Here is a 57671-nt window from a genome sequence, read left to right on the forward strand (position 1 = left end):
GGCAGCACGGCCAGCGCGATGCCCTTCCGGCGCGCCAGATGCTCCACCTGCGTGAGACCATACGGCCAGTAGCCGACCCCGCCGATCAGCCGGATCAGGATGCCCCTGGCCTGGGCGAGCGTGGCCTCGACATAGGTGTCGATCGACAGCGGATGCCGCAATGCCGCCAGATTGGCCAGCCGCAGGCTGGGCAGCGTGCCCCCGGCTGCGTGCCATCCGGCCGCGAAAGCGCCGAGGTCGCTGTCGGAGAAGGACAGCACCACCAGGTCGGCCGGGCTCTGGCCGAGATCGACGGGCGTCTCGGTCTCTTCCAGGCCGTGGCTTTCGCGGAAGACCACGTGCATGGCGGTTTATCCCTGCCGCCCGGCCCGGCCCGCCAGCACGGCATGGATCGCCCGGGCATCGACATGGTCGTGCTCGGCAATGACCACCAGCCGGGTCTGGCGCGGCTGCGTGCCCCACGGGCGATCATACTGGATGCGCACCCGCTCGCCCACGGCCTGCAGCAACATGCGCATCGGCTTGCCGGTGATGGCGACATAGCCCTTCACGCGCAGGATCTGCTGTTCGCGGGCAAGGGTGCGGACCGCCTCGGCCAGTGTTTCCGGATCGGCGATTTCGGGCAGGTTGATGACGACGCTGTCGAAATCCTCATGCTCATGGTCGTCGTGGCCATCGTGATGCGAGGGGCGGGCGGCGAGGTCGTTTTCCGCCGCCGCACCCAGCCCGAGGATGATCTGCGGATCGATCACGCCGTCGCGCATCGGCAGGATCGGCAGGGGGCGGGGCGCGATCCCGGTGACCGCCGCCCGCGCACGCTCGAGGCACGCCTCGTCCACCAGGTCGGCCTTGGACAGCAGCACGATGTCGGCGCAGGAGAGCTGGTCCTCGAACACTTCGGCCAGCGGCGTGTCATGATCCAGGCTGTCATCCGCCAGGCGCTGCGCGTCGACGGCTGCCGGATCGGGGGCGAAGCGGCCCTCGGCCACCGCTTCGGCGTCGGCCAGGGTGATGACGCCGTCCACCGTGATGCGCGAACGGATGCTCGGCCAGTCAAAGGCCTTGAGCAGCGGTTTGGGCAGCGCCAGGCCGGAGGTTTCGATGAGGATGTGGTCGGGCCGCTGTGGCAGGGCCATCAGCCGTTCGACGGTGGGAATGAAATCGTCGGCCACGGTGCAGCAGATGCAGCCATTGGCCAGTTCGAGGATGTTCTCCGCCGGGCAGTTCGCGTCGGCGCAGGATTTGAGGATGTCGCCGTCCACGCCCAGCGTGCCGAATTCATTGACCAGCACCGCCAGACGTCGCCCCTGCGGGTTGGTCATCAGGTGACGGATGAGCGTCGTCTTGCCGGTGCCGAGGAAACCGGTGATGATTGTGACGGGAATTTTCGCAAGGTCGGTACCGACGGTCATTTCAGCGCTCCTGCGGGGGGATGCGGGCAAGGCTCTGCTTGCGGAAAATCTGCGGGCGCTCGCGCCAGGGCACCAGGCCGTCGGGGGTGGCGGCATAGGTGGCGGCACCGGCCAGGATCTCGGCCGTGTCGCTTTCACCGAGGCGGCCATAGACGTAGCTCCAGCAGCCGGGCGCGCTCAGTGCCACCGCGCAGCCGTTGCCGCAGGCGGACAGGCATTCCACCGGTGCTATGGTGAGGCCTTCGGGCACGGATGCTGTTGCCAGCGCGGCGTATAGGCGGGCGCCCGGCACGGGCTGCCCCTCCATGGCCGGTTCACCCGCGCGGCAGGTCGTACAGACGAAGAGTGTCGCGTTCATGTCCCAGCCCTGTTCCGCAACTGGGGTGCCCGCGGCCAAACCCCCTGCCGCGACCGGGCAACGGGGAGCGTCCAGCCGGTTGCAGCACACCCCGGCTGCCCGTTGTATCGTCTGCTGGCAGGTCTCCCGGCTCGCGGATTCAGGGTTTCCCCAGTGATCGCCCACCTTCCCGACGATGCGTCAGTGGCATTGGGCGATCTTTCCGGTAACGGTCGCGGGGGCGGCTGTGCCTGGGTCGGCCTTTGCGGGCAGGCCCTGTCACATTCCCTCTTAGCCTCTCCACAGATACGTCTATAGAGCGGAACCAACAGACCGGCTGTTGCGGCAATGCGCCCCTTATGTCAAGCGATGGAGCCCATCATGACCCTTGCGACCGATCAGGACGGGAACAGCCTGGACGATACTGCCCGTCATGCCGAGAAAATGGCCAGGAAAAAGGCCGCGCGCGACAGGATCATGGCCTCCAAGCAGGGGGACAAGGGGCTGGTGATCGTCCATACCGGGGCGGGGAAGGGGAAATCCTCGTCCGGTTTCGGGATGATCCTGCGCTGCATCGCCCATGGCATGTCCTGCGCGGTGGTCCAGTTCATCAAAGGGGCGTGGGACACCGGAGAACGCCGCCTGATCGAGGCCAATTTTGCCGATCTGTGCCAGTTCCACGCGATGGGCGAGGGCTTTACCTGGGAAACCCAGGACAAGGCGCGCGACATCGCCGCCGCGCGCAAGGGGTGGGAAAAGGCCAAGGAACTGATCCGCGATCCCGAGATCCGCATGGTGCTGCTGGACGAGATCAATATCGCGCTGCGCTACGATTATCTCGATCTCGACGAGGTGCTGGCCTTCCTGCGCGCGGAAAAACCGCCGCTGACCCATGTCGTGCTGACCGGGCGCAACGCGAAGCCGGAACTGATCGAATACGCGGATCTGGTGACGGAGATGACGCTGGTGAAACATCCCTTCCGCGCGGGGATCAAGGCGCAGGCCGGGGTCGAATTCTAGGGGCGGCTGGCCATGCGCGCGCTGATGATCCAGGGCACGGGTTCGAATGTCGGCAAATCATTGCTTGTGGCGGGCCTGTGCCGGGTTGCGCGGCGACGGGGGCTGTCGGTGGCGCCGTTCAAGCCGCAGAACATGTCGAACAATGCGGCGGTGACCGAGGATGGCGGAGAGATCGGCCGGGCGCAGGCGCTCCAGGCATTGGCCTGCGGCCGCGCGGCCCATACCGACATGAACCCCGTCCTGCTGAAGCCGGAATCCGACACCGGCGCGCAGGTGATCGTGCAGGGGCGGCGCGTCGCCACGGCGCGGGCGCGCGACTATGCCCGGCTCAAGCCCCGGCTGCTGGCGCCGGTGCTGGAGAGTTTCGCGCGGCTGCGGCAGGGCGCCGATATTGTCATCGTCGAAGGGGCGGGCAGCCCGGCCGAGGTGAATTTGCGGGTGGGCGATATCGCCAACATGGGTTTTGCGCGGGCGGCGGATGTGCCCGTCATCCTCGTGGGGGATATCGATCGGGGCGGGGTCATCGCCCAGATCGTGGGCACGCACGTCGTGCTGGACCCGGCCGATGCCGCCCAGGTGGCGGGTTTCCTGATCAATCGTTTTCGCGGCGATCCGGCCCTGTTCGATGACGGCTATGCCATGATCGGGCAGCGTACAGGCTGGCGCGGCTTTGGCGTGGTGCCGTATTTCGCCGAGGCTGCCCTGCTGCCGGCGGAGGATGCGCTTGACCTGCGCCGAGCCGCCGGAGGCGGGGCATTGCGGGTAGCCGTGCCGGTGCTGTCGCGCATCGCCAATTTCGACGATCTCGATCCGCTGGCGCAGGAATCGGGGGTTACCCTCCGCATGATCGGCCCGGGGCATGCCATTCCTGGCGATACCGACCTGATCATTCTGCCGGGAACCAAATCCACCATCGCGGACCTCGCCTGGCTGCGGACCCAGGGCTGGGATATCGATATCCGGGCCCATGTGCGGCGTGGCGGCCATGTGCTGGGCATCTGCGGTGGCTACCAGATGCTGGGTCGAACAATCCGTGACCCGCTGGGGCTGGAGGGCGCAGCCGGCGACGTGCCCGGCCTGGGTCTGCTGGACCTTGTCACGACGATGCGGCCGGACAAGCGTCTCTCGCGCGTGGAGGCGGTCCATGCGGCCAGCGGCGAGCCGATGGCAGGCTATGAAATCCATATCGGTGAAACCACGGGCGAGGCCCGTTCCCGCCCGTTCGCCCATGTCGCGGGTGCGCCGGAAGGGGCCCTTTCCGCCGACGGGCGAATCATGGGCAGCTATCTGCACGGCATGTTCGCCGGCGATGCATTTCGCGGGGCTTTTCTGCGCCAGCTTGGCGCCGCGCCTTCGACGCTGACCTATGGCGAAAGGGTGGATGCGGTTCTTGATGCGCTGGCCGAGCATCTTGAAGCGCATTGCGATGTCGCCGGGCTGTTGGCAGTGGCGCGGTAGAGGCAGTCAGCGTGCCTCCCACGGGGGGAATGGTTCTCCTGCCGGCCGACGCGGTGCAGCAAGGGCATGTCGTGGTCGCATTCAGGGTCGAGACGTCAGAGGCCGTGAAGTCCATCGGATCGGTCTTTCAGACCGGTGGGCAGGGCCGTCCAGCCACGACCGCCCTGATCGCGCATCATGGGCCGCCGATCGGCAGGACGATGAGGGCCATGAGGGCGGCCAGCATCACCATGGCCCGGCGATACAAGGCCAGCCCGCGGACAAGGTCGCGTGGTCGCGGGTCCGGTGCGGTGCCGTTGAGCCACGGTTCCTCAGCCACCCGATCGGCATAGGTGCGCGGCCCGGAGAGGCGAATGCCGAGCGCGCCGGCAAAGGCGGCTTCGGGCCAGCCGGCGTTGGGCGAGCGGTGAGAGCGCGCGTCGCGCCGCATGATCCTCAACGCTGTCGTGGTGTGGCGCGACGCAAGCGCGAACAGCAGGCCGGTCAGCCGCGCGGGAACAAGGTTGGCCACATCGTCGATCCGGGCGGCCGCCCAGCCGAAGGCCTCGTGACGGGGCGTGCGATGGCCGATCATCGAATCCATCGTGTTGATTGCCTTGTAGGCGGCAATGCCGGGCAGCCCCAGCAGCATGCCCCAGAATAGCGGGGCGACGACGCCGTCCGACGTGTTCTCGGCAAGGCTCTCCGCCGCCGCTCGCGCGATGCCCGCGCCATCCAGCAGATCCGGATTGCGGCCGACGATCATCGATACTGCCCCGCGCGCACCAGCGAGATCGCCGGCGGCCAGCGGTTTGGCGACGGCATCGACATGGTCGTACAGTGACCGCACGGCCACCAGCGGCCACGCCAGGATCCCGGTCAGGATCACCCCGGCCCAGCCTTCGGGGAGCAGGCGGGATACCGCCAGCGCGATCCCTGCCGTCAGGGCGATCACGGCACCCGCAAGGACCACACCGGCGATGCGGCGCGAGACGTTGCTGGTCTTTGCGCGGTTGAGGCGGCGATCGCCGGCGTCGATCAGCGCGCCCAGCCATGTCACCGGATGGCCCACGAGCGCGTACAGATTTTGCGGCCAGCCGAGTGCGGCGTCCAGCATCAGCGCGACCAGCATTGCCGCCGTTGTGCCTTCGGTCAGCATGGGGTGTTCTGGCAAGCGCGAGCCTGAGGCATGGATGTGCCGTGGAAGGTGCCGACCGAATAGCCGATGCCGGTCTGCAGGCGGCGCAGCGCGGCGAATGCGGCGGTACCCCGGTAATCGCAAGGCACGTCGTGGCGTCCGGCAACATGTCCCTCATGCGGCGGCGGTGAGGCGTACCTGATCATCAGCCGTTTGTTGGAGTACATCTGTGCCAATTCGAAACTTCTCCTCCTGCCGGTGAAGAGCTTCTGGTCCTTTGGCGGCCATTGAGCAAGTCGACGGTTGGCGAACCGCGAATGCTCAGTTCTTGCGGCCCATGCGTTCTATATGAACGACGCCGAAGCGTCCGAAGCGTCCGAAGCGGGAGTGGCCCGGCGCGGTGCGAAATGGGTAACGCACAATGCCTCGCTGGCCCTGGCCTGCGTGTTTGTCGCTACGTGATCCGACATTGGGAAACACTCCAAGCGTCATGTTTGGAATATCCGTTCTCACTCATATGGTCGGGCCCCTATGTGCGGACGCTCGGCTTAGAATCTGCCGGTGAAGCTGAGGTACACTGCATTCCCGCTTGGCCGCTTTCGAACGGCGAACTCAGGGAGCCAGCGAAGCGAACTGTTGATCGCCATGCCGCCGACCTTGAACGTATAGCGACCCACGGGACCGACTGCAAAGGAGCGCCCCTGGAAACCGCCCAGATGAATCGCGAGAGCGCCGGTATCGTCGGTTATCTGATACAACAGGGAACCAGCCAACCCGAGACCCGGGCCTGCGGTCCCGATCGTTTTGGTCGCTGCGGTATCGAGGTGAAACAGAGTGCCGCTCCGATATTTGGTCTTATCGTTTGTCGTATTGACATCGATGCCGACATTTTCCGAAATATCGAGACCGATCTTCGGTTGTGTCCAACTGTAGGACACCGTTGGCGTGAAGGTCCTGTAGTTCATGCCGATATTCGCGAGCGAGCCGCGATTATAGGGGCCCGTTGGCGCGAATATGTCGATCCTACCCCGAAGAAAATGCCCTCCGCTATGCCAGCCAAGAATCACCGGCGTAATGATCATGTCTCTCAGCCCGCCGCTCGTGTCCGATCTCGATAGCCGGCCGATACTGCCTCTCGCATCCAGGTATTGCCCTGGCCAGGTGATCCCGGCGGCGAACGCGACGGGGCCGACATGAAGGTTGGAGACATAGATCGCACTCAGTGCAAAACTGCTGAAAGCTGCGTGAAGACCGGTGACCACGTTCCCTGCTACGGGAATTTCCTGCGACTTACGTGCCCCTGCATCGTAATAAAGATTTACGTCCGACCAGTACAGTCCGGGTTGTGGAGGTAGAACACCTGCCACGGGCGTCACGTAGGCGCCCACAATGTAATGACCGGCGCCACCCTCCGTCGCCATCGCAGAGGGTGGCGCCACACTTGACATCGCTCCCACGAGCATGGTGCCGCACCATGCGTATGTCCGAATCCCCACGCTCTTCCCTCCCTTATCCTGTCACAGCCTGAATCACCTCGACCGCGCATGGGTCAGATAAACCGCCAGAACACGCACAGAGACCTCACCAGCGAGGCGTAGTTATCTAAATCAGCATGCTGGATATTAAGTTGGTGTAAGATTGGGACGGTAAGGCGGACGATATTATCACCGTAAGGTGCCTGGTTATGTAAAAAATGATCTCCTCGTGCTCAATACATGGATTGTGCAGTAACTGTTCAAGGATTGCGAGGTGGGAAATGCCTTCCCAAGAGGAAACGTGACGGTATTGTCTCGTCACGCTTCCAATTGAACGCAAAGACCTTCCCGACGTGGCCTGCCCGGTTTTGGTGAATTTACACCCGAATACATATTGCAATGTTACAGAGCTCACACCGGGTCGACGGACGCAGCGGGATCAATCTGGTATTTGTCGTTCCCCACGTTGGTTTTGTTGTCGGTCGGGCATTTCAATGTCGGAGTAACGCTCCACACGATACGGCGGTTGCCGCCCGACACGTGTGGGCCTGCCTGGATTGAACAGAGCCGCTGTTCCGAAATCGCCAGGCCCGGTAACCATTTCTGATGACGGGAATGCCCACCTCAGATTTCCGCGGGGCGTCCGATTTCGGTTTGGATAGATATTCATATCTCCTCTCCGGCCCGGTTGCGCGTGCTGACAAGGCATGTGCCGAACCTTAACGATATCGGCCCCAAAAAAGAAATCGGGTAAATCATGGATGACGGTGCATCGTGCATCTCAGCTGGAACCGTCTGTCTGCTCGCCGTCATGGTCAGGAAATATCTGGTGCCAGTCCTTTTTCATGGACACCACGACCCAACCGGCCGGCCCCGCCATGTCCAGCGCCTTGGCGAGCCGCCCGATGTCGCTGTTGCGGTCGTACGCAACTTCGCGTTTCGCATCATCGTGATGCACAATCAGACCAAGACGGGAACCCGATCCTCTTGTCGTGTATTGCAGCATCTGCAGATCGCCGTCCGAGTTGCCAAATGCAGCGATCGGCCGCTGCCTGATGAATTTGCCGATTGCTTCCGATTTTCCAGCTCCGTCATCGATAAAATCGACCGCGGGTAGACGAAATAATTCGCCCGTTCCGCCTGCGGACACCTGGTGACGTGTTTTAATTGTAGAGCCGATGACCTGCTCAGGTGGGATGCCATAAACCTTCTCGGCCCATACGCGCATGAACTCAACGCCGCCACCCGATACGACGAAAGTCCTGAAGCCGTGGTGACGCAGGAAATCGAGCAGTTCCAACATCGGTTGGTAGATCATTTCCGTGTAAGGTCGGCCGGATTTGGGATGACGGGCCGTGGCCAACCAGTCCGCCACGACTACTGCGAATTGTTCCGACGTATTGCCCGCATGGGTTGTCATCAAAATTTCGACTATTCCTCGCTGACCCGTTGCGGCCAAGGCAGACATATCGTTATCAATCGCCGCCTTGAAAGGCTGCTGCGTCCGCCACTCGGGATGTTGCGGCAGCAACTGCCGGACACGATCGATGGCGAACATGAGCTGAACAGTCGGAACTTCGCACCAAAGAGTGCTGTCATTGTCAAACACGGCAATCCGCGCCGCAACAGGCACAAAATCCCTTGAACCGGCTGTCGTTACGGCCTGTACGAAATCCGTAATGGCGCTTTGTGCGGCCCCGTCGTTCCAGGACGCAAGAACCCTGCCGGCGTGTGCAGGCGTTGCCGAAGCTTCGACAGTCAGGGCAGACGATGCGCTCAGGCCTGCCGCAACATGCCCGAACGATCGTCGCGTGGTCATGACTGAACGGGCCATCATCATCTCCTCGATGTAAATGCGAGCCGAGACCACCGAACGCAGGCCGAGGGAAAAATGTCCCTCAATTAAAGAAAGATAGGATTTTTTATTAATAATGCGACGGCGAGGATAACCGGCGGACACTGTTACGTCACAACGGCGTGGGATGTGCGTCGCTCCGCCATGAATCTGGCTGCGCAGCAGGTCTATGGAGGACGTGCAGCGGCCTCAGGCCAGCAGAACGGCATTGCTCGCCGCGATCACGAACGAGACCATACAAGAGAATGCCGAACTCCGACGCTCTATCGAAGCGGAGCAAGGTCATCGCACCGCCCTGCTGGATGCGTTTGCGAGATTGGCGCCTTAGCGCACGGCCTTCCGACAGGACACCCTCTCACTCGCCGGGTGTGTCGATCTTTGTCCAGTCGAGGTCGGGATTGAACGTGACAACGCGCGCGACGCGCGACGACGTATCCGGGCCCAGATCCTTCTGGAATACGACGCCTTCCTTGCCGACGATGAAGGTCATGATCCCCGATGCACCATAAATGGCGGGCCATGCGATCAAGGCAAATCCGTCAACCATCTTTCCTTCGCGAACGTAAGATTTGGCGCCATCGGGCGCGTCGGGGCCGCTCGCAGTCAGAATACGATACCGATATCCCTCATACGGCACTGGATTATTCGGGTCGATCTGGCTGGAATAGCCCTCGGACACCGCAGTTGTGAAGAGAGGCGTGAGGGGGCTTTCGGGTATGCCGGGGGTTGAGGGCCAATAAAGACCATCGTAATTTCCGGAGGTGCTTGCCAGCCGCATTGCGTAAACCCCGGTACCCGTTGCCTGCCTGAACATATCAAAATAGGCGTGTTGGGCGTCGACATAGGCAAGGCATATGCGAATGGCTGCTATTTCGTTCCTACCGATACGACGATTGATGATCTCCTGCGCGCCGGTACGCGAATCAAATCGCCATTTTCCCGAGGTACGAACGATGGGAATGGGCATCGGCCAATCACTCGGACCGACCTGGATGACCATGCGATCCGGCGCGATTGGCGTAATCTTGTGACCGGCGTCGTAAGCCTGCAGGAAGTTCATGGCTTGCGCGCGGTCTTTGACCGCGTCGCCGGAGCGAACAAGCGCCTCGCTGCCGGGACCGAGCACTTTGCCGATCGCTCCTGCATCGTGCGTCTGCAAGGCGCCGACAAGCGCCGTTACAGCGTCTTGAGGGGAAGCGAAGCTCGGTTGATCCGAACGCGCCATGGCGGGGCCGCCATACAGAATGGCAAGCGTTACCAGCGTGGTCGTCCCCAAGCGACGTCCGCCTCTCTTTTTATCGGCGACCATGAAAACCTCCCCTGCCACCACCACGCCCTTGAGACCTGCCTCCACCGCCCTGACGCTGAAAATTGGCCGATTGCCGACTTTGCGCGCCGCGTTGACTGAAAGCACCAGTCCGGCCACCATCACCAACGCCACCAAACGCGCCAGAACGCTGAAAGCCGCCACTTTGCGGTTGAAAGCGCTGCCCGCCCGCTCCTTGCCCACGTGCAGCGCCGTTGGGACGTCCCTGAAAACTGGGCTGCGGACGACTGCCGGGGTTCAGGTTTGGCCGGTTGGCCGGGGTGGAGCTTCTGGGATGCTGCGGCGTGGGCCTGTTAACGAGGTTACCGGCCACCGGGACACTCCGCCGGCCGATTGAGTTGGTTGGCAGCCCCGTGCTGCGAACCGGCCGGCCCACGGGTCCACCGGCGGGTCTTTGCAGGTTGGTCGGCCGTTGACCGCCAGTCCGGTTCCAACTGGGGCTCCACGTGCCGGAGGTCACATGCTGCCGGTTCGTATTGATGTTATTGTAGCGACTGGCGTTCACATTGACGTTGCCATGGTTCCAGTTCGGACTCGACCACCCCCAAAGCGAAGAGCTGATGGCTACCCCTGTTCCGAAGGCAAGGCCGCCGAGAAGGGCGGTGCCTGCCACGTAAGCCGGCGCGGGAGCGGCTTCGACCGGAGGATATGTCGGGTAGGGCCACGGGCCGTAGACGGTCGATGGGCTGTAGGTTGGAACATAGACCACGTCGGGTTGGGCCGGTTCGACGATGATCGTCTCTTGAGACCCGCCATCCGATGGGGCTTGCGTCCGCACGGTCTGCTGCGGGGTCGATTGCAGATGGTTTTGCGCCTGTGCCTGACGGCGAAGTCTTTGTACGCTGTTCAGGACGTCTTTTTGCTGATTTGCAAACGCATACCCCAATTGCTGGGTCCAACCGAGATTGCCGTTCATCTGTGAAAGCGCCTGCGGGAAGGGAATGAGAGACTTCACACTCGGATCCCAGTCGAGCGCATCGAGTGCCTTGGTCAACGCGGCCCCCTTGAGCGACTTATGCGCCGGATCGGACGCCCAACGCTCGGCTTCGACGATTTCCACCGGAAATGTCGACGCTATCAACATCTGAGTGAGCAGCGTGTCCGGGTACAGGGCGATGGGCGCAAGCAACGCGTCGATCTGTTCCATGTCGAACTGGTCCGCCCCGGACTGCTGCTGCACCGGGGTAGGGCTGGCCTGGGCTTCTGCGCAATTTGGCCATGCAGCGTTCAGAGCCAGCGCTGTCGTCAGTATGGGAAGCCATTGACGTTGCATGATCGCGCTTCCTTTATGCAGCGTTTCACGAAGTCGGGTTAAGTGGCGGAAGTGCGTTGGTTGTCTTCCTGTGATGACGTTGGCGTCGGAGCAGTCGCGCCGCTTGACCCAGGCGACGAGCATCGCCACGGTTCCAGCCCCGGGATGGTCCGAACAAATGCCCTTCCAGGATGGCGGCTTGCGCGTTCAGTTGCGGAGAGGACGATTCACCCACCCGGCACGCGATCCAACGTTGCAGCGTCCGAAAGGTGGCTTTCGGATCTGCGGTCCGACATGCACGCTCCAGGTTCCGCAAGGCGACCCGCTCGTCACCGTCCCATGCCGCGCGGAGTGCCGAAAGGCGCGCGACAATGCGGTGACGCCATGCACATGCCAGTATTACCACACCAAGCACGAGAGGCAGGCCAAGCATGCAAGGGCCGGCCAAAAACCTACCTCGCGATATTACCCTGTTGGACAATGCCGCGCTTGTGACAGTCACCGCTCGCCCGGGCACGCTCAGTGAGTGTGCCTCATTGTTTTGAAGGTCCCACCAGGGTTGGCTTACTCCCGGGAGGATGGTGCGACCGGATCGTTCAAACACATAGGTGACATGGTCCGTCCGCTGTCCGATAACCGCGCCGTGTTCGACCCTGTCCTCAATCACGGGGGCATCGACATAGACCTGGACACCGGGGGGAGCAACAAAATCCAGCGCCGAGAGCGCAAGCCCCGGTACGTCGGTCGCGCGCCGCGTGACCACTCTCTTAAGCGCATCACCGACGTGGAATGTTCCTGAAGGGAAGGGCGCCCAACTCTCGGTCAGCGTCACGTCGGGGGAGGCCACAATCGGCTCCGACGGATCGAGCCCGGGTGGCACGATAGCCTTCAGAGATAGACCCGGCCCCGTCATCGTCCCGCTAATTCCCCCGCCTTGTGCCAGTAACGTGACCTGGAAAGGGGGAAAGTGAAGTGTGACCGGCCGGCGCGGATAAACGTCGAACGCGAAGCGCTTGCCAATGTAGCTTCTACCATCGAGCTGAGCCGTGATCGTCGTTGCCTGGCTCTCGAACCGCAGTACCTGTGGGCCCTCCATGCGAGGCGATGCGACCCGCGGAGGATAGGCCATTTCGTCCGGAAAAAGGACGTCAGCAAAGATATGCACGGCTTGGCCGACCATCACGGTCCCCGCGGGTTCGCGCGTGGCGCGCAGCAGCACCGTTGAGCAGAGGCATACTGTACGCACATGAAGCAAACGATCAGGATACCTAACGCCTGTATCATGGAGCCGTTCCCTGCTGCTCAAGCTGGTAGGCGAATCGGGCGCAGAAAATCTGCCCGTCTGGTTTGCACACGGCGTAACCACAAGGCCCGGATCGCTTCATCCGCCATGGCTGGAACCGCGGCGTCATCAGGTGCAGGATGGTCGTCACGATCCTGATCCCGGCGATATCTCTCATCGGGCACGACCCGTTCCTGCCCGGTCTGCTTGCCCTGGAGGCGAGAGAGGTTTTCGGCCCGGGCGAGAGCCAGAGCCAGAGCAGGATTGGCAATGGCGTCTGTCCATCCCGGCCGCATTGCCAGCGCCTGGCCATACTGCCGGACCGCACGCATCCGTATATTTTCCAAGCATCACCAGCGCGTTTCCTCGGTCGTAAGACGACACCGAGGTCTTCGACAAGGCAAAGCTTTGTTCCGCCTCGACAAAGCGACCCGCCTTCATCAGGGCGACACCACGCCAGACCGGATCGGCGAAGACGTCGGCGGCGCGGTCGAATTTGCCATGTCGAAGCAGGGATGCGCCTCTCTGGTCCGCCGTTGCCCAGAGCGCGCGCCAGACATCGCGCCAACTGAATCCCGCAAGGGCTATGGCTGAAGCAACGACAATCAGGAGTGCTGCGCGCCTCATCCGCGCAGCGTCAAGCCTCGCCGGAACCAGGGCAGCACCGTGAGCGCCAGCAGCGGCACCAGGTACCAACCGCCATCGCGCCAGCGCTCGGTGGCGCCGGGCTGATCCGGCCTGACGCCTGGCCGCGACAGGGAACGACCGAGAGCAGTGACATCTGCCGTATCGGTCGTCAGGTGCGTTATCGTCACCCCCGGCGATCGGGCGAGGTCGGCGAAACCTTCCCCAGGCTCGCGGCCCGGTGGCAGCATCGGCAGGATGGCGATCGGGAGGCCCTGCTTCGGAAAGCGCGGCGTGGGAGCCACTTCGTCCGCCAGCACGAATATCGTGCCCCCCTGCCCACTTTCCGACAGCATTTGCCGTGCATCGGCGATGGCGGCAGGAAGCGCGTCGCCCGACTTCTGCATTATTGTGGAAGACAGAGCGCGGGCCATCGTAACCACGACACCATGGTCGGACGTCGGGGGGAGCACGAAATGTGCCGAACCCGCATAGGCAATCAGGCCGGCCGGAAGTGTCGGTTGCGATTGCAGCAGGTCGGTGACCTTCTCGACCGCACGTTCCAGCCGGCTCGGCTGAAGGTCGGTCGCCTCCATCGAGGGAGTCACCCGCAACAGGATCATCACCGGTGCAGGATCGGCGGCGAAAGGCGAGGGTTCACGCTGCCAGGAGGGGCCCGCGACCGCGAACGAGCCGAGCAGCCATCCCCCCAGAAGAACGTTTTCCGGGCGGAGCCAGGTCCGGCTTCGCGCATCCACCACGAAGTGGATCAGCAAATCGGGATCGATCACAGCCCGCCATCGCCGCGTAATGTCCGCCGAAAGGTGATGCACCAGCCACAGCACACCCGCCGGTACCATGGCCAGTAGCCAAAGAGGCCCCAGGAAATGAAAGGCGGACACCGCGCTCATGTCCGTCCCGATATCGGTCGTCGCGATCGGCGCGGCCGCAGCCATGACGCCTGTATGCCGATCGTCAGCATCAGGACCGCGCCGATCGGCCACCAGAACAGGTCGCTGCGCGGGCGCTCGGACACAATGTCGATTTCGTGTGTCTCCGTCGCGTTTATCTGGCTATGGACCTGCGCAAGGCTTCCGCGGTCCATGGCTCTGAAGAAGCTGCCGCCCGTCGATTGCGCGATATCGCGCAATGCCGCCTCATCCAGTTTATCCTCCCCCACCGCGGCCGGATCACCGATTGCAACCGTTATGTCGATCCGCAGGACATGGAGATGCGCGGCATGCTGGCCGCCCTCTGCATCGTAAAGGGCGAACCCTTCGCGCGGATGGGAACGCCCGCAAGCTGCTCGATCTTGCGGCGAAGACCGCCTACAAGATGGGCCTTGCTGTGTCCTATGAGCCGCAGACTATCGTGCCCGACGGCTTGTGGTATCCGGACCGGCATTGGCTGAATGTATTTCCGGGCAACGCAACGTTTACCGCCGAAACCTTCAATTACATTGACCCACGCACTGGCTTCTTCACCAACGCCTATTCGGCGAGCCCTGGTATGGCGGTCAACATGGAGAATGTCGGGGCCAAGTATCCAGCCACTTTCGTCGACGCTTCGGGCGCGTTTCTCTCCGGCGACAAGAGCTACAGGCTCAATCTGCCCAAGAATATTCCGGCGGCGCTGTTCTGGCCGGTCACCGTCTACGATTCGATGACGGCGACCCAAGTGCGGAACGGACAGCCCTTCGCCTCGATCAACACCATGGACAAGCTGCCGATGAACACGGACGGTTCGACCGACATCTATCTGGGGCCACAGCCGCCGGGCGAGGGAAAAACTGGATTAAGACCGTATCCGGCGAAGGCTTCTTCGTGATCCTGCGCCTTTACGGGCCGACCAGGGCCTTCTTCGACAAGAGCTGGAAGCCTGGCGACATCGAGTTCGTGAAATGACCCCGGCCATGCCGACGGCCCATCGGACGACGGAGGACCGCGATGCACAGGACGACGATGCTGACGATCGGACTCGCATGCGTGCTTGTAACTCCGGCCCTGGCGCGGAACTAACTGACGACAGCACCTTACCTGTTCGAGCGGGGCTATCCCACCGCAGACACGGCGCGACGTGCGCGCGACGATGCCGCCCGGGAGAACGCGGTGGTTGCCTATTGCTTCTGGTACCCGGCAGTGTCGGTCGAAGGGATCTTCAATGGCAACCGGGCGGTTGGCATCGAAGACAACATGTCCATGGGCATCGTGGCTGCGGGGCCTCGACAGGTTGGCTTCACGCTCAATTCCGACACGCCCTACGGAGCGGCTGCCCTTGGGCGAAGTGCCGGTTGGTTATCAGGTCGGGCGCTCGTCCTCGTACAAGCTGCTGCTCGCCGTTCGAACACTCCCGGTCGGGGGGAAATGTTCCGGCGGCAATGGACGCGTTGCGCAAGATCAAGATCTATCCGCTCTCCACCGCCGCGAATCCTGTGCTTATGACGTTCGTCGACACGACCGAAAAATCGATGGACAGTTCCTCGCTACACTGGGAAGGGAACCTCCAGTTCTGGGAGGTGCTTAACCGCATCATCGACATCGAGCCGCCTGTCGACAAGTTCCTGCCGATGTACGGGCTGCTTGCCACGCTCGGCATCGAGAAAGGCAAGCCGTTCGTGCCTGACGCGCGCATGAAGAACATCTTGGAGAGTGCCGCCGTCGAGGGGCGGAGGCAGATGATGGTCTCCGCCTTCGACAGTGTGCGACCAGATCGGTTGGCATGGCCAGACCGAAAGTGGGAATGGGTTGGCCTGGTACCGGGGAGCGCCCAGTTCGAGACGCCGGCCGGAATCGATCTGGAGGCGCGCGACCGTTGGTTCGCCCAAGCGATTGTGACATCGCCTGCCATGTTTCGTCGCACCGTCGGCGCCGGCTCGCTCTACTGGCTCGCGGCGCGCGACCGGACCGGCGCCTATCTGGATGGTGGAAAAAGTTACACGCTGCGGATTCCGCAGCCGGTCCCCGGGAAATTGTTCTGGCCCGTGACGGTATATGATGCAGAGACCCGTTCGGAGGTGCAGACTGACCAGGACGAGGCCGCGCTTCGGTCAATGGTCGAACTGAAGGATGTCGCAGGGAGGGCGCCAGTCGATCTGTATTTCGGCCCCACGGCACCTGACGGATACGAAAACCGATGGATCAAGACCATTCCTGGTGAGGGCCGGTTTGCCTATATCCGCATCTACGGTCCGGAGCAGGCGGCATTCGATGGAAGCCGGAAACCAGGAGATTTCGAAGAGATGAAGTGAGTCGCGTCAAATGCCAGGGCGGCTGAAGTGTCATATCCGCTTCGTGCCGTTCCAAGAAAGACATCGGTTGCCGCTAATGATACGAACCGGCACGGGGTCCGCCGATCGGATGGTGGGGTGACTGAATTCCGGCCTCTTTTATCTGTGTCGTTCTCGCGGATCCCGTGCTCGCGGCACAGATCCGTGGCCGTCTGCGTGAAAATGGCCTGTGCCACGCGTATCATTCATCTTCGGCGGAGGTTTCCCGGGAAGCATCGCTGTCCGGGGTGCGCGTGGACGTCGATGCGTGGCTGATCCGGCGGAAGAAGGCGGTCAGTCCCAGCGCCATGAAAACTGTCAGAACGGCCAGTGTCTGCCTTTTGCCTCTGCTCCGTGGCCGGGACCGAAGACCGCCGTCAATATGTCCTTCGTCGGCGGCCGGGGCGAACAAATTGCCGTCTGTTGTCGCCGCGGCATCGGCGGTCGCGAAATAGCGCGTCAGAATACGGTTCATGATTCGTGCCGTCATGGCCGGGGCCAGCATATGGACAAGTCGACCGCCCCAGGCTGTTGACCCGATCATGACGGTGTCCTTCGGGTGGGCCAGAAGGTTCACGATGGCGGCGGCAACGCGTCGCGCATCCAGCAGGGGTGGTGGTGCCGAGAGGCGGTGCCCGGTGTAATTCGCACCATGCGAAATGCCGGGCGTGTCGACAAAGCTGGGATAGACATCGCAGATGTGGATGTGGGGATGCCCGGACAGTTCCCCGCGCAGGGCTTCGGAAAATCCACGCAGGCCGAATTTGCTGGCGCTGTAGGCGGCGGCATAGGGTGCGGCGCAGAAACCGCCCACCGAAATGACATTGACAAACGTGCCGAACCGCTGGTCGAGGAAGATCGGCAGAACCGCATGGGCGTCGTTCATGTGACCGAGCAGGTTTGTCCGGACGACCTGTTCATGGGCCCTGATGGGGACCTCGTGAAATCTGCCCACAGCGCCGACGCCGGCATTGCTGACCCACATGTCGATCGTGCCGGCAAATACACGGGCCTGCTGCGCCAGGTTCTGGACGGCGGCGGCATCGGTCACATCGGTCGGGATCACCGTCACTTGGGCGCCGGCGTCGCGGCATCGCGCCGCGATGGCATTCAGGGCGTCAGCATTGCGGGCAGCCAATACCAGCATTGCACCCGGGCGGGCCAATGTTTCCGCTATCGCTTGGCCGATACCGCTGGATGCACCTGTGATCACCACGTTTGCAGAGGGAAATTCAGGCATCTGTCGGGTCCTTTCGGCGCGGGGCCATCGGTCGCGAATGATCCGGGGAGCAGGCCGTGGGCGCCCTGAAGCGCGCCATAGCGTCGGGCCGATGTCCCTTTCAATAAGCAACCGACGGCGACTGGAGGCGTTCATCGCCCTATCCGAAAATTGTTGGAGGACACGGCATGGCACGGCCAGCCAACGAAACGAGGATCCGCTACGCCGTCATCGGGTGCGGTCAGATTTCCCAGCAGGCGTTCATTCCGGGAATTGCAAGGGCGGACAATTCGGTCCTGAAGGCTCTGGTTACGGGGGACATGGAGAAGGCGAGAGCGCTGGAGGCCCGATACGGTGTCCGGGTCTGGCATTACGATGACGTGCCGGCCCTGATCGCATCGGGCGAGATCGACGCGGTGTATCTGGCAACGCCGAACGCGCTGCATCGACGCTATGCGGTCCCCGTGCTGGAGGCCGGGCTGCATCTTCTGCTGGAAAAGCCCATGGCCACCAGCGTCGAGGACTGCGAGGCCATTCTGACCGCACAACGCAAGGGCGGCGGCAAGTTGATGATAGCCTACCGCCTGCATTGCGAGCCCGGTACGGTGGAATTGATTTCCCGCTGCCGGAAAGGGGATTTCGGCCCCCTTCTGGGCTTCAATTCGACATTCGGGCAGGACTTTGCCGAGGCGAACCATCGCGGCCATTCCGGCTACTGGTCGGGCCCGGTGCCCGACATGGGTACTTATCCGCTGAATGCCGTTCGCAACCTGTTCGGCAAGGAGCCGCTGGAGGTTCACGCAGTCGGAACGCGAACGCCAGGCCGGGGCTTCAATTTCGACGACACGGTCTCGGTGACTTTGCGTTTTGCGGAGGGAAAACTGGCGCATTTCATGGTCAGCTATGCCAGCGCGCCGGTCGAGAATTTCACGCTTGTTGGACACCAGGGGACCGTGCAGGCGGGACCGTGCTTCATGTTCGGGCCATCCATCGCCATCACCTACACGACGAAGATCGACAGTAGGGAGGAGGTGCGTCGCCATGAGCCGGTCGAGCAGGTCGGCGGCGAGACGGCCCATTTTTCGGATTGCATCCTCAAGGATCGCGATCCCGAGCCGAACGGCGAGGAAGGCCTGCGCGACGTCCGGGTGCTGGCCGCAGTGGAGGATTCCCTGCGGACCGGACAGACACAGTCGCTGGCGGCGATGGCGCCCGCACCGGGTGTGTCCGACAGACAGGTCATGCGGCTTCCGCCGGCGGAGGAGCCGGACGGCAGCGACCTGATCGGCGTGACGCTCCAGTCTGCCTGACCTGCCTTCGCCCCTGGACCAGAACGCCGCGACGGCCGAAATGGGGTAACGCGCCTCCGGATCGCGGGGCGCTGCTTGCCCCTCCACAATGACCGGAAAACGAACACCCCTGCGGCTGTCGGCACGGCCCGGCACCCATAGCGGGGGCGATTGGGCGCGGTTGGAAAGCAGATAAGAAAGAGGGGCCATGATCCGCCATCAGACGGACAATATCCGGCGCCGGGACGACGTTGCTCTTGACGGCCTCAGTTTCATGCTGGCCGACGTGCAGGACAATCTGGGCGCCTTTCTGACCGGTCTTCTTGCGGCGTATGGATGGCCGGCGGCCGACATCGGTGTGGCGATCGCGGCCGGCGGAGCAGGGGCGGTGACGGCGCGCCTGCTTGGGGGCTGGGCGCTGGACCGCCTGTCCTCGCGGCGGGGGATCCTGGCGGGTTGCTGCGTCGTGACGGCGCTGTCGGTCGCGATTGCGGCCCTGTTTCCCGGTTTCTGGCAGATTGCCTGCGTTCACTTCCTGGCCGGAGGCGCAGGGGCGCTGTTCTCACCCTTGCTGGCTGCAATCAGCCGCCAGACGGCCGGCGATGATGGCTACATGGCGCGCATGGGGCGCAATGAGTCGTTCAACCATATGGGGAATGCCGTCGTCGCCTGTTCCATGAGCGTCGTGGGCAGTACGGTAGGGCCGCTCGCCCCCTTATGGGCCATCGGCGGCCTGGCGGGCGTCAGTCTGCTTCTGGTGGGCGTGCTGACGTCCCGCGCGGACGCCGGCGAGGTACGGGCTCGCGATACCGCGCCTGATATGGCGAAGGGGCGGGAAACCGTTTGCGTCCTGGCCGATGGGCGCCTGCTTGTCTTTCTGACATGCTACCTGCTGTTCAACCTGGCGAACGGTGCGACGGTTCCGCTGATGATCGAACGACAGGCCGCATTTCATTTTGGAAGCGTTTCTTCCATGACCGCGTTATGCGTTGTCATCGCCCAGGCGACCATGGTGCCGGTGGCGTTTCTGATAGGGCGGTCCGCCGGGCACCGGCCGCGCAAGCCGCCCTTTCTTGTCGCGCTGGCGGTGCAGCCGCTGCGCGACTTCCTGATCATCAGCAGCGCCGGCTGGCCGACGATATGTGCGGCCCAGATCCTGGACGGCGTGTCCTCGGGCATCATGCTGGTGCTCTTTTACGCCGTACTGTCCGATCTGGCGTCGAACGGCGGTCGACGCAACCTTCTGATCGGCGTGGGGCTCGCGGCCGGTACCGTGGGCGCCCTGCTTTCGAATTTCGGCAGCGGCCTGCTGGCGTCGGCCTTTGGCTTCAACACGGCGTTCCTGGCCCTTGCCGGCAGCGGGATCGTCGTTTTTTTCCTGTTTCTGTTCGCCATGCCCGAAACCCATGAAATGCAGATTTCGTCCACGACGCGAGCCGCCCTGACGGGCCCGCTTCATCAGCGGCCGTGCGCGGAGCAGGGCAGGTAATCGAAGGCTGGGGGTATTACAGATGCCTTCGCCGGGCTGGGGGCCGCCTTCGAAGCCCGGCGACGGTGAAGATTATCTTCCGACAAGATCGTGAATAATCTTTGCAATATCGGAAATATCGTAGGGTTTGGCGACAAACCGACTGTGGGTAAGAACGAAGTCGTCCGACACCTTATGCTTCCCGGATGTCACGAGCACGCTCAGGCGGGGCCGGTGCTGGCGTGCCCGCAGAGCCAGTTCCAGGCCGTTCATGGACCCGGGCATGTCGATATCCGTAAAAAGGGCATCGACCTGGGCCATTTCGCTTTCGAGAACCGTGAGCGCTTCCTCGGCATTGGAAGCTTCGCGCACGTCGAAACCGTTGTCTCGCAGTTCATCCGCAACGGCCAGACGCGTCAGAGCTTCATCTTCGGCGACAACGACGCGCAGGCGGCGGGAGGGGAAATCATCAACCATCACCGTTCTCGGGAAAAGACACGCATCTCAGCGGCGACTGGGTGGGGAGGGTTCGATGGGAAAGCGGCACGTGAAGCATGTCTCGCCATCGGTGGACGTGACGGCCAGTCTTCCCTGGTGGGCCGTGGCAATTTCCGATGCGATATAGAGGCCGAGGCCCAGCCCGTGTTGGCTCGATTGGCCCCCTCCTCTGGCGAACGGCTGGAAAAGCTTTTCATGAGCTTCGGGTGGAATGGGTTTCCCTGCATTGGAGACTGACAATTCAAATGACTTTTCATTCGTGCTTGCTCTTACGATGATGGGTTCGTCCGGGTCACCGTGGGTGATAGCGTTGGCCAACAGATTTGAAAATAACTGGGCCACGCGTCCGCTGTCGCATGTTACGGCATGATCCAGCTTGAAACTGGTCTTTATACGTCTGCCCGGATGGGCGGTTTCCACTTCCCGCACAATCTGCTCAAGGCTGGCCTGCAAAGCATATTCGATGTTTCGCTCCAGTACGATGCCGTCTCCCAGGCGTCCCCGGGCAAAATCCATGAGATCGCTGATCAGGGCCGCCATCCGGGCGGTGCTCTTTTGAATATGCGGCACCAGTTCGACCGCCCTTTCCGGGCGACGGAGAAGCATTCTTGCCCCGGACTCGATCGACATCAGCGGATTTCGCAGATCGTGACCCAGAACGGCGATGAATTGTTCCCGAAGTTCGGATTGCGTGCGTTCGCGGGATAACGTGATTTCGTTTTCCGCCAGTCGGGAACTGGCATCCACATGAAAGGCCGCCAGGTCCGCGAAAAGCCGGAACATGGCCAGGATTTCGGGCTTGTCCAGATCATGAGGGACCGGATCGGTCGCGCAGAGCGTGCCGAAGAATGTGCCGTCGGGCAGGAAGATCGGAACCGAAATATAGCTTTGGAAATGATAGAGCTGAGGGGCGACGTGCTCGGCGTAAGTGGGATTCACATCGACGTGATCAATCACAACAGGCTCGCCCCGGCAGAGCACGTCCTGACTGATCGTCGTTTCGACGGGCAACTTGTCCCCGGCTTCCAGCCCCAAACCGATGCCGTCCCGCACGGCGCAGGCAATCCAGTAACCCTGAGTGACACGCGCGATCACGGCAAAGCGCAGGGACGTCGTATGGCGCACGACATCGAGAATCTTGGTGAGGGCTGGAACACGGCCCGCGGCGTGGATATCTTCCCAATATCTTGTCATCTCACCTAACAACCACTCCGCACGAAAATCACTCAAAAATATCGATTGATCCCACGCTGGATGATTACATAAAGCAGGGCGGGGTGCGAGAGGGCATAACAGATTGAATTATAAGGAATTCGGGCCCGGTGCAGCGGCTGCTCCGCGATATCGGGTCCCGACGCGCGGCCAGTAATCAGCGGGGGAAAAGGGCCGGAACCATCCCGGCATCAGGCGTTTATTGGTCAGACATCCATAAAGCGATTGCCTTTCGTCCGGGCAGGAAAGGGCTTCCTCTCATGACCCATCTTCGGCAGATACCGATATCACGCCGTGATCTCATGACCAGCGGGGCGGCGACCGCGGCGGCAACGGCTGTTCCGACCGGCCGCCCGATTGCCCGGACAAGAGAAGCGGACCCCCCGCTCATGACCGTCAATTTCGAGGTCAATGGAATCGCCCGCAGCCTGACGGTCGACACCCGTACGACGTTGCTGGATGCCCTGCGCGAACATCTGCAACTGACCGGCACCAAGAAAGGCTGCGATCATGGTCAATGCGGAGCCTGCACGGTCATCGCCGATGGCCGGCGGATCAATGCGTGCCTGAGCCTGGCGGTCATGCACGAAGGAAGAAAAGTCACGACCATCGAGGGTCTTGGTACGCCAGATCTTCTCCATCCGGTCCAGGCGGCGTTCATTCGTCATGACGGATACCAATGCGGCTATTGTACGCCGGGGCAGATCTGCTCGGCCATTGCGGTATTGCAGGAGATCAGGGCCGGCATTCCCAGTCATGCCACAGAGGATTTGATGGCCCGGCCGCAGGCCACAAACATGGAAATGCGTGAACGCATGAGTGGCAATATCTGCCGTTGCGGCGCCTATTCCAATATTGCCCAGGCCATGGCCGAGGTTGCGGGGGTGAAGGCATGAAGCCATTTACCTACGAGCGGGTTGCGACACCGGCGCAGGCCGCGGCCGCCGTCTTGCGCAGGCCTGGCGCCAAGTTCATCGCCGGGGGCACCAACCTGCTGGATCTGATGAAGCTGCAGATCGAGGTGCCGCCGCACCTGGTCGATGTCGGCAGGACTGGCCTGGACAAGATCGATCCGACGCCCGATGGCGGTCTTCGCATTGGCGCACTGGTCACCAACACGGATCTTGCCGCGGATAGGCGTATCCGTCGGGATTATGGTGTCCTGAGCCGCGCGCTGGTTGCCGGCGCATCCGGACAGCTCAGGAACAAGGCGACGACGGCGGGTAATCTGCTTCAGCGCACGCGGTGTCCCTATTTCTATGACACCAACCAGCCATGCAACAAACGCCAGCCGGGCACGGGCTGTGCCGGGATCGGTGGCGTAAGCCGGCAATTGGGCGTCATCGGGACAAGCGATGCCTGCATTGCCACCCACCCGAGCGACATGGCGGTGGCCATGCGTGTATTGGATGCCGTGGTGGAAACAATCGACGCGCAAGGGCGCACGCGGGCCATTCCGATCGCCGAATTCCACCGCCTGCCGGACAACACGCCTCATATCGAAACGTCACTTACGGCCGATGAACTGATTACAGGCGTAAAACTACCTGCGCCGATCGGCGGCACACAGATGTATCGTAAGGTGCGCGACCGGGCATCTTACGCGTTCGCGCTCGTCTCAGTCGCCGCCATCATACAGAAGGATGGTACCGGCCGTGTTGCGGTGGGTGGCATCGCCCCCCGGCCATGGCGGATCGAGGCGGCCGAAACCGAGTTGCCCCTTGGTGCCAAGGCGGTGACGGACAGACTTCTGGCCGACGCGCACCCTGCCTCGGACAATGCGTTCAAGATCACCCTGGTCGAGCGCACGCTTGCCGCCGTGGTCAGCAAGGCAAAAGCAGCATGAAATTCGACCGGCCCGCGGGCCATAATCCCATCGACCAGCTTCGTGTCGTCGGCAAGCCGACCGATCGCATCGAAGGCAGGCTGAAGACAACCGGCACAGCGCCTTACGCGTATGAGCGGCATGATGTCGTACCCGACCAGGCATATGGTTTTGTCGTGGGCAGCCCGGTGCCGAAAGGGCACATCGAACGCATCGATATCCGCGGTGCAAAGGCATCGCCCGGCGTGATCGCGGTGGTCACGACGCTGGACATGCCGCGCCTCGAAAAGGGGCCGATGAACGCCGCCTATCTGTTCGGCGGTGCTGAAATACAGCACTATCACCAGGCTATTGCGATTGTCGTGGCCAACAGTTTCGAGCAGGCACGTGCCGCCGCCTCTCTCATCCGCGTAAATATTACGGGTCAATCTGGACAGTTCGATCTTTCGACACAGGTAGCGGACGCGCCGCTGGCCCACGGCAAAATCCCGCCGCTGGATCGTGTCGGGGATTTTGACAGCGCTTTCGCTACGGCGCCCGTCACGTTCGACCAGACCTACACCACGCCCGACCAGAGCCATGCGATGATGGAACCCCACGCGACAATCGCCGCGTGGGAGGGGGGCAAGGTCACGCTCTGGACGTCCAACCAGATGATTGCCTGGGCCAGGCGTGATGTCGCCACGGCCCTCAAGATCCCGCCTGAAAATGTCAGAGTGGATTCCCCATATATTGGTGGTGGCTTCGGGGGAAAGCTGTTTCTTCGGGCGGATGCGGTCCTCGCCGCGCTGGGTGCGCGGGCTGCGGGGCGGCCGGTCAAGGTCGCACTGACGCACCCGTTTCTCATGAACAACACGACACATCGGGCCGCAACCATCCAGCGTATCCGTATCGGCGCCACGCGCGACGGTAAAATCACGGCTATCGCCCATGAAAGTACGTCCGGCAATCTTGCGGGCGGTGGGCCTGAAGCCGCTGTATCGCAGACGAGACTGCTGTATGCCGGGGCAAACCGGCTGACTTCCATGCGGCTGGCGCATCTCGACCTGCCGGAAGGAAGTTCGATGCGCGCCCCGGGTGAGGCGGCGGGCATGATGGCGCTTGAAATTGCCATGGACGAAGCAGCCGAACAACTTGGGATGGATCCCGTCCAGTTTCGTATCCTCAATGACACGCAGGTGGACCCGGAAAAACCCGATCGTCAATTTTCCCGACGGCAGCTCGTAAAATGCCTGCAACTGGGTGCCACACATTTCGGCTGGAATCGGCGCAATTCCAGGCCCGCAGCGGTACGAGAGGGGGACTGGCTGATCGGCATGGGTGTCGCGGCGGGTTTTCGCAACAACCTTGTGACGAAATCGGGGGCGCGCGTCAGGCTGGGCGACGGGGGTCTTGTCACGGTTGAGACGGACATGACCGATATCGGCACCGGCAGTTACACGATCATTGCGCAGACTGCAGCGGAAATGCTGGGGGTGGAACTGGGCCAGGTGAAGGTCAGCCTGGGCGATTCGGATTCGCCGGTGTCGGCCGGGTCGGGCGGGCAATGGGGCGCAAACAACGCGACGGCGGGGGTGTATGCGGCTTGCGTGAAATTGCGTCGGACAGTGGCGCGGAAACTCGGGCTGGATCCGGACATGGCCATCTTTGCGGGTGGTCACGTCCAGGCCGGAGGCCGGCATTTCGGACTGGCGGATGCTACGCGTGATGGAGAGCTGGTCTGCGAAGATGCCATCGAATACGGCGATCTTGACAAGAAATATCAGCAGTCGACATTCGCGGGACATTTTGTCGAAGTGGCGGTCGATGCCTTTACCGGAGAAATCCGTGTCCGGCGCATGCTGGCCGTATGTTCGGCGGGTCGCATTCTCAACCCCAAATCGGCACGCAGCCAGGTGATCGGTGCGATGACCATGGGGGTCGGTGCGGCGTTGATGGAAGAGTTGGCGGTCGACAGAAGCCGCGGCTACTTCGTCAACCATGATCTTGCAGGGTATGAAGTGCCGGTGCATGCGGACATTCCCCATCAGGACGTCATCTTTCTGGATGAGGTCGATCCGATTTCATCGCCGATGAAGGCGAAGGGAGTAGGCGAACTGGGTCTGTGCGGGGTCAGTGCCGCTGTTGCCAACGCGGTCTACAATGCGACCGGCGTTCGGGTGCGCAGCTACCCCATTACCCTGGACAAATATCTCGATCATTTGCCGCAAGTCCTGTAACGGCTATCTTGCCGGCAGGTGGGCGGAAACGCGCATCATCGTGGTAGATGATCATTGCTGTGTACCGTGACCAGCATGAGCCATGGTGCGGAGCAGGTGGGGCGGCGCTCTCTGCCCCTTATCGCCAGGCGTCGAGGACGAGATCGGCCGTGGCCGTTTCAACCTGCTGGCCATATCGCGTATGATAGACGTGCATCGACGCCTTGTAGGCGGCATCTGACGAGCTGCAAAGCGCATCGGTGACGACGACGGTTCGATAGCCGCGATCGACCGCGCCCAGAACGGTCGCGAGCACGCAGATATCGGTCTCGCCGCCGCTGATGATGAGGGTGTCGATTCTGCGCGTTTGCAGCCGGGAGTGGAGGGCACCATCCATCCACGGCGAGTAGACATGTTTGTCGAACACCTCCGCCGGAGGCACGAAACGCGCAAGATCGGGCATCAGCTCGATCATGTCCGCACCGAGCCTTTCGATCGTCATGGAGGCCCAGCGCTGGTAATAGCGGCGCCATGTTCCCCATCCCTCGCCGGGGTGCGCTGCGGGTATGAAACGGGTGAAAATGGTCCTGGCCGGGTCGTGCGCGACGATCCGTGCCGCCGTCGGACAGACGCGGTCCATCCAGGGCGTATGCCAATCGGTCTTTTCCGCGAACAGGCGTTGCATGTCGACGCAGACATGGACGCAATGTTCGCCAAGAGGACCATAGCGGACTGCGTTTGGCATCACCCCCTCCGGATTGCCTCAGCGCACGTCGTCGACTGACAACGAATGGCAGCAGGAAATGTTGCATCTGGTTGTTCTGATCCCAGGGTCAGGGGGCTGATGTTCCAGGGCGCCTGCGACATTGCGTGACCGCGCCTGATCATCCCCGCCCGACAAGACATGGGGGCGTTTCCCAGCTTCACCACCGGTGTATCCGCTTTCGGAAAAAGAACAGGTTTGGTTTATTTTGAGAAAACATAAATAAAATGTGATTGTGAAATTATATCGTCAACATTTATGCAGAAACCGGCTTCGCTCTTCCAAATTTACTATGGGGGACCATCGAAGCCATAACTGCCCTTGGCACCGACGCCAATATCGCCGTACCCATTGCCACGCAGGTGCCGCGTGCCGCGATCACCGTAATTCGGCCCGCATGCCGCCAGTAGAAGCAGGCCGGCCAGCGGCAGGACTTTCAGCGCATGGACCGTCATCACGCGCCCTGCGGCCACGCTGCCATCTCGGGAACACCCTTCCGGAGGTGACATGACCGGTGCCGAAGCCGTTTCGTCCGTATTGATACCCATCGCCATATCCTTGTGCATCCTATGCCCGGACCTTCTCCGTCCCCGCAGGGGGCAGGATCCGACCACGAATTCGTCTGGTCCCCATCGTTCGGAGCGGCGCTATTGCGGGCCGTGATCGGGCTTGAGGATCGGCGGCGTCAGCATTCGATTCGCCTCATGCTCACCCCGGGACACGTTCATCGACGAGGGCGACGGCGGGGCTTTCGCATCAGGGGGATTGCCTCCCTGCTTTGGAACGGTGGGCGCTTTGCTTGTCTTATGCCTATGGGATCCGGCAGGCGTCGTGAGACGTGCTGCGGTCGCTCGCACCGGGTTGGGCCGTCGGGGCAGGCTGACCCCATGCCGTGCCGCTTCCCACAACCAGCGCAACAGAAAGAGGGAGGGCAAGAAACTGGCGCATGGCTGTTCTCCTTGTCTTCGATCAAAAAAAACGGGGTCTGCCGATCTAACTCTCGCCGGCGGGATGAGTTCACGTTTCGGACCACTTTTTTGTGATTTCGTGTGCGCGTGCTGCGCGCGATTCGCGCTCCGGCCCCGATATTTTCGGGTGTGACCTTCCCGCAAGCGGGGCGTCGCACGAGGCAAGGAGGCAACCTTCCCCTGTTCTCGTCATTATGTTTACAGCTTTCGAACGGGTTGTTCGCATCAATGGCGGCTCGGTCGTCACGATGGCCTGACATCCCGGCACGGCCTGTCGGCGGTCTGGCCCCTTCTCCCTATGCGCGTTTCGAGCGCACCAATCGCGCAACAGGCGAATTTTAATCCTGACCGCAGGAGGAATCTTGCACGATGCATGAAGCATGAAATCGGTCCAACGACATCTGGCATGACATCGTGGCATTCGATGAACTGTCGGCGAATGAACCGCGACGAATCGAAATCGACGGCAAGCCTCTTGTCGTGTTGAAGGAAGGCGGCCGGATCCACGCATTGTCGGCGAAATGTCCCCATAAGGGGGCGCCGCTGGAGAAAGGCGCGGTGTGCGACGGCACGCTGGTCTGCCCTTGGCACAAAGCGATCTTTTCGGTGGTCGACGGGCGATTGATGGAGCCACCGGCACTTGATCCGTTGGAGTCCTTTCCGGTGGAGGTGCGCGACGGGCGCGTCCTGATCCAATACCGCCCGAAAGCGATCGGCCCGACGTCCAGCGAAGTGCGACGGATGCCGTCGGAAGCGGAATCGGTGGTGATTGTCGGTGCCGGCGCGGCAGGGACCACGACGGCCGTATCCTTGCGTGAATTCGGGTTCGGAGGGCCGATCGCCCTCATCGATCCCGAGAAACGGGCGCCTTACGATCGCACGGCCCTCAGCAAGACGGTCCTGGCCGGGAAGAGCGAGGGAAACGCGCCACCTGCACTACTGCCGGCCGACAGGATGTCGGAAGATCGTATCACGCGGATTACCGAGCGGGTGGTCGCGCTGGATCCGGAAACCCGCAGCGTGACGCTGTCGGATAGTCGGGTGGTCATGGGCAGGCACCTGGTATTGGCGCCGGGTGCCCACCCGGTCCGGCTGCCTGTGGAGGGTGCCGGCCTGAAAGGCGTGCACAGCCTGCGCACGGCCGACGACGCGCAGCATATTCTGGAAGGCGTTTCCCCAGACGGTCATGCCGTCATTGTGGGAGGAAGCTTCATCGCCATGGAGGCGGCAGCCGCATTGCGCCAGCGCGGCACGCGTGTGAGCGTCGTTTCACGCGATAAAGTCCCCTTCTGCACCGCCTTCGGCACCAGGGTAGGGGAGAGCCTTCTGCGGCTTCATCTGGACCATGGGGTGGCCTGGCATGGCGGACGTGAGGTCGCCAGAATCGAACAACAGGCTGGGGCGCTGGCGGTCAGCCTGGACGATGGCCGGAAGTTGGACGCGGATATTGTGCTGATCGGTGTCGGTGTGCGGCCCGCGACGGGGTTTGTCCCCGCACTGACCGAGGAGGATGGTGGAATTGACGTTGACGCCGCCTTGCAGGCCAAGCCGGGCATTTACGTTGCGGGCGACTGCGCCCGGCTGGAGCACGCCGGCCGCCGAAGCCGGATCGAGCACTGGCGCACGGCCGAGGTCCTTGGACGCCGGGTGGCCCGTACCATCATGGGACAACCGATATCCGCGGCGACGGTTCCCTGGTTCTGGACCCAGCAGTTCGGAAAAAAGATAGAATATGCGGGGTTTCATCAACCCTTCGACCATATCGTGGTCGATGGCGATGTGGATGCGTTCGATTTCACCGCACGGCATTACCGCGACAACCGATACGTCGGAATTGTCAGCGCGGGACGCCCCGGTGTGACCGCACACGTCGTTGGGACCGGGCAACTGACCTGAATGCAATGCCGGGTCTGATCCCCCGTGAGCGGACAGGACGGGTTCAAGCTCATCCCCCCTGGCCGCCGTCAGGATGGGGACCGATCCGCTGGAACTTTTCGGCAGGGGCAGGCGCTAAGCTTCATCCTGCGTGTGCATGGTAATCGATCGGCGCACCGTGATGATCGACAGCAGGCCAGCGACAATCAGCGCTGCACTGCACATATACCATGCGGCGTCGAAGCGTCCCGTGTAGGACACGATATAGCCGGTCACGATCGGGGCAAGAAGCCCGAGCGAATTGCTGAAGGTCAAGGTGACGCCGGTTACTGCGCCGATCTTCCGTCCATCTTCGACAAGGTCGGTCAGCAGCGCGGTATTGGCGCCATTTGCTGCAATCAGGCAGCACAGCGAGATCGAAAGAACCAGGAGAATGGGCGCCATGGTATGAAAATGCGGCAGCAACCCGATCGACGCGGCCCCGGTGAGGCAAGCTGCGACAATGAACCGTCGACGCGGGGGATGAAGGCTGTTCCGAAACACGATCTGTTCGGAAATCCGCCCCAGTATCACCGCGCCGACCGCGGCGGACAAATAGCAAAGTGCGGTGTTGGTTCCCGACCCGGTGACGTCAATATGCAGCTCGTGAATCAGATAGAGCGGCATCCATGACATGACCAGGAAGTTGAGGTAATTTTGCGTGCATTGCACGACGAGGATTCCGCAGAACGAGGGCGATCTGAAGAGGGCCCGCACCTCGCGGATCGATATGGGGGTTCTTCTGTGCCGGTGTGCCCCCTCGGTGGGGTTGCGGTAAATCAGCCACCATGCCGCGGCCCAGATCAGCCCTATAAGTCCGAGCGCGATAAACTCGAAGCGCCATCCGAACAACGCAATCAGATAGGCGCCGGCGATCGTGCCGCCTGCTAGGCCCAATTGCATACCGGTCAGAAGGACGGTCATGACCGAACCGCGTTCTTTCGGAAGCGCCCAGTTTCTGACGACGGTCGCGCCGACGCCGAATGTGGGTGCTTCTCCGACACCCAGCAGCACGCGGGTCATCAGGAACTGGGAGATATTCTGAACCATGCCGCCCAGCAGCATCGCGCATGACCACAGGGCGACGGCGACACTGCCGACGATACGGGCGCCCACGATGTCGAGCACGATCGTCGATGGCAGATTCAGCAGAAAATAGGACCACAGAAAGCTTGAGGACACCCAGCCCATCTCGACCGGGGTCAGTGTGAATTCCTTTCCCAGGGCGGGCAGGGCGATCGAAAGCGCCGCGCGATCGCCGTAGCTGATGACGTACATCAGAAACACGAGCAGGAAGAATACATAGCGGGACGGGATTTTTCGGTGTGCCAGAGCGCCCATGGCCGACTCTTCCGATGCGATGCCGTATGGCCCCTCGGGGTTGGTCCGTTCACCAGACATGGCTACGTTCCCTTGACGTTGGTGGGGGCCATCATTCCGCCGGTCGCTACCGGTCGTTTTTCCGGTCGGTCATGACGCAGCATCCACACGCCCGAGCCGACGATCAGCAGTCCGCCGGTCAGCATCGCAATGCCGGGGATCTCGCCAAAGCCGAACCAGCCGATGACCGAGGCCCAAAGCAGGCCCGAATAGGCAAAGGGGCCGATGGCGGACACCTGCGCCGAGGCGAAGGCTTCGGTTTGCAGGACCTGCGCGATGCCGGCGAAAGCGCCGACTGCGACCAGGCACAGGCCGTCGGTCATATGTGGCGTGGTCCAGATGAACGGCAGGGGAAGGGCCGTGGCGACGGTCATCAGGATGGCTTGCCACAGGGCGATGGTCGTACTCGACTCCGTCGCCGAAAGCTGTCGGATCTGCATGGTGGTCAACGCACCGACCGCGCCTTGTGCAAGTGCTACGACATAGGCCCAGTTGGGGACGGAATCCGGCCCCGAATGCAGAAGCCCCTTTCCCAACGCAACGACGATGACCCCGGAGAAGCCGATCGAAACCGCGACCCAGCGATGAAGCGACGGTCTTTCGTGGAGCAGGGGGATCGACAGCAGAACGAGGAAGAGCGGCTGCGTGTAGGAGAGCACCTGCTGTTCCGCGAGGGGCAGCCTGGTGACGGTGACCACAATCATGATCATGCTGATCAGGCCGACGACCGAGCGGATCAGGTGACCGCCGAAATGGTGCGTTTTCAGCGTCATCTTCGTGCGCGCGGCGATCATCATGACGAATGGCAGAGAAAACAGATTCCGAAAGAAGATGATCTCGAGAGCCGGAAGCTGGGAGCCCGTCAATTTCTGGAGGGCATTCAGCATGGCCGTAAATAATGTGGCCGACGCCAACAGCAGCGCTCCGCGTTTCAGGTCGTGCTTCATAGCGATGTTCACCCCAAAGCACGACACAGACGCGTGTGCACCTCATAACGGACCGGTCGGGGCCCTGTGGCATCTTGCCGCCGGACCGTCACGATAATGTAATGCTCCAGATTCCGTTTGTGGTCATAAAAGTTTGCTTCGCCCCGATAGGGAATTCTTATGCCTGTGGGCATCAGTCCATGAGTCGGTGGGCGGGCGTCAGTTCTGCACCGGTCGCTTCGATTTCAGAGCGAATGGCGCGGGCAAGATCCAGTGATCCCGGCGTGTCGCTATGCACCAGGATCGAACGCGCCTTCACCGGCAGGCGGGATCCGTCGATTGTCATGACAGATCCGTCCTCCAGAAACCGGCGCACGCGCGCGCGGACGTCGGCCAGGTCATGAATGACGGCGCCCGGTTGCCCGCGGGGCACCAATGTTCCGGCGGCCGTATAGGCGCGATCGGCCAGAAAGAGGGTCAGCACACGCAGGCCGGCCTTTTCGGCCGCGCGTTCCGTAAGCTGGCCGGGCATCGAAAACACGGTCAGCTCGCGGTCCAGCGCGGCGATGGTTCGGGCCAGTCGCAGGGCAAGCCCTTCGTCCGCATTGGCCATGGTGCCGAAGGCGGCGTGATAGCTGACATGCGTCACGCGGTGTCCGTGCCGCGCCGCGACCGCCTGCAGGGCGCCGACCTGATAGGCCAGCATGGCCTCCATGTCGGCGTCGGATACCGCCATCGTCCTGCGTCCGAAACCGATGAGATCGGGCAGGCCGGGGTGCGCGCCGATGCCCACCCCTCTTTCCTTCGCGGCCCGAACGGTGCGGTCCATGATGGCGTAATCGCCGGCATGGAATCCGCATGCGACATTGGCCGAGGAGACGACGCTCATCAGTCCGTCATCGTCGGCGATGCTCCAGCGGCCGAAGCCTTCGCCCATGTCGGAATTGAGATCGATTTTCATGCCTGGGTTCCGGACGTAAGGGGAGCGCGCCGTTGGACGGACCCGCGGTAAAGGGCGACCATCATGCGCAGGTCATCGAGGTAGGATGCGATCGGCTGCATGGCGGCGACCCCTTGGGAATGGTCGCATTGCGCGAAGCGTATCCGCGTGCCGATGCGCGCCTGGGCGAGGCGCCAGAGATCGGCCTCGATGACACCGGCGATCCGGGGGTAGCCGCCGGCGGTATTGGCGTCGGCCATCTGCACGATGGGCTCGCCGGCGGGAGGCACCTGGACGATGCCCGGGACAATGCCATACGAGCGCAGTTCGATCGGGCGCTGTAACGCCAAGGGGTCGCCCTTGAGGCGATATCCCACGCGATCGCTCTGCGGGGTGATGCGCCATTCCGTCTGCCAGAACCGGTCGCGCGCCGCGCCGGTAAAGAGGTGATAGTCCGTGGCGGGAATGGCGCGCAGCGTCACGACGTTGCCTTCCCCGCGATCGCAGGGGCGGCTGAGGGCCGCGGCGGGAGGCAGCGCCCCATATCCCGACGACGCGGGGCCGCCGGCGATTTTCAGGGCATCGTCCACCTCAAGCGGTCTGCCCGACAGGCCGCCGAATCCGCCGCGCAGCTGGGTGCTGCGCGAGCCGAGCACCAAGGGTACGTCCAACCCACCCGCGACGCATACATACGCGCGGGCGCCACGGCGCGGGGGACCTACCGTGAGAACCTGCCCAGCCGCCGCATGTTCGACGGACCAGGGCAGGACAGGATGTCCGTCGAGTTCCACAGCGGCGTCGACGCCCGTGACGGCGAAGCTGCCGGCGGCTTCGAATCGAATGACGAACGGATAGGTCTGGATCTCGATGCCCGCATCACCCGGCTGGTTACCCAGAAGAATATTGCCGACCTGAAGAGCCAGGGGATCCATGGCGCCTGAGGTTCCGACGCCGAGCTGGCGATAGCCGGATCGTCCCAGATCCTGCACCGTATTCAGCGCCGAGGTTTCGAGGACGGTAATCACAGTTCGATACTTTCGGGATGGAAGCGGATACGGTCCCCGATCGAAAACAGCGCGGGCGGGTCCCTGTGCGGGTCGAACAGGGCGACTTCGGCAAAGCCGATGGAATTCCAGCCGTTTGGTCCCGTCAGGGCGGAAATTCCGGCCTGCATGCCGCCGATCGTCACCGTGCCGGCCAGCATTTTCAGCGAGGGAACCGCCTTTCGGGGCGTGGCGATGCGCGGATCAAGGCCGTGCAGATATCCGAACCCGGGCGCGCTTCCCAGCGCGCAGACCGTATATTCGCCGGCATGGTGGATGGAAATGACGTCCGACGGCGAGAGGCCGGTATGGGCGGCGACATGGGCAAGGTCTTCGCCCAATGCCCCGCCATAGCGCACGCCGACCTCGAAGAGGCGCCCCTTGATATGCCGTTCGGGCAATGTCTCCCACGCGTGCCGAAGCCAGTCGGCCACCTTCCGGGGCTGCTCGGGCGGAACGGAAAAGACCAGCATCAGGTTCGTTACGCCGGGGATCAGTTCCTGGACGTCGCTGCGGCCGCCGGCTTCCTCCATCAACGCCCAGATCTGGCGTTGCTGGGCGAGTGTGAATTCGCCCGGCGCCTCGAACAGCATCGCCCGCGTCCCGATCATGCTGACGACCGGCAGGTCGCTCGCCGCGTGGGTCACGGCCTCGGCCAGCATGTCGGTCTCCGGACCCGGAGTGTGCGTCGTATCCCTGTTCACCTTACGCCGTCTCCAGCACAATGTTCGCTCACGCCACGAAGGTGTGAAAGGCCTGGATCTGAGACCGATATCGCAACGATATATGCCCAGATTCTCCAATTCGATGATCGAAAATATGACAGTTCACGGCGCGCTCGCCAGAGCCATTTTCGCTGTGAGGCTATCGGATAATCTTATGGGTCAATCTGGTAACCGCTTCTATCGCATTATCTTATGGCGCAAGAACGAACTGCTCTTGGCGCTGCGATTGTTACGATACTAGCATCAAGCGGATAATTTCCGGTCGACGCACGATGACCTGCGCCGAGCGGCGACTTTATTTCTTGCAGGATCGGGATTCAAGCAGATGAGCAACCAGCCGTATCGTACCGCTCTCGTCACCGGAGCGTCCTCTGGAATCGGTGCGGCGATCGTCGGGCGCTTGCGGGAAGCCGGGATCGAGGTTCACGCCGTCGCCCGCGACAAGGACCGGCTGGCACGGTTGGCCGACGAGACCGGTTGTATTCCCCATGCGCTGAGCGTGTCCGATCGTGACGGCATGGCAGACCTGCTCAGCACGCTCGACGTCGATATTCTGGTCAATAACGCGGGGCAGTCCCGCACGGGCAATATCACCAACACGACCCCGGATGACATTGATGCCCTGGTCGATGTGAATCTGCGCGCTGTCCTGCAGCTGACCCATCTGGTCGTCCCGGGCATGATCCGGCGCGATCGCGGCCATATCGTCAACATCAGCTCGATCGCCGGTCATTACGCGTTCGCCGGGGGAAACACGATCTACCATGCGACGAAGGCAGGGGTGCATTCGCTTTCCCAACAGTTGCGCTGCGATCTTTATGGGTCGCACGTGCGGGTGACCGAAATTTCGCCGGCGCGCGTGGAGACCGAAGTATTCGGTCGATTGATCGGCGACATGGAAGAAGCGAAGCGCAGGTTTTTCGACGAGTACGAATCTCTTCTGCCGGTGGACATTGCCAATTCGGTTGCCTTTGCGGTGCTGGCGCCGCAGCGCATGAACGTCAGCTTTATGGAAGTGCTGCCGACGATGCAGGTGGTCGGTGGTCTGAACTTCGCGAAGAAATCAGCTGATCCGGCGTGACGCCAGTGGATATCCTGCGCCTTAAACGCCTGATCGATCTGTTCGCGCATGCTCCAATCAACGAACTGGAGGTGGAGGACGGCGGTCAACTGATCCGGATAAGCCGTGGAAACACGGCCGGTCCGGCGCCGGTCGTCGTGCCGCGACCGCCTGATGGCCCGGCAGCGACGATCGTCCCGGAGCGGCCTGCCGCGCCGGTGGAAGACGTTCGCGTTATTACGGCCCCCACCTATGGCGTTCTTCATCTTTCACCGTCACCGGGGACGCCGCCCTATGTGACGATGGGGCAGGACATAGAGGCTGGGCAACAGGTGGGGCTTGTCGAGGCAATGAAGGTGTTCAACGCGGTCAAGGCGACGCTGTCGGGTCGGATCGTGGAGATCCTGGTTCAGGATGGCGCGGAAGTGGAGGCAGGTTCGCCCCTGTTTCGTCTGAAATGAGCGACACACAACGTTTCGACCGGGTCCTGATCGCCAATCGGGGCGAAATAGCCCTACGTATCCAGCGTGCGTGCCGGCGGCTTGGACTGGAAACGGTCGCCGTTCACTCCGAGGCCGATGCCGAGAGCCGTCATGTGCGCGAAGCGGATGTCGCCTTATGCATCGGGCCCGCGGCTGCGGCCCGAAGCTATTTGGACACCGATGCGCTGTTGCTGGCCGCCAGGGTCACCGGGGCGTCGGCCATTCATCCCGGATATGGATTTCTCTCGGAAAATGCCGATTTCGCGGACGCCGTCGAAGCTGCGGGCCTGACGTTCATCGGCCCGACCGGCGCGTCCATTCGCCAGATGGGTGACAAGATCACGGCCAAGCGCGCCATGCGGGACGCGGGCGTGCCCTGTGTGCCCGGCTCTGACGGACCGTTGCCCGCTTCGATGGACGAGGTTCAGGTCCTGGCCGAGACGGTTGGCTTTCCGGTGATCGTGAAGGCATCGGGCGGCGGCGGTGGCCGGGGCATGCGTGTCGTGTGGGACGCCGCCGATCTGGCCGAGGCCGTGACGCTGACGGCGAAAGAGGCCCAGCAGGCCTTCGGCAACCCCACCCTGTACCTCGAGCGCTTCATGCAGAAGCCGCGTCATATCGAGATCCAGGTGCTCTGCGATACCCATGGGACGGCCTTGTGGCTGGGTGCACGCGACTGTTCGCTTCAGAGACGCCACCAGAAAGTGCTGGAAGAAGCGCCCGCGCCGGGAATTTCCCCCGCCGTTATTGCCGAGATCGGCGCCCGTTGTGCCGAGGCGTGCCGCAAGATCGGATATCGCGGGGCCGGGACCTTCGAATTCCTGTATGAGGACGGTATTTTCGCCTTCATCGAGATGAATACCCGCGTGCAGGTGGAACACCCGATTACCGAAGCGACGACCGGTATCGACATCGTCTGCGAGCAGTTGAAAATCGCGCAAGGCGAGGCGCTGGCAATCGGGCAGGAAGACGTCGTCACGTACGGTCATGCGATCGAGTGCCGTATCAACGCCGAGGACCCGTTTTCGTTCATGCCGTCACCGGGTACGATCTCGCGCTGGGACCTGCCGGGCGGTCCGGGAATCAGGGTCGATACGCATGTTGTCGGCGGTTATACGGTCCAGCCCTATTACGACTCGCTGATCGGCAAGGTCATCGGCCACGGCGCCTCGCGGGAGGAAGCCATCGCGCGTCTGCGCGTCGCGCTGGCGGAAATGCGCGTGGAGGGGGTTTTCACCAATCTGCGGTTGCATCAGGACGTGCTGGCGGACCCTCGCTTTCAGGAGGGAGGCGTCGATATTCATTATCTCGAGCGGTGGCTTGCGGAGAGGGCGGCGTCGTGACCGGACCATCGAAATTGATCCCCGATCTGGATACGCTGCCGGAAATAGAGGAAATCGGCCAGATCGCGACCTGGCTGGCCGAAGCGGGGCTGGAGTCCATGGAGCTTTCAAGCTGCATGGGCGGTCGGCTGCGGATCTTGGTGGCGCAAACGCCCCTGCCGGTGGGGCAGGACGTGATCGCCCCGTCTGTGCCGCAACCTGCGGTGGCCGAGCCGGTGGCCGCGAAGGCGCCGTTCTTCGGCCGTCTGTGTCTGGTGAATCCGCTCGGCGAGGAAGCGTTTGCTCCTGTCGGATCGACTGTCCGGAAGGGCGATATCGTCGCTCTTCTGACTCTCGAAACTCTTCAGGTTCCTGTCACGGCGCCGATCGACGGCGAGGTGGTGGAAATCGTCGGACGAGCGGACGATCTTGTCGGATACGGCGCGGAAATATTGAGAATCAGGCCCCTTTAGCCGGGGAACTGCTCTCGTGGGGCGCAGCCGGGGGGAAGCACATGTCTTCCCCCGGCCTTTTTTTGTCTTACGTCAACGAAGACACGAATTCGGCAATACGCCGGCAGCCCTCGCGCAGCGTGTCCGTGTCCGTCGCATAGGAAATGCGGAAGAAGGGGCTCATCCCGTAAGCCGCGCCCTGCACGGTCGCGACCTGCTGCTCTTCCAGAAGCGCCATGACGAAGTCGGTGTCGGTCTCGATCCGGCGGCCGCCTTTGGTGGTCTTCCCCAGGCAGGCGCCGATTTCGGGATAGACGTAGAACGCGCCCTGCGGCGTGTGGCATCGCAGGCCGGGGATGGCGTTCAGAAGGCCGACGACGAGGTCCCGCCGCGCCTGATATTCACGCGCCCGATCCTTGAGATAGTCTTGCGGGCCTTCAAGTGCGGCAATGGCGGCGGCCTGGGCGATCGTGTTGATGCCGCTGGTGGCCTGACCCTGCATGTTGTTCATGGCGGCGATCAGGTCCCTCGGGCCGCCACAAAATCCGACGCGCCATCCGGTCATGGCATAGGCTTTGGAGACGCCGTTGACCGTCAGGACCCGATCTTTCAGGCGCGGCTCGATTTCCGCCAGCGTGCGGAATTCAAACTCATCGTATATAAGGTGTTCGTAGATATCGTCCGTCAGGATCCACACATGCGGATGTTTCATCATGACGGCCGCGATGTCTTCCAGATCCTGTCGGGGGCAGCAGGCGCCCGTCGGATTGTTGGGGAAATTCAGCACCAGCCACTTGGTCTTCGGCGTGATCGCCGCCTCCAGGTCGCTCGCTGACAGGCGGAAATCATTGCCGGCAGGGCAGGGGACCTGCACGATCCGGGCGCCCCCCAACCGGGCGATGTCGGCATAGCTGATCCAGTAAGGCGTCGGCAGCACCACTTCGTCACCCGGATTGCAGGTGGCCATCATGGCATTGTAGATGATCTGCTTCGCGCCGTTCGCGATCAGGATTTCATCCAGCTCGTAACGAAGGTTGTTGTCCCTCAGGAACTTGTTCTGGACGGCCTTCTTCAGGGCCGGCTTGCCGTCCTGCGGCGGGTATTTTGTGTCCCCACCGCGGGCGGCCACGATGGCGGCCTCGACAACGTGGCCGGGTGTCGGGAAGTCGGGTTCCCCCGACGACAGGCTGACGATCTTCACGCCTTGGGCCTTGAGCGCAGACGCCTTGTCTGTCATGGCTGCGGAAGCAGAGATCGCAATCCCATTCAGTCGGTCTGCAAAGCCAGGCATCGATGGTTTCTCCAGTCTCGATAGCGCGATATTGCTTATGGTTCGGTCAAGTCTAGATCGTTTCGTATTCGCTTAGATACCGACGAAAATAGTCTGACCCCATACAACAATTATATGGAGGTGGAGGGGGCTGCCGACATTACAATCCCGGGAACGGTTGGCTCGAACGCCGGGCTTGACGTCGATCGTCTCATTCTCCGATCTCAGGATTCACAATGGCCGACACGATGCGGGATAGTGAAGTCAGCGATTGCCTGTCCTCCGGCCCCGTCGGAGGGGCGGCGGACGGACAGGCCGGTCGGCCAGGCTATCGGGTCGAGCAGGACCTGCTGGGGAAACTCGAGATTCCCGCCGATGCCCTTTGGGGTGTGCATACCCAGCGGGCCATCGAAAATTTTCGGATCAGCGGCACGCCCATCGGTGCGTTTGAAGAGCTTGTTCGGGCGCTGGTGATCGTCAAACAGGCGGCCGCACGGGCCAATTGCGCTCTGGGATATCTGGACGTTGAGCGTGCAACGGCAATTGGCGCGGCGTGTACTGAAATATTGAACGACGGACGCTACCGCGACCACTTCGTCGTGGATGCCATGCAGGGTGGGGCGGGAACGTCCACCAACATGAATACGAACGAGGTCATCGCGAACGTCGCGCTCGAGATGTCCGGCAGATGCCGGGGCGACTATGCCGCCCTGCATCCCAACGACCACGTCAACATGGCGCAGTCGACTAACGATGCCTACCCGACGGCCCTCAGGCTGGCGGCGCTTCTTGCCATCGACCCCCTGGTCGCTGCGCTGACCGGTCTGGCGGCGGGTCTTGGCGTGAAGGCGGTGGAGTTCGCATCGATCCTCAAGGTCGGCCGTACCCAGTTGCGTGACGCTGTGCCGATGACACTGGGCCAGGAATTTGGGGCGTTCAAAAGCACGATCGAGGCGGAAATCCGCAGCCTGAAGGACCAGTCGGCCGTGTTTCTTCAGGTCAATCTCGGGGGGACGGCTGTTGGTACCGGCCTGAATACCGACCCGCGTTACAGGCGGGTGGTCACGGCCGAATTGGCGCAATTGACCGGGCGCCCGATCGTGCCTGCCGTCGACCTGATCGAGGCGACGTCGGATGTCGGGGCGTTCACACTGTTTTCCGGCGTGTTGAAGAGGCTGGCCCTCAAACTGTCCAAGATGGCGAGCGATCTGCGATTGCTGTCCAGCGGACCGCGTGCCGGATTGGGCGAGATCGTGCTGCCCGCGGTGCAGGCCGGATCTTCCATCATGCCGGGAAAGATCAACCCGGTCATACCCGAAGTGGTGAATCAGGTTGCCTACCTCGTCGCTGGGCATGATGTGACGATCACGATGTGCGCGGATGGCGGGCAGTTGCAGCTTAACCCGTTCGAGCCGATGATCGGCTATTGTCTGCTTTCCTCGATAAAATTACTGACGTCTGCGGTCAATGCACTTCAGTCGAAATGTGTTGGGGGCATCGTGGCCGACACCGAAAGGTGCCGGTATTTATCTGAAAATAGTATCGGCGTGGTGACGGCGCTGGTGCCGGTGTTGGGCTACGATATGTGTTCGGCGATCGCCAAGCGCGCCCTTGCGGAGCACCGGAAGGTTATCGACCTGGTGCTGGAAGAAGATCTTTTGTCCAAGGAGCGGCTTATGGAGATCTTGCGTCCCGAGGCCCTGACCAGACCAAATCTGGGCGGTGTGCGGGATGAGCCGCCGGGCTAGGATGCCTGCGTTCCCGGCCAGTTCCGCGAGGTTGCCATCGCCCGGGCCAGATCGATCAGCTGTTCGCGGACGGCGACCGAAGCCTCGGTTTCGGGGACCGTTTCGGGAATGCAGAGAGATACGTCTTCCTGGATAACCGGATTGCGCAAGGGATAAATTCGGGATTTTTCAGGCACGACAATACGACTGGCGACCGACCATGGCAGAATTGTGCTGCCGATGCCTTCGGCTATCGATTCCTGCAACGTGAGAAGCGCTTCTATTTCCGCGATGATATTGGGCTTGAGCTGCTTGCGCAGAAAAGCCATGTCAATGCGGCTTCGGACGAAATTATGCTTGGGCGGAACCAGAAGAGGAATGTCGACGATATCCGCCAGTTGAACCGCGCCTGTCGAATCTTGCGGAAATTCCAGAGATATGGGGGAAAGAAGAAAGAAGTCCTCTTTCATCAACGGTGTGAAGACGACACCCTTGATTGGACCGGAGCCATGAATGACGGCCATATCCAGGCGGCCGGTCATGATCAACTCGCTGTATATATCGTCGAAGCTTTCGGTCAAATGAAGAGTGATACCCGGAAGGCGCGACCGAACGCGCTGGAGGAGGTCGACGGCGAGTGTCGAGCCGGCACTGTATGGCGAAAGACCGACCGACACCTTGCCCACCAGTGGCCCGACGCCGTTGCTGATCTCGACCATGGCCCTGTCGAGCTGCTTGATCAATGTTTGCGCGTGCCGATACAATTCCAGGCCGGCCGTCGTCGGGGTGACCCCGCTCTTGCTTCTGATGACGAGCTTCTGCTTGAAAGCACTTTCAAGTGCCGCCAATTGCTGACTGAGTGCGGGCTGGGCAATATTGAGGAGATCAGCGGCGCGCGAGATGCTGCCAAGGTCTATTATTTTTACAAATGCCTGCAGCCGTCTTATGTCCAAGTGAAACTCCATCTTACGGCAAGGGCGTGTTGCTTAGATAATAGGCAATCTCGCCTCATTAGTCAATGAATCAGCGGGCCGCACGTGCCGGCCCGCAGCTTGCCCATGGGCGGTGTGCGTCGGTCATGGTGGCGGGTCAGGGCCGCCTTCCCGAGGGGGCGTAAGGCGCCTGGCCGGTGGAAGCGGCGGGGCCATACAATTTAATTATACTGCCATATTCCGGACTCTGGCGTAATTTGCAACGAAGCAGTCGGCGTTGCTGCCTTGGATTTTCCGAAAGCGTAATTATTGCCCGATCGGCAAGAGTGTGCCGCCGGTAGAGGCCCGAATATATCGTTCCGTGACAGGATCATTCCTGTGTCAATACATATGAGGAGGACGAAAATGTTGCTTCACCATTCCCCGGAGTCGCGGTCACATGGCAATGTTGACGTTGCTCTTTCAACGAAACTTTCAATTAAAAAACGCGAGAAAGTGAAATTATTGGCCACTTCGAAGTGGAAGGCCGGCACTGCTTTACGGCCCGTGACATGTCTGGCGGCTTTTGGCCTGTTCGCAACCGCTACCGTAACGCTTCCTCAGCCGGCGACCGCACGTGCGAACGATGGAAGTCTGGAGGCCCAGGGCGCCAGCGGCGCGAAGAAGCCCTCTCGTACTGCCGCGACGGGCAAGGCGCGAGGCGGCGTTCAATCGAAGCACAAGTCTGACGCGGATGAGCAGGTCATCGTGACCGGCACGCGCGCCCCCAATCGCCACGCGCGTCAGAGTTCGAGCCCCATTACGGTCGTCACGGCGGCTGCGCTGGCGCGTACGGGCGTGCCGAACCTGGGCGAGGCGCTGGCACGCACCTATCCGTCCATCAACATCCAGGCGATGGGACAGAACGCGGACGCCCTGACGTCGTCCATTCGCATGCGCGGGTTGAATCCCAATCACGTCCTAGTCCTGGTCGATGGCGTCCGCCGCCACACGACCGCGAATATCAGCACCGGCGCGGGGGTGAATTTCGGATCCACCCCGACCGATCTGAACACGATCCCCGCCGCCGCGATCGACCATATCGAAGTGCTGGAAGACGGCGCCGCCGCGCTGTATGGCTCCGACGCGATCGCCGGCGTGGTCAATATTATTACCAAAAAGAAGCCATCCGGCCTGCATGTCAGCGCGACGACCGGCGCCAACGCCTATAACGGCGACGGCTGGACCGCGCAATTGGACGCCGACGGCGGCATCAAGCTCGGCAACGACGGCTACCTGCACCTGTCCGGGCAGTTCATGCACCGTGACTATTCCGTCATCAAGGCCATCGATCACCGGCTGATCGAAGACCAGGCGCCGCCGGGCGCCTACACGGCGGGGGCCTACACCGGCAACCTCAAGATCCCGCTCTATTCGAATAAGGTCACCAACGTCCCCGAGGAAACCCGGGAATCCATGGCGCTCGCCTTCGGCAAGCCATTGTCCGAGAAGGTGGACGGGTACGGCCTCATCACGTACGCCCACCGTCATTCGCAGGCGTTCGAGCAATATCGCCTGCCCACCGTGCTGCCTTCGGTCTATCCGTACGGTTTCGAACCGATCGATGCGGGCGAGGAAAACGACTACGCCGCCACGCTCGGTCTGAAAGGGCACGATTTCTTCGGCTTCGACTGGAACCTCAGCACCACGTATGGCGCCGATCAGATCAATATCTCGACGAACAACAACATCAATCTCGGCATGCTGAAGTCGACATGTGTTCCTGCATCGGTCGACCCCACATCCCCTTATGCGTCGGGGGACGGGTGCGGCTACGCGAAGACCAAATTTTTCCTCAAGGGTTTCACGGCCGCGCAGTGGGACAACAAGCTGGATTTCCGCCGTGGGTTTACCCTGCCGTTCCATATGCCGCTCAACCTGGCTTTCGGAGCGGAGCATCGTCTCGAAACATATGAACTGTCGCCGGGCGAACCCTCGTCCTATCAGCTCGGCGGCCCGCAGGCCATCGTCGGGCTGACGCCCAGCAACGCCGGGTCGTGGAGCCGCGATATCTGGGCCGGATATATCGACACCGACATCAAGCCGCTTCCGCACTGGGATATCGATCTGGCCGGACGGTTCGAGCACTATACGGACTCCGGCAATACCGAAAACGGAAAGGTTTCGACACGCTACGACTTCACCCGGCGGATCGCGATCCGGGGAACGATCAGCAACGGCTTCCGTGCGCCCACCCTGGCCGAACAGCATTACAGTTCCGCCAGCCTGTCGCCGACGATTGCGGGCGGCCTCCTGCCCGCAAATTCGACGGCCGCGCGTGAGCTGGGCGCCACGCCGCTCAAGCCCGAACGGTCGTGGAATCTGTCGGGCGGCTTCGTTCTGGAACCGCTCGACGGTTTCCACGTCGAAGTTGACGCCTACCAGATCGCGATCCGGGACCGTCTGGTCAGCAGCAGCTCCTATAACGGGTTGCCGGCGGTCGCTGCCCTGGAATCCTTCGGTTTCAGCGTGCCGTCGACCATTCCGCCCCAGAACGTCACAGCCAATTACATTACGAACGGCGCCAGCACGCGTACCCAGGGTGTGGATATCAAGGCGGACTACCTGCTGCACCTGCATCGCTACGGCAATGTGGCTCTGACGGCGGCGCTGGATCTGAACCGGACCCGCGTCGGTCACATCGCCAGCGGCGCGAACGGCGCGCCGCTGCTCAATGCCCAGGCGATCTCGCAGTTCACGACGGAATATCCGCGGAGCAAGCTGATCCTCAACGCTCTCTGGACGATCGGCAATTTCGACATCAACGTGCGCCAAAGCCGCTATGGCGAAACGACCAGCCTGCTGACCTACCAGGATTGGGCGACGGGCACCTGTCCCGACGGATCGTCCCAGCAGTATTCGACAAAGTGTTTCTATCAGTTCAAGGGGTCGCCCCGCTGGCTGACCGATCTGCAGGTCGGCTACCGGGTTAATTCCAACTGGCACGTGGCCCTCGGCGCCAATAACATCTTCAACATTCGTCCCCGTAACATCCCGCAGTCGACACGCTATAACGGAACGAATATTTACGACACCAACGCCGCAAGTATTCCGATGACGGGCGGATATTATTACGGTCGTGTCGACGCGACCTTCTGAAGGTCGCAGCCGACACCTGAGGGCGTCGTCTGGAAATCGGTCTTATGACCGGAATGGTGCTGGCGGGCTGTATTCCACGTGCAGTTCGCCAGTCACCTCGTCACTCGTGGCAATAGATGACGGCCATCGTCATAATGGACAGCCTTCCAGGCTGGCGCTTCACTGCGACATTGTATCAAGATGGCTGGCGTACAGGCGTTCGGCCCGCCGTTCCGTCGGGCGGATGGCCGCGTTCCCTGAGAGTAGACCCATGACTCGTTTGCTTACGGCCCTGTGCGCTTCCTTCGGCTGCCTGATGCTTGGGGCGTGCGTCGATATGTCCCCCGCGCAATCGGATGTCCGGGCGCGCGATGCGTCCCCTCTGGGCCATGCATCGGCCTCCGATCCCACGCCGGCGCGTTATTCCGAAGATCACAGGCTTCAGTTCCATTTTTCTCCGCCGGAATACTGGATGAACGATCCCAACGGGCTCGTTTATTTCGACGGTGAGTATCACCTGTTCTATCAATATAATCCCCAGGCCGCGGTGTGGGGGCCGATATCCTGGGGGCATGCGGTCTCGCGCGATCTGGTGCATTGGGAAAATCTGCCCATCGCGCTTAGGCCGGACAAATGGGGACAGGCCTGGTCGGGCAGCGTCGTTGTCGACTGGAGCAACAGCAGCGGGCTGGGCTCCAATGGGACCCCACCCCTGGTGGCGCTCTACACCGCGCACAACCGGGAATTCAAGGCGGCCGGGCTGACGCAACCTGAAGGTCAGCACCTTGCCTACAGCATCGACCGGGGCCGGACCTGGGTGAAATATGCAGGCAATCCCGTTCTGCCCAACCCGGGGGACGAAAGAAATTTTCGTGACCCCAAGGTCGCATGGCACGCCGCGTCGCATCAATGGGTGATGGCGCTGGCAGAAGGCGACCACAGCGTCTTCTACGGTTCGCCCGATCTTAAGAACTGGCGCTATCTCAGCGCATTCGGCAGGAGCATTGGCGGACATGGCGGGGCGTGGGAATGCCCCGACCTGTTCCCGTTGACTGTCCGGGAAACCGGCGAGACAAAATGGGTGCTTGTGCAGAGCCTGAATGCGGGTGGCCCCAATGGCGGGTCCGGGGTGCAATATTTCGTCGGTGACTTCGACGGGACGCGTTTCATCCTCGATCCGCAGTTCGCGGCAGCCGTGCGGAAGCTGGGTGGCGTGTGGCTCGACTGGGGGCGGGACAATTATGCCGTCGTCAGTTGGTCGGACGTGCCGGCGGCCGATGGACGCCGCATCGCGATCGGCTGGATGGCGAACTGGGACTATGCGGCAAAGGTTCCGACCGAACGGTGGAGGGGCGCCATGACCTTGCCGCGCACCCTTGATTTGCGAAAGACTGCCGATGGATATCGTCTTTTCGTCAATCCGGTAAAGGAATTGGATACCCTGCGGGGCGCGCCGCACGCCATGCCCGCCCACGTCGTTGACGGCCCGCTGGCGCTGCCCGTGGCGCCCGGCGCCGCCAGCCAGTCGGATATGCTGCTGCACTTCGACCGGCCCGCCGGGCCGGTCCGCTTCGGCCTGATCTTTTCCAACGCGCGGGGCGAGGAGTTTCGTGTCGGCTACGACGACGCCACGGGCTGCTATTTCAGCGATCGGCGCAAGGCCGGCGATCGGGCCTTCTCGGACCGGTTCGCCATCGGAGTTCACAGCGCCCCGCGTGCCTCGACGGCTGATCGGATCGACCTGCGGTTGTTGATGGACGCCTCTTCCATGGAAATGTTCGCCGACGGAGGGCAAACGGTGATGACGGAAACATTTTTTCCGTCTCAGCCCTTCGACCGCGTTTCGCTTTTCAGCGAAGGTGGGAGTGTGCGGTTCAGGGGAGGCATCGTCTATCCCATGCACCGCATCTGGCCGACCCCGGGAAGGCAGCAGGTGGAAGTTCCGTCGCATGATGCGAGCCAAAACAGAAACCCATGAAGGCGGGGGGCAATCCCCTCGCAATCAAATGGCGTTCCGTCACTAGACGACCGGTCTAATCGAGGGTAGGTTAGGCTCATGAACGCCTCTCTCGCCCAGAACGACATGCGTCGCCATATCCTGGAGACGGCCCGGCCGATCATCGGGGGCAGGGGATTCTCGGCGGTCGGCCTGAACGAGATTCTCGGGGCGGCGCGGGTCCCCAAGGGATCGTTCTATCACTACTTCGCGTCCAAGGAGGCGTTCGGCGAAGCCCTGCTGGAGCAGTATTTCGCGGCCTATCTGGCGCGGATCGACACTCTGTTCGCGGAACCCGGCCTGAACGCTGCCGAGCGCTTCATGAAATACTGGACGGCCTGGCGTGACAGGCACATCGCCGGCGAAGTCCATGATCATTGCCTTGCCGTCAAGCTGGGGGCCGAGGTGTGCGACCTGTCGGAGCGGATGCGCGTTATCCTGCAGGAAGGCACGGCGGGCGTCGTGGAGAAGTTGTCCCGCTTCATCACGGCGGCAAAGCAGGACGGGTCGCTGACCATACATCAGGATGCCCGGTCGCTGGCCATGGCGCTCTATCAGCTGTGGCTGGGCGCGACGCTGCTGGCGAAGTTCACGCGGGACAGTCAACCGTTCGACGAAGCCATGACGACCACCCGGCAGATGCTGAATCTGTCCGGATGACTGTCCCCGTTCGACGAGTCCGGGTGACGGATCCCGGGCAACCGATCGCCACGTGGCGCATTCACGATATAGACGACTGGTCTAATAAGGACATGACCTTGCGGAATTTCGAGTTCTACAATCCGGCCCGTGTCCTGCTCCTCTACGATGGTTCCGGCGCAGGGAAGGGCGGGACATGGGGCGAGGGCGCTCTCCCAGTCTTCCACAATCGGGACGTTTTCCCATGGCTGCTGAAAACCATGCCAACCGTCGGATCGTGCTTGCTCCGCGTCCGTCGGGTGCGCCCGTGCCGGACAATTTCCGGCTGGAAACGCCGTCCGTGCCGGAACCCAGTTCCGGGCAGGTGCTGCTGCGTACGCTCTGGCTTTCGCTCGATCCCTACATGCGCGGACGGATGTCCGAGGCGCCATCCTATGCGCCGCCAGTGGACATCGGCGAGGTCATGGTCGGGGGAACCGTCTCACAGGTGGTGACGTCGAACCGTGACGATTTCGCACCGGGCGATCTCGTGCTTGGCGTTTCGGGCTGGCAGGAGTACGCGCTCTCCGACGGGAGCGACCTGACGAAGCTGCCGCGGGACATGACCCATCCCTCGTGGGCGCTGGGCGTGCTGGGCATGCCGGGCTTCACCGCGTGGCACGGGCTGTTGAAGATCGGCGAACCGAAAGCCGGCGAGACGGTCGTTGTGGCAGCCGCCAGCGGCCCGGTGGGGGCCACGGTGGGCCAGATCGCCAAAATCCGGGGCGCCCGCGTGATCGGCGTCGCCGGCGGCGAGAGAAAATGCCGCCATGTCGTCCAGGAACTGGGCTTCGACGCCTGCATCGATCACCGCGCGCCCGACTTCGCGGCGCAACTCAAGGCGGCATGCCCGGGCGGGATCGACGTCTATTTCGAGAACGTGGGGGGCATGGTGTTCGACGCCGTGCTGCCGCTGCTGAACGATCACGCCCGCATGCCGGTCTGCGGCGTCATCGCCCATTACAATGATGATTACGCGCTCCAGCCGGGTCCGGACCGGCTGCCGTATTTCGCCAGCCTGATCCTGCGCAAACGCTTCCGCGTGCAGGGCTTCATCATCACCGATCATTACGCCGACGAATATGCCGATTTTGCCCGGCAGATGGGGGCCTGGGTCCATGACGGTCGCGTCCGGTATTTCGAAGATATTGTCGATGGGCTTGAGAAAGCGCCCGACGTGTTCATCGGCCTTCTGGAAGGCCGGAATAACGGTAAGCTGGTCGTTCGCATGTCGAACGACTGAAAGCAGGGGGCAGCGTACATGAAAATCCTGATGGTGCTGACATCGCACGACCGCCTGGGGGAAACGGACAAGAAGACCGGCTTCTGGCTGGAGGAATTTGCGGCCCCCTACTACGTCTTTCTGGATGGGGGTGCCTCCGTAACGTTGGCGTCGCCCAAAGGTGGCCAGCCCCCGCTCGACCCGAAGAGCGACGCGCCCGACTTCCAGACCGACGCGACCCGTCGCTTCAGGGCGGACGAAGACGCACAGGAACGCCTCGCCAGCACTGTGCGGCTCGCGGATGCTGTCGGTGGGGAGTACGACGCGGTGTTCTACCCCGGCGGTCACGGCCCGCTGTGGGATCTGGCCGAGGACAGGGCCTCCATCGCGCTGATCGAGACAACGATCGCCGCCGGCCGGCCCGTGGCGGCGGTCTGCCATGCGCCGGGCGTGCTGCGGCATGTCCGGGGCGCTGACGGCGCCCCTCTGGTGCAGGGAAAGAACGTCACGGGCTTTTCCAACAGCGAGGAGGAGGCCGTGGGGCTGACCGGGATCGTGCCGTTCCTGGTCGAGGACATGCTGAAGGCCAATGGCGGCCGCTATTCGAAAGCCGCCGACTGGCAGCCCCATGTGGCGGTCGACGGGCTGCTCGTCACCGGGCAGAATCCGGCCTCGTCCGAGGTGACGGCAGAAGCCCTTCTTACATCGCTGCACAAAGCAAATGCATCATGACCGTCTTTGTCGTCTTCACCGTCGACGGGGTCAGTGAGGCACAGTCAGGAAAGATACATTCATGAGCGGACCTGTTCTCTTCCAGCCGATAGGGCTTAAAGATCTGACGCTGCCCAACCGCATCGTCGTGGCGCCCATGTGCCAGTATTCGGCCGTCGATGGCCGGATGACGGACTGGCATCTCATCCATCTGGGGTCGCTGGCGCTGTCCGGCGCGGGGCTGCTGACGATCGAGGCGACGGCCGTGCTGCCGGAGGGCCGGATCACCTATGGCGATGTCGGTCTGTGGGACGATCAGACCGAGGGCGCGATGCACCGCGTGCTGGAGGGTGTCCGCTCGGCGTCGGACGTCCGGATTGCCATCCAGCTGGCGCATGCCGGGCGCAAGGCCTCGTGCGAGGTGCCGTGGAAGGGTGGCGGACATATCCCGCCTGACGCCACGAATGGGTGGCAGACGGTGGCACCGTCGGACGCGCCCTTCCAGTCCACCGATCATGCGCCGATGGCGCTGGACCGCGAGGGCATGGTCAGGGTACGCGACGCCTTCGTCGCCTCCGCCCGCCGGGCCGCGGCGCTGGGGATCGACGCCGTGCAGTTGCACGGGGCGCACGGCTACCTTCTGCATCAGTTCCTCTCGCCGCTGTCGAACCGGCGGGACGACGCCTATGGCGGATCGCTCGAAAACCGGATGCGCTTTCCGCTGGAGGTGTTCGACGCCGTTCGCGAGGCTTTCACCGGCGGGCCGGTCTCCGTGCGGGTATCCGGCACGGACTGGGTGGAGGGTGGCTGGGATGTCGAACAGACCATCGCCTTCGCGAAGGCCCTGGAAGGGCGCGGTTGCGACGCCATCCACGTTTCCAGCGGCGGCTTGAGCCCCCGGCAGGCCATTCCGGTGGCGCCGGGGTATCAGGTGCCGCTGGCCCGCGCGGTCAAGCGGGAAACGACCATGCCCGTCGTGGCGGTCGGCCTGATCACCGGCTTCGAGCAGGCCGAGGCCATCGTGGCGACGGGGGACGCCGACATGATCGCCCTCGCGCGCACCATCCTCTATGATCCGCGCTGGCCTTGGCATGCGGCAGCGCATCTGGGTGGCCATGTCAAAGCGCCCAACCAGTATCTTCGCTGCCAGCCGCGGACACACAAGGATCTTTTCGAAGTCTGATGCCTGTCGGTCGCGCGTGATTCTGTTTCACACCGACCGACCTTCAAGCAGGATGTCCAGGACGGCCTGGACCGGCTCGATCCCGTCCGTTTTCCCGCCCCGTCTGCTACCTGATCGCTGGAAGAAGGTCGTCGATGACGCGATAGAGACGATCGCACAGCAGGTCGATTTCCTCGATCGTGCAGCACAGGGGCGGGGCAAGGCCGATAATGTCGTCACCGAACGCCCGGAACAGTATCCCGGCCTCGTAACCGGCCTTGGACAGCTTGGCCGCAAGCTGGAGATCAGGGGCGGGCTTGCGTTTGGTCGCCTTGTCGGACACCAGTTCGATGCCGGCCAGCATGCCGCTGATCCGCACATCGCCGATCAGGGGATGGTCGGACATCGTGGTCAGGCGGGCTGCGAGATGCGCGCCTGCCCGCAGGCCGTTATCCAGCATGCCGCCCTCGTACAGATCAAGGACCGCAAGGCCGATCGCCGCACTCACGGGATGGGCGCTGTAGGTCATGCCGTGTCCGACCGGCGTGCCGGCGGGGGTGTGGTCGCGAATGGTCGTATATATGTCTTCGGACATGAAGACCGCGCCCATCGGGGCGTAGCCGGACGTCAGGCCCTTCGCCACGGTCATCATGTCGGGGACCACCTGCTCGGTCTCGCAGGCGAAGAGCGGGCCGGTCCTGCCGAAACCGGTAATGACCTCGTCCGCGACGAACAGGATGCCGAGTTCGGTGCAGGTGCGCCGCATCGCGGCAAGCCAGCCGGGGGGCGGCACGATCACGCCGCCTGATCCCTGCACCGGTTCGCAGAAGAAGGCCGCGACCCTGTTGGCCCCGAGATCTTCCACCTTCTGGCGAAGCGAGGCGACCGATTCCGCGATGATCGTCGCCGCCTCGCCGTCACCGGCATGGCGGTAGGGATAGGGGCTGGGAATATGATGCTGCCACGACAGCGGCACGTTGGCGTCGCGGTGGAAGGTCGCCAGGGCGGTCAGCCCCGCCCCTGTATAGGTCGAGCCGTGATAGCCCCGCGACAGCCCGATGACGTGCCGCTTCCCCGGCGTGCCGCGTGCATGCTGATAGAAGCGGATGAAGCGCAGCGCGCTGTCTACCGCGTCGGATCCGCCCTGGGAAAAGAAGACGCGGTTCAGGTCGCCAGGCGCCCGCGCCGCAAGCCGCCCGGCGAGTTCGATCGCGGCCTCGCTCGCAAAGCCGAAATAACCCGTGGCGTACGGCAGGCGCGCCATCTGTTCGGCAGCGGCGTCGACCACGCTCTGGCATCCGTAGCCGACGTTGACGCACCACAGGCCCGAGAAACCGTCCAGAAGCTCTTTGCCATGGATGTCGGTGACCCATGCGCCCTTGCCCGAACGGAGAATACGGGCCCCCGCTTCTTCATGGTCCCGCCATGAGGAAACCGGATGAATGAGGTGATCCCGGTCGGTCCGGAGAAGTGTTTCGGCGTCCATGTCGCGGTCGATCCCGGTTGTTTCGTCGTCCAGGATCGAATTTTGCCCGAGTGGCGCAGACGATGTGACCGGAAATTCCTTGGCCGGGAAAAGATCATGCCGTTTCGCGACCGTGATCAGCCGGATCGGCCGGCCGTTGTCGCAGGGACGCCTTTCGCCGCGTCAGGTCGCGGCGGACTCAATGATGCTTTCGATCGAGATCGCCGGCTTGATGATCGGCGACTTGATGACGATGTAGCTGAAATATTTCTCGATGCCGATGTTGCTGTCCAGCAGCGCCTCGATCACGCCCTGATAATGTTCGACGCTCCGGGCCATGAATTTCAGCAGGTAGTCATATCCCCCGCTGACCAGATGACACTCCACGACCGATGGAATCTTCTGGATATGGTTCTCGAAACGCGAAAAATCGTCGCGCCGGTGGTCGGACAGCGTCACCTCGGTAAACACGGTCAGCAGGCTGCTGATTTTCTGCAGATTGATATGCGCGCCGTAGCTGGTGATGTATCCGCTCTTTTCCAGCCTCTTGACCCGGATCAGGCAGGGGCTGGCCGAAAGCCCGACGCGGCGTGCCAGTTCGACGTTCGTCAGACGGCCATTGCTCTGGAGCTGGGCCAGAATGCGCAGGTCGATCCGGTCAAGCTTGGAGAGTGGCAGCATGGCTCGGGATACCTTGTTCACGACGCGCGGGGTCGCGATGCGAGGGGCACGGTGTGCAGGGGCTTGGCGCGGCCGCGTGGATCACGGCGCGTCGCGATGCTCCATATTGCGCTGGAAACGCCCCACATGGAAAGGCTCCAGCGGGATGTCGGTCTGCCCCGTCGCGATCAGCTCCGCCATGGTGGCGCCGACGCCGGGGCCGAGCTGGAAGCCATGCCCGCAGAAGCCGAACGCATAGAACAGGCCCGATACCCGGTCGCTCGGCCCCATGATGGGCAGGCTGTCCTGGACATAGCCCTCGACGCCCGACCATGTGCGGATCACGCGCAGGCGGGCCATGGCCGGCACCAGGCGCGCAAGATGGGGCATCTGGCGCAGCGTGTTCATCGGGTCGAGTCGCGCACGCTTCGTCACCAGGTCGGCGGAGCTGCGCCGTCCGCCGCCGAACACGATGTTGCCGCGCTTCACTTGGCGCAGATACACGCCCTCTTCCGTCACGCTGGACGCCGAACCGATGACGGGCTGGATGCGGTAGGGCAGGGGTTCGGTGACACCCATTTGCGGCCCTTGCGGGGCCATCGGAACGTCCTCGCCGAACGATGCCGCCATGCTTCGCCCCCAGGCGCCGCTTGATATCTGGAGAAGGGGGGCGTGATAGCGGCCGCCATCCTTCGTCTCGATGATGAAATCCACGCTATCTTTCATGATCGACGTGACTTCCGTCTGTTCGACCACCTGCGCGCCGGCCCGCCTGGCGGCCCGGCCGAATGCGGGGGCCGCCAGGCGTGGATTGGCATGTCCGTCATGCGGCGAATAGGACACGGTATGGATGTCCGGCCCCACCATGGGAAACATGGCGCGGGCCTGGTCCCCGGTCATCATCGTCAGGTCCAGCCCCCAGGGCTTGCAGTCCCGGGCGTATTGCTCCAGCCGGGCGCCGTCTTCGGCGCGGGTGGTCACACGGATGTGGCCGCCGGGCAGGAATTCGGCGTCCTCGCCGATCAGTTCGGGCAGCCGCCCCCAGATGTCGCGGGACCGGTTGGCCAGCGGCAATTGCGGCAGATACCGGCCCTGTCGGCGCACATTGCCGAAATTCGTACCGCTGGCTGCCTGCCCGATCAGGTCGCGTTCGAGCAGGATCACCGACAGGCCGTGCGTGCGCAGGAAGAACGCTGTGGCGGCCCCCATGAAACCGCCGCCCACGATGATGACATCGGCCCGGGCCGGTTCCCGTGCAAAGGCGTTCATGGCGTGATCCTGCAATCGAGCGGAAGGGGTTTCAGTGGCGCTGCCGTGCGAATGCGTCCGACCTGTTCGACGGGCACGCCGCGTGCGGCGGCCAGGATTTCGGCGGCAGCCAAGCCGCACATTCGCCCCTGGCAGCGTCCCATGCCCGGCCGCATGAGGGCCTTGGCCCGGTTGATCTCGGGCGAATCGAGTGCCGTCGCCGCGTGGCGGATGTCGCCCGCCGTGACGTTTTCGCAGCGACAGACGACGGTTTCGTCCGGTAGCGCGGCCGCCAGATGGGCGGGCCACGGGAATGCCCCGGCCAGCCCCCCGGCGAAGCGGTCCATGGTGGCGATGACCCCGCGCAGCCCCTCGATTTCGTCCGTCGCGACGGGAAGGGTGCGATCCTGCAGCAGGGCACAGGCGGCCAGTCGGCCGGCGGCCTCGGCCGCGTCCGCGCCACGCAGAAGCACGCCGTCGCCGGCCAGATAGACATCCTGGCGGCTGGTGCGTCCGTCCAGGTCGACCTGCGGACGCCATTGCGTAAAGCGACGGTCGAACATGAAATCGCATTTCAGCAGGTCGGCGAGCTGGGTCTCGGCGCGCAGCCCGTACCCCGTTCCCACGGCGTCGCAGGCGGTGCGGCGCAGGCGTCCGCGCGAATCTTGCCACAGCACGCCGGTCACGCCGTCCTCGCGTCCCTCGATGCGCTGGGGCGTGATGCCGGCATGCAGCTTCACGCCCGCGCGCATCAGGTCGGCCATATAGCGCACGCCGTTGACGACGACGCGCGCCCGGCTCATCATCCCGCGCAGGCCACGCAGGCGGGTCGCGAGGCTGCTGGTGTCCAGGACGGCGGCCGGCGTCACGCCTGCCCGCAGATACTGCCATGCCACCAGATAGAGCAGGGGCCCCGTGCCCATGAACACCGGCGTCCCGCCGATCGCGCAGGCCTGGGCCTTGAGTGCGATCTGCGACGCGCCCAGACTGTAGACCCCCGGCGTGGTCCAGCCGGGAAGCGGCATGATCCGGTCGGTCGCGCCGGATGCGATGATGATGGCCGAGAAGGGCTGCACCGTGATCGCGCTGCCGCGAACGGACAGCAATCCCTCGTCCGCCACGCCCCAGACGGTGGTGCCGGGGCGGTAGTCGATATGGGGCCGCAGGCTTTCGAAATCGGCATGCAGCGCGCGGGCGCGGGCGGCCTCGGTGCCATAGAGCTTTTCGGCCGGCCGGATGAAATTCTCCGGTTGCCGCCGGTAGATCTGTCCGCCCTGGCGTTCGTTTTCGTCGATGACGACGGGCCGCAGGCCGGCCTGTAACAGACGCTGTGCCGCGCGGGTGCCGGCCGGCCCGGCCCCGACGACGATTACCGGTTCAGCCATGGGACCTCTCGCGTCATGATGCGCATGCCGTCGCGCACCTCGGTCGAACAGGCGCGGATTTCCTCGCCGCCCTCTGTCCAGACCCAGCAGTCCTGACAGGCGCCCATAAGGCAGAATCCGGCGCGGGGCTTGCCGTCGAACTCATTCTGTCGCAGCCGGGGGCCGTTGGTCAGCAGCGCGGTCAGGACGGTGTCGCCCTCCAGCGCGCCGATTTCATGCCCGTCGACCACCAGCCGGACGGGCCGGCGTCCGGTCTCGTCCACGCGTCGGAATAAAGCCGTCATCGCGCCTTCCTGTGCTGCGGCCCGGACGGCAGGCCCGGGCATGAAACGTCCGATGAAAACCGCTCCGAACCGGCCGCGATGCCCTGCGCGCGGCGGCTGGTCGGGAACAGATACGGTAGCAACCTTTGACCGGACCACGTGGAAGGTGTCGAACGAAAATGCCCCAAGGAAAGCATAAACTGCCGTTTCGGTTTCAATTACGCAACATCGTGGCCCCGGCTTCCTGCGACGCTTCGTGACACTGAAATCGTGCCCTCGCCGTCGTTCGCCCGCGATGCCTGCGTGCCGCAGTCGCCGGGCCAGGCCGCTGCGCCAAGGCCGCGCCGGGCGGGCGGTGTCAGCAGGGGGCAGCCCACGGAGGATGCCATGTCCGGTTCATTGTCGTTCGACCCAGCCTCGGTCCCACTGCCCGACGGGCATCTGATCGCGGGCGAATTGCTGCGGGGCGCCGACGGCATCGACGTTCGTGCGCCGTCGGATGGTTCGCTGCGCGGCCGCATTCCCGAAGGCGACGCCGACCTGGTCGACCGCGCGGTTCGCAACGCCGCGCACGTCCAGCAGACCAGTGGGTGGGCAACCTGCCCGCCGCGCGACCGTGCGCGGGTCATCCGCCGCTGGGCCGACCTGGTGGAAGTCCATCGCGAGGAACTGGCGCGCCTCGAATCCCTGTGCTCGACGCGCCCGATCGCCGAGACGATGGGATGGGACGTCCCCTTCACCGCCGAGGGGCTTCGCTTCTTCGCCGAATATGCCGACAAGCTGGGGGGGGAGGTCGCCGCCACGCAGTCCGACCTGCTGGGCATGACGATCGGCGAACCGTACGGGGTCGTGGGGGCGATCGCGCCGTGGAATTTCCCGCTGGTCATGGGTAGCTGGAAGGTGGTGCCGGCGCTGGTCGCGGGCAATGCGGTCGTGCTCAAGCCGTCGGAAATGACGCCCTTCTCGATCGTGTATCTGGCCCGGCTGGGGATTGAGGCCGGGCTGCCGGCCGGTCTGTTCAATGTCGTGCAGGGCAGCGGCGCCGTCGCGGGCGATGCGCTGTCGCGGCATCCGCTCTGCGGCAAGCTGACCTTCACCGGTTCGACGCGGACCGGCATCGCGGTCATGAAGGCGGCCGCCGACAGCGGGCCGAAGCCGGTTACGCTGGAACTGGGCGGCAAGAGTCCGCAGATCGTATACGACGATATCCGGTCGGTGGACGACGTGGCGGACCGGGTGTTTCGGGCTTTCACGGGCAACGCCGGGCAGGTCTGCGTCGCGGGCTCGCGCCTGATCGTCCATCGCCGCGTGGCCGACGACATGGTGGCCCGGATCGTCGCCCTGGCCGACAAGGTCGTGCCCGGCCCGACCTGGAGCGGGGATGCCCGCTACGCGCCGATTATCTCGGCCCCCCAGGCCGCACGCATCGAGGAGATCGTCGCGCGCAGCCTCGCCACCGGCGCCGTCGCCGCCGCCCCCCTTGCGCGGTCGCCCGTGGCGGGAGAGGGCCGTTTCCTCAAACCGTGCGTGCTGACGAACGTCACCGCGCAGACCGCTGCGGTGCAGGAGGAAATCTTCGGTCCGGTGCTGACCGTCCAGACCTTCGAGGACGAGGCGGAGGCGCTGTCCCTGGCCGCGCACCCTGTCTACGGCCTGGCGGCCGGGGTCCACACCGCGGACCTGGGCCGCGCGATGCGGGCCGTGCGGGCCCTGAAGGCCGGCACGGT

General features: G+C 63.0%; 49 protein-coding genes, 1 pseudogene and 1 riboswitch (2 of these 51 only partly in view). Of the genes and pseudogenes, 23 read left to right on the top strand and 27 right to left on the bottom strand.

Translation table 11 applies throughout. The features are described 5' to 3' along the window. The 3 genes in view from cobN to HLH34_RS00320 are tightly spaced (at most 6 nt apart) and all read right to left on the bottom strand, a layout consistent with a single transcriptional unit that may run on beyond the window. Positions 1-344: the beginning of a cobaltochelatase subunit CobN gene (gene cobN / locus HLH34_RS00310; protein WP_183117609.1), read on the bottom strand. It extends 2887 nt beyond the left edge of the window; the window shows 344 of its 3231 coding nt (coding positions 1-344); the start codon lies at positions 342-344; its stop codon lies off the left edge, out of view. 6 nt (positions 345-350) lie between these two features. Next, positions 351-1412 (bottom strand): cobalamin biosynthesis protein CobW, encoded by a 1062-nt coding sequence (cobW, locus tag HLH34_RS00315; protein ID WP_183117610.1) that lies wholly within the window; start codon positions 1410-1412, stop codon positions 351-353. 1 nt (position 1413) lies between these two features. Beyond that, positions 1414-1770 (bottom strand): DUF1636 family protein, encoded by a 357-nt coding sequence (locus tag HLH34_RS00320; protein WP_183117611.1) that lies wholly within the window; start codon positions 1768-1770, stop codon positions 1414-1416. A gap of 99 nt (positions 1771-1869) precedes the next feature. After that, positions 1870-2094: riboswitch (cobalamin riboswitch) on the bottom strand. A gap of 36 nt (positions 2095-2130) precedes the next feature. On the opposite strand from HLH34_RS00320, the gene cobO reads away from it, so the two are divergent. After that, entirely contained in the window at positions 2131-2769 is a 639-nt protein-coding gene (gene cobO / locus HLH34_RS00325; RefSeq protein ID WP_183117612.1) for a cob(I)yrinic acid a,c-diamide adenosyltransferase, read from the top strand. A 12-nt stretch (positions 2770-2781) separates the two neighbouring features. Then, positions 2782-4227, top strand: a complete 1446-nt coding sequence (locus HLH34_RS00330; RefSeq protein ID WP_183117613.1) for a cobyric acid synthase — start codon at positions 2782-2784, stop codon at positions 4225-4227. A 175-nt stretch (positions 4228-4402) separates the two neighbouring features. Here the strand turns inward: HLH34_RS00330 and cbiB are convergent, their stop codons facing one another. From cbiB to HLH34_RS00360, 6 genes are all read right to left on the bottom strand, one after another. After that, positions 4403-5365, bottom strand: a complete 963-nt coding sequence (gene cbiB / locus HLH34_RS00335) for an adenosylcobinamide-phosphate synthase CbiB (protein ID WP_220791977.1) — start codon at positions 5363-5365, stop codon at positions 4403-4405. Beyond that, on the bottom strand, positions 5359-5580 hold the full coding sequence (locus HLH34_RS00340) for a hypothetical protein (RefSeq protein ID WP_183117614.1): 222 nt from the start codon (positions 5578-5580) through the stop codon (positions 5359-5361). The genes cbiB and HLH34_RS00340 overlap by 7 nt, the downstream gene beginning before the upstream one ends. 312 nt (positions 5581-5892) lie before the next feature. Then, positions 5893-6783 carry a SphA family protein gene (locus tag HLH34_RS00345; RefSeq protein WP_220791978.1) on the bottom strand — a complete coding sequence of 297 codons (891 nt, stop codon included), beginning with the start codon at positions 6781-6783 and terminating at the stop codon, positions 5893-5895. Positions 6784-7600: 817 nt separating this feature from the next. Beyond that, positions 7601-8779, bottom strand: coding sequence for an HAD family hydrolase (locus HLH34_RS00350; protein WP_264784202.1), 1179 nt, complete (start codon positions 8777-8779; stop codon positions 7601-7603). A 250-nt stretch (positions 8780-9029) separates the two neighbouring features. Next, complete coding sequence (locus HLH34_RS00355) at positions 9030-9983, bottom strand: DUF2950 domain-containing protein (protein WP_183117616.1); 954 nt, start codon at positions 9981-9983, stop codon at positions 9030-9032. Then, positions 9970-11397, bottom strand: a complete 1428-nt coding sequence (locus HLH34_RS00360; RefSeq protein WP_183117617.1) for a DUF3300 domain-containing protein — start codon at positions 11395-11397, stop codon at positions 9970-9972. The genes HLH34_RS00355 and HLH34_RS00360 overlap by 14 nt, the downstream gene beginning before the upstream one ends. Before the next feature lie 1546 nt (positions 11398-12943). Between HLH34_RS00360 and HLH34_RS19115 the strand changes: the two genes are divergently transcribed. After that, positions 12944-13129, top strand: a complete 186-nt coding sequence (locus HLH34_RS19115) for a hypothetical protein (protein ID WP_220791980.1) — start codon at positions 12944-12946, stop codon at positions 13127-13129. A gap of 29 nt (positions 13130-13158) precedes the next feature. Here HLH34_RS19115 and HLH34_RS00375 read toward each other — a convergent pair whose 3' ends face one another. Then, positions 13159-14115, bottom strand: coding sequence for a VWA domain-containing protein (locus HLH34_RS00375; RefSeq protein ID WP_183117620.1), 957 nt, complete (start codon positions 14113-14115; stop codon positions 13159-13161). Positions 14116-14680: 565 nt separating this feature from the next. Here HLH34_RS00375 and HLH34_RS19785 point away from each other — a divergent pair. Beyond that, positions 14681-15063 (top strand): annotated as a pseudogene (locus tag HLH34_RS19785) (DUF1214 domain-containing protein). Positions 15064-15536: 473 nt separating this feature from the next. Beyond that, entirely contained in the window at positions 15537-16406 is an 870-nt protein-coding gene (locus tag HLH34_RS00385) for a DUF1214 domain-containing protein (RefSeq protein ID WP_220791982.1), read from the top strand. A 220-nt stretch (positions 16407-16626) separates the two neighbouring features. On the opposite strand, the gene HLH34_RS00390 is transcribed toward HLH34_RS00385, so the two are convergent. Then, the gene (locus HLH34_RS00390; RefSeq protein WP_183117621.1) at positions 16627-17664 is read right to left on the bottom strand and encodes an SDR family oxidoreductase; all 1038 of its coding nucleotides are present in this window, start codon (positions 17662-17664) and stop codon (positions 16627-16629) included. Between the two features lie 167 nt (positions 17665-17831). On the opposite strand from HLH34_RS00390, the gene HLH34_RS00395 reads away from it, so the two are divergent. Further along, positions 17832-18953 carry a Gfo/Idh/MocA family protein gene (locus HLH34_RS00395; RefSeq protein WP_183117622.1) on the top strand — a complete coding sequence of 374 codons (1122 nt, stop codon included), beginning with the start codon at positions 17832-17834 and terminating at the stop codon, positions 18951-18953. Between the two features lie 187 nt (positions 18954-19140). Then, complete coding sequence (locus tag HLH34_RS00400) at positions 19141-20421, top strand: MFS transporter (RefSeq protein WP_183117623.1); 1281 nt, start codon at positions 19141-19143, stop codon at positions 20419-20421. Positions 20422-20493: 72 nt separating this feature from the next. Here the strand turns inward: HLH34_RS00400 and HLH34_RS00405 are convergent, their stop codons facing one another. Both HLH34_RS00405 and HLH34_RS00410 read right to left on the bottom strand, forming a co-directional pair. Continuing rightward, positions 20494-20877, bottom strand: a complete 384-nt coding sequence (locus tag HLH34_RS00405; protein WP_183117624.1) for a response regulator — start codon at positions 20875-20877, stop codon at positions 20494-20496. Between the two features lie 27 nt (positions 20878-20904). Further along, complete coding sequence (locus HLH34_RS00410; protein WP_244959527.1) at positions 20905-22128, bottom strand: GAF domain-containing sensor histidine kinase; 1224 nt, start codon at positions 22126-22128, stop codon at positions 20905-20907. Positions 22129-22220: 92 nt separating this feature from the next. On the opposite strand from HLH34_RS00410, the gene paoA reads away from it, so the two are divergent. From paoA to paoC, 3 genes are read left to right on the top strand one after another with little or no spacing between them, the layout of a single operon-like run. Continuing rightward, on the top strand, positions 22221-23006 hold the full coding sequence (gene paoA / locus HLH34_RS00415; RefSeq protein ID WP_373318570.1) for an aldehyde dehydrogenase iron-sulfur subunit PaoA: 786 nt from the start codon (positions 22221-22223) through the stop codon (positions 23004-23006). Further along, positions 23003-23956 (top strand): FAD binding domain-containing protein, encoded by a 954-nt coding sequence (locus HLH34_RS00420; protein WP_183117625.1) that lies wholly within the window; start codon positions 23003-23005, stop codon positions 23954-23956. Before paoA ends, HLH34_RS00420 begins: the two co-directional genes overlap by 4 nt. Continuing rightward, entirely contained in the window at positions 23953-26154 is a 2202-nt protein-coding gene (gene paoC / locus HLH34_RS00425; protein WP_183117626.1) for an aldehyde oxidoreductase molybdenum-binding subunit PaoC, read from the top strand. The genes HLH34_RS00420 and paoC overlap by 4 nt, the downstream gene beginning before the upstream one ends. A 118-nt stretch (positions 26155-26272) precedes the next feature. Here the strand turns inward: paoC and HLH34_RS00430 are convergent, their stop codons facing one another. Together HLH34_RS00430 and HLH34_RS00435 are read right to left on the bottom strand one after the other, a co-directional pair. Further along, positions 26273-26878, bottom strand: coding sequence for a cysteine hydrolase family protein (locus tag HLH34_RS00430; protein ID WP_183117627.1), 606 nt, complete (start codon positions 26876-26878; stop codon positions 26273-26275). Positions 26879-27186: 308 nt separating this feature from the next. Beyond that, complete coding sequence (locus HLH34_RS00435) at positions 27187-27444, bottom strand: hypothetical protein (protein WP_183117976.1); 258 nt, start codon at positions 27442-27444, stop codon at positions 27187-27189. Between the two features lie 834 nt (positions 27445-28278). Here HLH34_RS00435 and HLH34_RS00440 point away from each other — a divergent pair. Then, positions 28279-29760, top strand: a complete 1482-nt coding sequence (locus HLH34_RS00440; protein WP_264784203.1) for an FAD-dependent oxidoreductase — start codon at positions 28279-28281, stop codon at positions 29758-29760. A 114-nt stretch (positions 29761-29874) separates the two neighbouring features. On the opposite strand, the gene HLH34_RS00445 is transcribed toward HLH34_RS00440, so the two are convergent. The 5 genes from HLH34_RS00445 to pxpB form a co-directional block, all read right to left on the bottom strand. Continuing rightward, positions 29875-31119 carry an MFS transporter gene (locus HLH34_RS00445; RefSeq protein ID WP_183117935.1) on the bottom strand — a complete coding sequence of 415 codons (1245 nt, stop codon included), beginning with the start codon at positions 31117-31119 and terminating at the stop codon, positions 29875-29877. Between the two features lie 62 nt (positions 31120-31181). Beyond that, positions 31182-32105, bottom strand: a complete 924-nt coding sequence (locus HLH34_RS00450) for a DMT family transporter (RefSeq protein WP_183117628.1) — start codon at positions 32103-32105, stop codon at positions 31182-31184. A 172-nt stretch (positions 32106-32277) separates the two neighbouring features. Next, positions 32278-33045, bottom strand: coding sequence for a LamB/YcsF family protein (locus HLH34_RS00455; RefSeq protein WP_183117629.1), 768 nt, complete (start codon positions 33043-33045; stop codon positions 32278-32280). After that, on the bottom strand, positions 33042-34049 hold the full coding sequence (locus HLH34_RS00460) for a 5-oxoprolinase subunit C family protein (protein ID WP_183117630.1): 1008 nt from the start codon (positions 34047-34049) through the stop codon (positions 33042-33044). The genes HLH34_RS00455 and HLH34_RS00460 overlap by 4 nt, the downstream gene beginning before the upstream one ends. Next, positions 34046-34729, bottom strand: coding sequence for a 5-oxoprolinase subunit PxpB (gene pxpB, locus HLH34_RS00465; RefSeq protein WP_240161334.1), 684 nt, complete (start codon positions 34727-34729; stop codon positions 34046-34048). Before pxpB ends, HLH34_RS00460 begins: the two co-directional genes overlap by 4 nt. A 388-nt stretch (positions 34730-35117) precedes the next feature. Here pxpB and HLH34_RS00470 point away from each other — a divergent pair, with 388 nt between their 5' ends. From HLH34_RS00470 to HLH34_RS00485, 4 genes are read left to right on the top strand one after another with little or no spacing between them, the layout of a single operon-like run. Continuing rightward, positions 35118-35873, top strand: a complete 756-nt coding sequence (locus HLH34_RS00470) for an SDR family oxidoreductase (protein ID WP_183117631.1) — start codon at positions 35118-35120, stop codon at positions 35871-35873. A gap of 5 nt (positions 35874-35878) precedes the next feature. Beyond that, positions 35879-36313 carry an acetyl-CoA carboxylase biotin carboxyl carrier protein gene (locus HLH34_RS00475; protein ID WP_183117937.1) on the top strand — a complete coding sequence of 145 codons (435 nt, stop codon included), beginning with the start codon at positions 35879-35881 and terminating at the stop codon, positions 36311-36313. Further along, a complete protein-coding gene (gene accC, locus HLH34_RS00480; RefSeq protein ID WP_183117632.1) occupies positions 36310-37677 on the top strand; it encodes an acetyl-CoA carboxylase biotin carboxylase subunit in 1368 nt (455 codons plus the stop codon). Before HLH34_RS00475 ends, accC begins: the two co-directional genes overlap by 4 nt. Before the next feature lie 14 nt (positions 37678-37691). Next, complete coding sequence (locus HLH34_RS00485) at positions 37692-38129, top strand: acetyl-CoA carboxylase biotin carboxyl carrier protein (RefSeq protein WP_244959528.1); 438 nt, start codon at positions 37692-37694, stop codon at positions 38127-38129. Positions 38130-38196: 67 nt separating this feature from the next. Here HLH34_RS00485 and HLH34_RS00490 read toward each other — a convergent pair whose 3' ends face one another. Then, a complete protein-coding gene (locus HLH34_RS00490; RefSeq protein WP_183117633.1) occupies positions 38197-39399 on the bottom strand; it encodes a pyridoxal phosphate-dependent aminotransferase in 1203 nt (400 codons plus the stop codon). A gap of 215 nt (positions 39400-39614) precedes the next feature. Here HLH34_RS00490 and HLH34_RS00495 point away from each other — a divergent pair, with 215 nt between their 5' ends. Beyond that, positions 39615-41126, top strand: coding sequence for an aspartate ammonia-lyase (locus HLH34_RS00495; RefSeq protein ID WP_240161303.1), 1512 nt, complete (start codon positions 39615-39617; stop codon positions 41124-41126). Here the strand turns inward: HLH34_RS00495 and HLH34_RS00500 are convergent. Further along, entirely contained in the window at positions 41123-42058 is a 936-nt protein-coding gene (locus HLH34_RS00500; RefSeq protein WP_183117634.1) for a LysR substrate-binding domain-containing protein, read from the bottom strand. The genes HLH34_RS00495 and HLH34_RS00500 overlap by 4 nt on opposite strands. Positions 42059-42583: 525 nt before the next feature. Here HLH34_RS00500 and HLH34_RS00505 point away from each other — a divergent pair. The 6 genes from HLH34_RS00505 to HLH34_RS00530 all read left to right on the top strand — a co-directional run bounded on the left by HLH34_RS00505 (position 42584) and on the right by HLH34_RS00530 (position 50944). Next, positions 42584-45175 carry a TonB-dependent receptor plug domain-containing protein gene (locus tag HLH34_RS00505; RefSeq protein WP_373318571.1) on the top strand — a complete coding sequence of 864 codons (2592 nt, stop codon included), beginning with the start codon at positions 42584-42586 and terminating at the stop codon, positions 45173-45175. 316 nt (positions 45176-45491) lie between these two features. Then, positions 45492-47132: a glycoside hydrolase family 32 protein gene (locus tag HLH34_RS00510; protein ID WP_264784212.1), complete on the top strand. Its 1641-nt coding sequence runs from the start codon at positions 45492-45494 to the stop codon at positions 47130-47132. 78 nt (positions 47133-47210) lie between these two features. Then, positions 47211-47810 carry a TetR/AcrR family transcriptional regulator gene (locus HLH34_RS00515; protein ID WP_183117637.1) on the top strand — a complete coding sequence of 200 codons (600 nt, stop codon included), beginning with the start codon at positions 47211-47213 and terminating at the stop codon, positions 47808-47810. Between the two features lie 223 nt (positions 47811-48033). Next, positions 48034-49071, top strand: a complete 1038-nt coding sequence (locus HLH34_RS00520; protein ID WP_183117638.1) for an NADP-dependent oxidoreductase — start codon at positions 48034-48036, stop codon at positions 49069-49071. Positions 49072-49089: 18 nt separating this feature from the next. Continuing rightward, positions 49090-49782: a type 1 glutamine amidotransferase domain-containing protein gene (locus HLH34_RS00525; protein ID WP_183117639.1), complete on the top strand. Its 693-nt coding sequence runs from the start codon at positions 49090-49092 to the stop codon at positions 49780-49782. A 61-nt stretch (positions 49783-49843) separates the two neighbouring features. Then, on the top strand, positions 49844-50944 hold the full coding sequence (locus tag HLH34_RS00530) for an NADH:flavin oxidoreductase/NADH oxidase (protein ID WP_183117640.1): 1101 nt from the start codon (positions 49844-49846) through the stop codon (positions 50942-50944). A gap of 106 nt (positions 50945-51050) precedes the next feature. Here the strand turns inward: HLH34_RS00530 and HLH34_RS00535 are convergent, their stop codons facing one another. From HLH34_RS00535 to HLH34_RS00555, 5 genes are all read right to left on the bottom strand, one after another. Beyond that, positions 51051-52409, bottom strand: a complete 1359-nt coding sequence (locus tag HLH34_RS00535; protein WP_183117641.1) for an aminotransferase class III-fold pyridoxal phosphate-dependent enzyme — start codon at positions 52407-52409, stop codon at positions 51051-51053. Positions 52410-52571: 162 nt separating this feature from the next. Then, positions 52572-53069, bottom strand: a complete 498-nt coding sequence (locus HLH34_RS00540) for an Lrp/AsnC family transcriptional regulator (RefSeq protein WP_183117642.1) — start codon at positions 53067-53069, stop codon at positions 52572-52574. Positions 53070-53150: 81 nt separating this feature from the next. Continuing rightward, the gene (locus tag HLH34_RS00545; protein WP_183117643.1) at positions 53151-54317 is read right to left on the bottom strand and encodes an NAD(P)/FAD-dependent oxidoreductase; all 1167 of its coding nucleotides are present in this window, start codon (positions 54315-54317) and stop codon (positions 53151-53153) included. Then, the gene (locus tag HLH34_RS00550) at positions 54314-55681 is read right to left on the bottom strand and encodes an FAD/NAD(P)-dependent oxidoreductase (RefSeq protein WP_183117644.1); all 1368 of its coding nucleotides are present in this window, start codon (positions 55679-55681) and stop codon (positions 54314-54316) included. Before HLH34_RS00550 ends, HLH34_RS00545 begins: the two co-directional genes overlap by 4 nt. Continuing rightward, positions 55666-55965, bottom strand: a complete 300-nt coding sequence (locus HLH34_RS00555; RefSeq protein ID WP_183117645.1) for a (2Fe-2S)-binding protein — start codon at positions 55963-55965, stop codon at positions 55666-55668. Before HLH34_RS00555 ends, HLH34_RS00550 begins: the two co-directional genes overlap by 16 nt. 366 nt (positions 55966-56331) lie before the next feature. On the opposite strand from HLH34_RS00555, the gene HLH34_RS00560 reads away from it, so the two are divergent. Continuing rightward, a protein-coding gene (locus HLH34_RS00560) for an aldehyde dehydrogenase family protein (protein ID WP_183117646.1) crosses the window boundary here: on the top strand, positions 56332-57671 show its 5' portion. The gene runs 145 nt beyond the window's last position; the window shows 1340 of its 1485 coding nt (coding positions 1-1340); its start codon is at positions 56332-56334; its stop codon lies beyond the right edge, outside the window.

This window comes from Gluconacetobacter azotocaptans (assembly GCF_014174355.1).
GTDB lineage: Bacteria > Pseudomonadota > Alphaproteobacteria > Acetobacterales > Acetobacteraceae > Gluconacetobacter > Gluconacetobacter azotocaptans.

Bases quoted from the DNA above. Each gene is read 5' to 3' on its own strand.
- HLH34_RS00375 (WP_183117620.1), bottom strand. From the start codon at position 14,115: ATGGCTGCGGCCGCGCCGATCGCGACGACCGATATCGGGACGGACATG.
- HLH34_RS00330 (WP_183117613.1), top strand. From the start codon at position 2,782: ATGCGCGCGCTGATGATCCAGGGCACGGGTTCGAATGTCGGCAAATCA.
- cbiB (WP_220791977.1), bottom strand. From the start codon at position 5,365: ATGCTGACCGAAGGCACAACGGCGGCAATGCTGGTCGCGCTGATGCTG.
- HLH34_RS00455 (WP_183117629.1), bottom strand. From the start codon at position 33,045: ATGAAAATCGATCTCAATTCCGACATGGGCGAAGGCTTCGGCCGCTGG.
- paoC (WP_183117626.1), top strand. From the start codon at position 23,953: ATGAAATTCGACCGGCCCGCGGGCCATAATCCCATCGACCAGCTTCGT.
- HLH34_RS00450 (WP_183117628.1), bottom strand. From the start codon at position 32,105: ATGAAGCACGACCTGAAACGCGGAGCGCTGCTGTTGGCGTCGGCCACA.
- HLH34_RS00515 (WP_183117637.1), top strand. From the start codon at position 47,211: ATGAACGCCTCTCTCGCCCAGAACGACATGCGTCGCCATATCCTGGAG.
- HLH34_RS00385 (WP_220791982.1), top strand. From the start codon at position 15,537: ATGGACGCGTTGCGCAAGATCAAGATCTATCCGCTCTCCACCGCCGCG.
- HLH34_RS00530 (WP_183117640.1), top strand. From the start codon at position 49,844: ATGAGCGGACCTGTTCTCTTCCAGCCGATAGGGCTTAAAGATCTGACG.
- HLH34_RS00430 (WP_183117627.1), bottom strand. From the start codon at position 26,878: ATGCCAAACGCAGTCCGCTATGGTCCTCTTGGCGAACATTGCGTCCAT.
- HLH34_RS00445 (WP_183117935.1), bottom strand. From the start codon at position 31,119: ATGGGCGCTCTGGCACACCGAAAAATCCCGTCCCGCTATGTATTCTTC.
- HLH34_RS00540 (WP_183117642.1), bottom strand. From the start codon at position 53,069: ATGCTGCCACTCTCCAAGCTTGACCGGATCGACCTGCGCATTCTGGCC.
- HLH34_RS00390 (WP_183117621.1), bottom strand. From the start codon at position 17,664: ATGCCTGAATTTCCCTCTGCAAACGTGGTGATCACAGGTGCATCCAGC.
- HLH34_RS00400 (WP_183117623.1), top strand. From the start codon at position 19,141: ATGATCCGCCATCAGACGGACAATATCCGGCGCCGGGACGACGTTGCT.
- HLH34_RS00320 (WP_183117611.1), bottom strand. From the start codon at position 1,770: ATGAACGCGACACTCTTCGTCTGTACGACCTGCCGCGCGGGTGAACCG.
- HLH34_RS00490 (WP_183117633.1), bottom strand. From the start codon at position 39,399: ATGCCTGGCTTTGCAGACCGACTGAATGGGATTGCGATCTCTGCTTCC.
- HLH34_RS00360 (WP_183117617.1), bottom strand. From the start codon at position 11,397: ATGCTCGTCGCCTGGGTCAAGCGGCGCGACTGCTCCGACGCCAACGTC.
- cobO (WP_183117612.1), top strand. From the start codon at position 2,131: ATGACCCTTGCGACCGATCAGGACGGGAACAGCCTGGACGATACTGCC.
- pxpB (WP_240161334.1), bottom strand. From the start codon at position 34,729: ATGCTGGCCGAGGCCGTGACCCACGCGGCGAGCGACCTGCCGGTCGTC.
- HLH34_RS00550 (WP_183117644.1), bottom strand. From the start codon at position 55,681: ATGGCTGAACCGGTAATCGTCGTCGGGGCCGGGCCGGCCGGCACCCGC.
- HLH34_RS00395 (WP_183117622.1), top strand. From the start codon at position 17,832: ATGGCACGGCCAGCCAACGAAACGAGGATCCGCTACGCCGTCATCGGG.
- HLH34_RS00525 (WP_183117639.1), top strand. From the start codon at position 49,090: ATGAAAATCCTGATGGTGCTGACATCGCACGACCGCCTGGGGGAAACG.
- HLH34_RS00355 (WP_183117616.1), bottom strand. From the start codon at position 9,983: ATGGTCGCCGATAAAAAGAGAGGCGGACGTCGCTTGGGGACGACCACG.
- HLH34_RS00545 (WP_183117643.1), bottom strand. From the start codon at position 54,317: ATGAACGCCTTTGCACGGGAACCGGCCCGGGCCGATGTCATCATCGTG.
- HLH34_RS00510 (WP_264784212.1), top strand. From the start codon at position 45,492: ATGTCCCCCGCGCAATCGGATGTCCGGGCGCGCGATGCGTCCCCTCTG.
- HLH34_RS00420 (WP_183117625.1), top strand. From the start codon at position 23,003: ATGAAGCCATTTACCTACGAGCGGGTTGCGACACCGGCGCAGGCCGCG.
- HLH34_RS00470 (WP_183117631.1), top strand. From the start codon at position 35,118: ATGAGCAACCAGCCGTATCGTACCGCTCTCGTCACCGGAGCGTCCTCT.
- HLH34_RS00495 (WP_240161303.1), top strand. From the start codon at position 39,615: ATGGCCGACACGATGCGGGATAGTGAAGTCAGCGATTGCCTGTCCTCC.
- HLH34_RS00535 (WP_183117641.1), bottom strand. From the start codon at position 52,409: ATGGACGCCGAAACACTTCTCCGGACCGACCGGGATCACCTCATTCAT.
- HLH34_RS00405 (WP_183117624.1), bottom strand. From the start codon at position 20,877: ATGGTTGATGATTTCCCCTCCCGCCGCCTGCGCGTCGTTGTCGCCGAA.
- HLH34_RS00520 (WP_183117638.1), top strand. From the start codon at position 48,034: ATGGCTGCTGAAAACCATGCCAACCGTCGGATCGTGCTTGCTCCGCGT.
- accC (WP_183117632.1), top strand. From the start codon at position 36,310: ATGAGCGACACACAACGTTTCGACCGGGTCCTGATCGCCAATCGGGGC.
- HLH34_RS00435 (WP_183117976.1), bottom strand. From the start codon at position 27,444: ATGGGTATCAATACGGACGAAACGGCTTCGGCACCGGTCATGTCACCT.
- cobW (WP_183117610.1), bottom strand. From the start codon at position 1,412: ATGACCGTCGGTACCGACCTTGCGAAAATTCCCGTCACAATCATCACC.
- HLH34_RS00555 (WP_183117645.1), bottom strand. From the start codon at position 55,965: ATGACGGCTTTATTCCGACGCGTGGACGAGACCGGACGCCGGCCCGTC.